We start from the raw sequence: 53,723 nt of genomic DNA, 5'->3' as shown, positions 1-53,723 counted from the left end.
TTAATTCTGTATAAGTATGCGCCGGGGATCTTGTCGAATACCACGTTGATTTTGGCTGATAGTCATCCATAAGGACAGGGATATGAAAATCACGCATTCAGGCTTTAAAACCGGCGCCGCCACATTATTGGCGGCGATGCTCGCGCTGGCATTAACGGGGTGTGCCAAGAGCACCGCCCCCAGCCAAACCGATCCGGTGAATAAAGAGGTTGACGATCTTTTCGCCAACCTTGGCAACCCAAAGGCGCCGGGAAAAGAGAAAGAACACTATATCGCCCAGTTGCAGGCCGCGATTCAAAGCCATTTGAAAGATGCCGAAGCCTACTCAGGCAAGCGTTGCACATTGAGCATCAAGCTGGCGCCGGACGGTATGCTGATCAGCATTCGGGCTGTTCAAGGGGATCCGGAACTTTGCCAGGCCGCGATAAAGGCAATCGTCAATGCACGTTTGCCTAAACCGCCAACGGCCGCGGTTTACGAAGCGGTCAAAAGCAGCGTATTGGAATTTCGTCCGCAGTGAAAATAAACGGCACTGCGATGCCAGACAATTAAACCAAAGTCACAGGCCGTATTTTCATGCGGCCTGTGAGTATTGGGTTGTGCAATATTTCGTATAGCGCTTCCTCATGCTAAAGCCCGTTTTTTCGGCATTATTTCACGGCATGTGGCGCCACTCTCTACCGATACATCATCGCGCTCACGCGCTCGCTTCGGTCTTTAAAACCGTTGCTGCGCATCGTTACCACATAGTAGCGATAGTGGTGTTTCTGTGCGTATTCGCGCACCAGATCTTCGGCGAACAGGCCGCTGAAGGTGACGGTGGTGACGAACGTCAGCCCTTTCACTTCGTAGGTGCCGATCTCTTGCGGGGTGCCGATATACGGCGGCGGGAACACGGTTTTGTGGAACTGGCAGCCGGCCAGCAGCAGGGTAAACAGCAGGGCGGCGGAGATTTGCGGTATGCTCATCGGGAAATGCTTTCCTTCCTTGGCGCGTGTTTTGGTAACTCTATAATAGGATTACAAAATTCGACCGGGATGTAAAAACTATCCCGCCGCGGTTGCCGTTTCGTTGATGCGGTATCGCCGTTATCCATCAGCATGAGGATTAAAACATGTTTGTTCGCCAGGCCACCGACAGCGATGCCGCAGCCCTGATCGCCCTCGACAGCGTCGCCGAATACGAGCCGCAGCGCGCGGCGCAGATCCGCGCCTGGTGCGGGCAGGGCGTCTGTTATCTTGCCGAGGAGCAGGGCATGGCGATGGGATACGGTGTGCTGCACTATCACTTCTTCGGCTGCGGCTTTGTCGAGATGCTGATGGTCGGCGAGCGCTATCGCCGCCGGGGCGTCGGGCAGGCGCTGATTGCGGCGCTTAAGTTGCACTGCCGGCACCCGAAGCTGTTCACCTCCACCAATCGTTCCAACCTGTCGATGCAGCGGCTGCTGTTGAACGCCGGGTTTGTCGCCAGCGGCCAAATTGACAATCTCGATGACGGCGATCCGGAGCAGGTCTTTTTCATCCCGCTGCGCTAATACAGCCGGACATCCACCGCCTGCTGTTGCAGCCAGGTGCTGACGTAGCCATAAGCGGCATAGAAGGCCAGCAGCGCGAAGATCAGCACGGAAAGCGAGGCCAAAAATTTGACGTCGCCCTGCTTCGAAAACTGATAAGCGCAAGAGATAAAGGCCAGCAGGCACAGCAGGGTGAAGGCGATGGCCAGCGTGGCGTAGAGAATAAGCACAACGAAACCCGTTCTTCCTTGTGAGCGCGGCAAGGATACCACAGACAAAAAAGGGGCCCAAACGGGCCCCGGTGCGATACGGTGCGAGAGGCTTACTCCGCCGCGTCGGGATGATTCTTGCCTTCTTCGATGAATTCTTCGTCGATCTCTTCGATGTTTTCCTTGCTGTCACGACCGGACAGGATGTTCCAGCAGGCGATGAACAGCGCGGCGATCAATGGCCCGATGACGAAGCCGTTAATGCCGTAAATCTCCATGCCACCCAGGGTGGAGATCAGGATCAGGTAGTCCGGCATTTTGGTGTCTTTGCCTACCAGCAGCGGGCGCAGAATGTTGTCCACCAGGCCGATTACGACCACGAAGAACACCACCAGGAAGATGCCTTTCCACAGCATGCCGGTGGCGAAGAAGTAGATCACCGCCGGCACCCAGATGATGGCGGAGCCCACGGCGGGGATGATCGACAAGAACGCCATCAGCGCGCCCCACAGCAAGCTGCCGTCGATGCCGGTAAAGTAAAACGCCAGACCGCCGAGCGCGCCTTGCACCACGGCGACCACCACCGTGCCCTTGACGGTGGCGCGGGAGACGGCGGCGAACTTCACGAACAGGTGGTGCTTCACGTGCTGTGAGAGCGGCAGCGCTTCGAGCGCCAGGTTCACCAGGTACGGGCCGTCTTTCAGCAGGAAGAACAGCAGGTAGAGCATCACGCCGAAGCCGACGACGAAATTGAAGGTGCCTTTGCCGATCAGGAACACGCTGCCCGCCAGGTATTGCCCGCCCTTGAGCGCCACCTCGGAAAGTTGTTTTTGGATCTCGGCGGCGCTGTTGAGGTTATGTTCCGCCAGGAAGCGCTGCGCCCAGCCGGGCAGATGACGCATGAAGTCCGCAAGCATGGTCGGCAATTGGCTGTTGTTGGTCTGCAGCTTGGTGTAAATCATGTTGAATTCCATCGCCAGCGATGAGGCGATGATCGCTAACGGCGTGAACACGATCAGGCAGATCAGCGCCACCGTCAGCAGCGACACCACGCCGTTGCGTTCGCCGACGTACTGTTTCAACTTCTTTTTCACCGGATGGAAAATCACCGCCAGAATAACCGCCCACAGCACCGAGGAGTAATAAGGCCCCAGCACGTCGAGAAAGGCGGCGGTAACGATGAACAGGATCAGAATAAAGAATCCCTTGGAAATGCCTTTAGACATCATAGTCGTCCCTCAAAAGATGAATTTTCAGCATAGATGAACTGAATGAAAACAACACTATCATTACCTTTGCTTATCCGGTAGGGGATTTTTAACGGCGTATTCCATAGGGTTACTAAGGGGAAAGGAGGGCGCCGCGCGAGGCTCAGGCGGCAGCGCAAGGAAAGAAAGAACGCTAAATAGTTAACAAAATTTATTGATTGTGTTTCATTTTGTGTGTTGCGCTTGCCCCCTGCGCCAGGCTTTTCTAGTGTTGATGAGGGCGGCCGTTCGCCCGATACCACGCAGGAGTATGCAAATGACAGAACACAAACGACTTGCCGTTATCGAAAAGGCATTGCTGATCGCTTTCGCCGGTCTGCTGATTTATCTTGTTGCGACCGGCGCCTTGTCATTGTCGGGCCTGGATCATCACTGGCCTTATCCTTCACGATAAGCACGCGCCCGCACCAGGGAATATTCAGCACCGCTAATAATAAATAGAACCTCCTTTCTCATTATTGCGCCATTACGCCGCATTGCGTGGCCCGCGGCGATAAATCAGCGCTAATCCCGCCCCTGACACCGCCGCCGCCAGCACCAGCCAAGCCGGCGCCGCCCAACCGGCCGCGGCCACGATGGCGCTCAGCGCGACCGGGCCGATCACCTGGCCGAGGTAGTTCCCCTGCATCACCAACCCCAGACTCAGCGGCAGCAGCGTGGGCTCTGGCGTCGCCGCCGGCGTGGCGGCCAGAATGGTGGCGGGCAGCATGCCGGCGATGGCGCAGAACAGGAAGCACAGCGGGATCAGCAGGCCATTGGGCGTCATCGGCAGGAAAATGCCGATGCCGAAGATGCCGATGACCAGGCTGGTGGCCGCGAGCAGGCTCCCGGCCCGCAGACCGCGCGACAGCAAGAACCCGGCGGCGAGATTGCCGAGGATATTGACGGCCACCGCCGCCGCGCTGATGCCGCCGGCGGCCGCCAGCGTCAGACCGATGCGCTGCATCAGAAAGATCGGTAAAAAGGTCATCACCGAGAAAAACTGCAGGTTGTAAGCGGTGAACATCAGCGCCAGCAACAGCGGCTGGCGCGCCCGCAGCATCGCGCCCAGCGCTTGCCGCAGCGGCAACGGCGGAGCGTGCGCGTCGGCGGCGCGGCGCGGCGTGGTCAGCGGCAGCAGCAGCGCGGCCAGCAGCGTCAGCGCCGCACCGGCCTGCCAGTTCTGTTGCCAGCCCGCCAGGTGAGGGCCGAAAAACAGCGAAATGGCGATGCCCGCCGGCATGAAGGTGCTCCAGATGCCGAACACCAGGCTGCGCTGCGCCGGGGCGACGATGCGGTTCAGCACCGCCGGCGAGGCGACCACCACGATGACGAAGCCGAGGCCTTCGACAAAGCGGCTGACGATCAAGCCGCTGAAGTCGTGCAGCGTGGCGCCGGTAAAGCTGGCGGCGCTGACGATCAGCAATCCCAGCGCCAGCAGGCGCCGATCGCCCCAGCGGCGCACCAGCAGCCCGGCGGCGATGCCGCCGAACACCCCGACGAAAGGAAACGCCGAGATGACCCAGCTTAGCGTCTCCAGTGAACGGCCAAACTCGGCCTGCAGCGCCGGCAAGGCAATGGTGGCCTTGCCCACGTGCAGCGCCGCAGCGATGCCGGCGAACAGCACATTGATGACGGCTAGCCAGGGCGTGGCGGCGGGGGAAACGCGGTCAATGGCGTTCGGTTTAATCGCAGTCATAACACTCTCCAGTGGCGGTAATGCCCTCACTATGCGTCTGCGCTACGACAGAAGTCGTTCAAATGCTGCGCTGTCACGCGGGGAAATTATTCATTTCGAGCTTTATTTTGCGCGCCTCGTTGTTTGGTTCGCCAGCGTGCCGCCCTGCGTGGACGCGGGTGCCCGTTCAGCGGTTTACTGTTCCGGCACGCAGCGAGCGTGCCCGATCAATTTTATTTATAAGGAGCAGTGTATGTCAGAGATGATGAATGAAAACGGAGCGCCGGTGATGGAGTGGAGCTACGGTGGCCGGGGTGACGATATCAGCAGCAGCCTGACCTTCGACACGGTAGAGGAACAGCCGCATGGCTTCCTGATGACGGTCGATCGGCCGGTTCAGATCTTCAAAGAGGCGCTGTCGCCGCTGATGGCCTTTGTCACGCTGCTGCGTCCGCTGTATGCGAAGACGGGCGAGGGATTCCAGTTCGTGCCGGTTTCCAACCCCTGGACCGATGTGCAGCGCCTGCCGCCAAGCGCCGGTTATCTGGGCGTGCAGGTCAACGCCGGCCTGTTCTTCCACGGGGCCAAACCGACGCACTATAAAGATCGCGACGGCCAGATGAAACCGATCGACGGCGGTACTGTCCTGCAGAACATCACCGTGCTGCATCAGGTGGCGCAGCCGCAGGGCCCGGGCGAAGGCGGGATCTGAGGCTGAAACGTTATCACGGGGCCGGACGCGGCCCTTATCTCGCCTTGAAAACCGCCCTTGGCTTGGGTAAAAAGGGTTGTCTATTCAAGGAGAAGAGTATGTACAGCGACAACGAGAAAAAATTCTACATCATCCTCAACCGCAACCACGAACCGGCCACGCTGTTTAACGCCTCCTGCCATCTGACGGCGGGCATCACCGATCTTATCGAGCAGCGCGAGTTTCACCAGTACCCGAGCAGCCTCGACGGCGTCAGCGCCAATATGAGCCACTACCCGATCGTCATCCTGCAGGCCAAGAACAGCAGCCAGCTCAGCAACCTGATCCTCAAATGCAAGGAGGAGGGCGTGCTGTCCAACTTCTTCACCACCACCATGCTGTCGCATTCCGCCGAGCAGCAGATCGCCGACACCGCCAATACCCCCTACGAGCAGTTGGACTTCGTAGCGGTAGCGCTCTACGGCGACACTGAACAGCTTAAGCCGCTCACCAAGAAGTTCTCCGTCTACCGTTAATCGCGAACGGCGTCACATCAGGGGCGGCAACGGCTATGATATTTTTCCATCAAATCGTTGATGGAGATGAACATGAGCGGCAAGAAAACCACCATGGCGGCCATCGCCAGAGAGGCGCGGGTCGGCATCGCCACCGTCGATCGGGTGATCAACCAACGCGCGTCGGTGCGGCCCGCCACCCAGCGCCGGGTGATTGAGGCGGCGAAAAAGTTGGGGTTCGCGTTGGAGAAGTCCCACTGCCTGTCGGCGGTGCTGGGCAGGCCGGAGCGCCGCCTGAGAATGGGGTTTATCCTGCTGCGGCGTGAACACTCTTTCTATGCGCAACTGGCTGATGAACTGATGGCGCAAGCGGCGCCGTATCATGAGCCGGGTCAGCCGCCGCAGTTCATCTTCCACTCTCTCAATGCCATCGGCGACACCGCCGCCGCCATTAGCCAATTGAGCCGCCAGGTGGAAGCGATCGGCGTGCTGGCGCTGGATCACCCCCTGATCCACTATGCCGTAGAAGAAGCCACCCAGGCGGGCATCAACGTTTTCGCGCTGCTGTCGGATTTATCGGTGCCCAGCCGCGCCGGCTACATCGGTCTGGATAATCAAAAAGCGGGCCGCACCGCCGGCTGGGCGGTGGATCGTCTGTGCCGGCGTCAGGGCGACGTCGGCGTGATCATCGGCGACAACCGTTTTACTTGCCAGGAAGCCTGCGAGATCGGTTTTCGCTCCTACCTGCGTGAGCAGATGAGCGGCCAGCGAGTGCTGGAACCGGTGCGCAGCCTCGAGGACGCGGAAACGGCGCGCCGGGTCACGCGTGAACTGCTGGCGAACCACCCGGAACTGGCGGCGCTTTACGCGCCGAGCGGCGGTGTGGAGGGCATTATTCAGGCGTTGCGAGAGAGCGGCCGGCAGCGCGACATCACGCTGGTGTGCCACGGCCCGGTGCAGGGCGGTGAAATGGCGCTGCTCGACGGCACGGTGGATCTGCTGCTGTGCCACCGCATTCCCGAATTGGCCGCCACGATCGTCGAGACGTTACTCGCCGCCGATGAACAACCGGGATTACGCCACATCATTAATCGCTTCGATGTGATCACCAAAGAAAACCTCTGACGGCCGCTGAGTGGTGGTTGCCGAGGTCAGGGCGCAGCCAGGCGCCGCCTGGATTTGATTAAAAACTATCAAATAATTTATCAAAAATAGCGCGATCTCTATCAAAAAATAAAATTTTCATTATTGATGATTTTGGAATTTTTGTTTGATACTGCCGGCATTCCCCGCAAAAAAGGAGCCGTCGCCATGACTTTGCCTATCGCCAATGCGCCCTGCAGTTGGGGCGTGGATGATCCTAACAACCCCCATTTGCCGCCCTATGCCACGGTTCTGCAAGAAGCGTCGGCGGCCGGCTACCGCAGCATCGAGCTGGGGCCATGGGGCTATCTGCCGACGCAGAGCGAGGCGCTGTGTGCCGCGCTGGAGCAGCATCGCCTGTCGCTGGTGGCCGGTACGATTTTTGACGATCTGGTCAGCGAGGCGAACATTGAGCGCCTGCTGGCCCTGACTCATCGGATATGCCGCAACCTCTCGCGGGCACCCAGGGCGGAGCCGACCGAGGGCGATCGCGCCGCGCCGCCGTTCTTGGTGATTATCGATTTCGGCAATCCGCAACGCGCCAGGTTCGCCGGGCGTTCAGATTTAGCGCCGCGTTTGTCGCCGCGGGAGTGGCAGAGGATGATTGGGCACATTACGCGCATCAGCGAACTGGCCTGGCGGGAATACGGCGTGCGGCCGGTGGTGCATCCGCACGCCGGCGGCTGTATCGAGTTCGCCGACGAAATCGACCGGTTGGCGGCGGACATTCCGCATCACACCGCCGGATTGTGCCTGGATACCGGCCATCTGTATTACGCCGGGCTGGACCCGGCTGCCTGGCTGAGCAAGCACTTTGAGCGTCTCGATTATCTGCACTTCAAAGACGTCGATCCGCAGGTGTTCCGCGAGGTGCTGGCGCGCGGCGTCGATTTCTTCACCGCCTGCGCCGAGGGCGTCATGTGCCCGTTGGGCAGCGGGGCGATCGATTATCCGCAGCTGCGCGCGCTGTTGGCCGAGCGCGGATACCGGGGCTGGATCACTATCGAGCAGGAGCGCGATCCGCGCAATGTGCAGGGCAGCCTGCAGGACGTCACCGCCAGCTTGCGCTACTTGCGCGGCCTCGGCTTTTAATCAGGAGAAACACGATGATCAACGGCAGCAAACCTTTGGCGAGATCGTTGCGCTGGGGCATGGTCGGCGGCGGCGGCACCAGCCAGATCGGTTACATCCACCGTTCGGCGGCCTTGCGCGACGGCGCGTTTACTCTGTTGGCCGGCGCGTTCGACATTGACGCCGAACGCGGGCGTGATTTTGGCCGGAGTCTGGGCGTGGCGGCGGAGCGCTGTTATGCGGATTATGCCGAGATGTTCCGCGCCGAAGCCGCGCGGGCGGACGGCATCGAAGCGGTCTCGATCGCCACGCCGAACAACACCCATTACGCCATTTGCCGGGCGGCGCTGGAGGCGGGATTGCACGTGGTATGCGAGAAGCCGCTGTGTTTCAGCGTCGAAGAGGCGCAGGCGCTGGCGGCGCTGTGCGAGCGGCAGCGCAAAGTCATCGGCGTGACCTACGGCTATGCCGGGCACCAGATGATTTTGCAGGCGCGGCAGATGATTGCCGATGGCCGGCTGGGGGAAATTCGGCTGGTGAATATGCAGTTCGCCCACGGCTTTCACGCCGCGCCGGTGGAGCAGGATAATCCCAGCACTCGCTGGCGGGTCGATCCGCGCTTTGTCGGCCCCAGCTATGTGCTGGGCGATCTGGCGACCCACACGCTGTTCCTGGCGGAAACCATGGCGCCGCAGCTGAAGATCCGGCGGCTGCTCTGCAGTCGACAAAGCTTTGTGCCGTCGCGCGCGCCGTTGGAGGACAACGCCTATGTGCTGATGGAGTATCACAACGGCGCCATCGGCTCCGTGTGGGCTTCGGCGGTCAACTGCGGTTCGATGCATGGCCAAAAGGTGCGCATTGTCGGTGAAAAGGCCAGCCTGGAGTGGTGGGATGAACAACCCAATCAGCTGCGCTTCGAAGTGCAGGGCGAGCCGGTGCGGATCCTGGAGCGCGGCATGCCGTATCTCGCCGCGTCGGCGCTGGCGGACGATCGCATCGGCGGCGGCCATGCGGAGGGGCTGTTTGAAGCCTGGTCGAATCTCTACCGCCGCTTCGCGCTGGCGATGGACGCCACCGATCGGCGCGACGCAGCCTTCCTGGCCGACTTCTGGTACCCGGACGTGCAGGCCGGCGCGCTGGGCGTGAAGTGGGTGGCGCGCTGCGTGCAATCCGCCGAAACCGACGCCGGCTGGGTCGCCTTCGACTGAGCGAGCGATTCGCTCAGACGCTGGCCCCGTCGTAGCTGTGGATCTGTAACGCATCCAGCGCGACGTCCGGCACGCAACGCAGGTTAACGGCGCACATCGCGGCGCCGTCTGGCGCGGTGCCGTAGGCGAAGGGCTGGGCTCCGCAGACTCGGCAGAACTGATGGCGGATCCTGTGGTGATTGAAAGTGTAGGTGCTGAGCTGGTCCTGACCGCTGTTGAGCGTGAAAGCGCTGATGGGGAAGAACGACAGCAGCAGCCCTTTGCGGCGGCAAATCGAACAGTTGCAGCTGAGGGCTTCGGTCGGCAGTTCGGCGTCCACGGTAAAGGTGACGGCGCCGCAGTGGCAGCTTCCCTGGAATGACATGGCGATGATCCTGTAACAGGGGAGAGTGTTTGCCCAGTATCCAGTATAGTGCAATTTATCGTCACTCGGCCGCGCCGGGCGCGGTTTCCTTAATAAATGCGCGGTTTTCTGGTAGGTTAAGGTTTAACGTCATCAAAAGGAGATCGCGATGTTAGAGCATTACTATCCGGCAAACATGGGCGCCGAACCGGTTACGGACGAACAGCACAAGCGGCTGGTGGCGGTGCAGGCGGCACTGGAGCTTATCAAGGCTACGCTGTCAGACACCAACGATGGCAACGGCGTGGATTTCCAGCTGAAGGCGGCGGAGAAGCACATCGGCCCGATGGCCGACGCTATTCAGGAAGCCCTGAAGTAACGGTTCGCCGTCACGTCAACCGCCCGTATCGGGCGGTTTTTTTTTGCGCCGATTACTGCGGTCTTTTACGACGCCAGCGGCTCAAGCCATCATCAGGTGCTCGTTCATATTCCGCTCTCGCGCCTTTGCTCGACGGCGGTTGCCAACCGTGCCGGAATAGGATTAAATGCTGCACTGACTGTATAAATAAACAGGGGTGTTGCAATGAGCCTGGCGCTGAAGGGTGAGAAGATCGCGCGTAACCGCTTTACCGGCGAAAAAATTGAAAACGGCAGCTTTATGCTGTGTGATTTTTCGGGCGCCGATCTGACCGGCACCGAATTTATCGGCTGTCAATTTTACGATCGCGAGAGCCGACAGGGCGGTAACTTCAGCCGCGCGATCCTGAAAGACGCGAGTTTTAGAAGCTGCGATTTATCGATGGCCGATTTCCGCCACGTTGACGCATTGGGGTTGGAGATCCGCGAATGTCGCGCGCAGGGAGCAGATTTTCGCGGCGCCAGCTTTATGAATATGATCACCAGCCGCACCTGGTTTTGCAGCGCCTATATCACCAAGAGCAACCTGAGCTACGCCAATTTTGCCAAAGTGGTGTTGGAGAAATGCGAGCTGTGGGAAAACCGTTGGCACGGCGCGCAGGTGCTCGGCGCCAGCTTCAGCGGCTCCGATCTGTCCGGCGGCGAATTCTCCGGTTTTGACTGGCGCGCCGCCGATGTCACCCAGTGCGATCTGAGCAACGCGGAACTGGGCGAGTTGGATTTGCGCACCACCGATCTGCAGGGCGTTAAAATGGACAGTCACCAGGCCGCTCAACTGCTGGAGCGGCTGGGGATCGCAATCATCGGCTGAAGGGGAGGGTTAACGCGATGGTTGGGCAAATAAGCGATTGAACGCTTGATCCGCGTCCACGGAAATGCGGCGTTGCATTACCGGGATAGTGAAACGCGGATCGCGCGCAAAGTGCCGAGCTTGCTCGTTGAGCGGCACGACGGCGATCGCCAGATTGTCGTTAGCCTGCATGACGCCTTCCTGCTCTAACAGGGCGAATACCGGCGCGTGGCGCGCGTTGCCCAATGAGCAAGCCGAAATCCAATAATCGCCGTCTTGGGCAAATTTGCACTGCGCCGCTTGCGGGCCAATCGCGCTGATTTGTTTGGCTATCAAGGCGTTCGCGTTTTCCACATAGCTTGGCGGTGCCGGCTGGCAGCCCGCCAAACTGAGCGTCAGCGCCGTCAGCATCAGTGTTCTTTTGCCCATCATAGCCATCCTTGAGGTCATTTCCTGTAAAGTAAAATAATTATCCTAACAACGATAATGCGCCAGTGTCGAGAACAGATTGATTTATTAAGCTTTTATTTCTCTTTCATGACGATTAAGCGGTTTTCTTCAGTGTTATAGCAGGGAGTAGTTTCGCGTGAAGGGAAGAGCAGAACGCGGAATCGGCGGCTGTTTGCGCGTTCATGATCGGCCCCGGCGCGGCGAGTCCAATCGTTCGTTATTTTTCACCCCGAACGCCGCGCCGAAAACCCTGAGCTGGCGGCAGATGTAGGCGGTGCTTTGCGGTAATAAATTTATGAGGCAGATGAATATAATTTAAAATATATCTTGCTTAAATAATTTAGCTGTGTGTAAATAGCGTCATCGGTTTGTAGTACAGACCTTATGAAAGCAGTTTTAGTAAAGCAGTTCTCAGTATTAGCGATATCCCTCAGATACCTCTTCTTCCGCGAATTCTCTTCTCTAGTGCCCCATAAGTTTCCAATAAAAACAGACCTCTATCGCCCTATGGCGTCGCAAAAATATAAAGGAAATATCTCTATGTCCAATAAAATGACGGGTTTGGTAAAATGGTTTGATGCAGGTAAAGGCTTTGGTTTTATCACCCCGGCAGACGGCGGCAAAGATGTGTTCGTACACTTCTCCGCTATCCAGAGCAACGATTTCAAAACGCTGGACGAAGGCCAACAGGTTGAGTTCACTATCGAAAATGGCATGAAGGGGCCTTCTGCCGGCAACGTGGTCGCGTTATAATTTTTGGCCGAGGTGCAATTTCTTACGACAGCGATGATGGTTTAAGCCGGAGCAGTTAAGCAATGAAATCCTCAGCCTGAATAAACTCCGGGTTCGCCCGGAGTCTTTCTCGATACGTCATTAGCTCAGCAGGAAGAGCGGCAGCGAAATTATTCGTTGGCGGACTGGGGTTCGATTCCTCGATGACGTTCCAATAATTAATGATTATTGGCAACAGAAAAACAGATTGCCGCAGAATTAATAACGCCGCGTTTCAGTCTATTTTTCTGTTGTGAAAAAGTCGCGCTTAGGCTGCGTAATGTTGGAGTGTGGGATGGACGCTTACGCCATAACATGACAGCCGGGAAAGTCACCGGCACACGATTAATAGCCCCGGCCTTGGCCGGGGTTTTTTATACCCGCGATCTTAACGCTGCGAGTCCAGCAGTTCGTTATTTTTCACCACGTCCTGCGCCTTGAGGTAGCTCTCGATCAGCAGCTGATAGGCCGGGAAGATTTTGGTGTAGACTTCGGCCCACTGCTGAGCGTCGGCGCGATTCCAGCTGCCCTGCAGCTCGGAGGCGACGCCGGCGGTGTCGATCGGCACCACGCCCGCCTGTACCACGCGCGCCAGGGTAATTTCCTGCGCCATTTTCGAGTAGGTGCCGGAGGCGTCGATTACCGCGAAGACCTTATAGCCTTCGGCCACCGCGCTGATGGACGGAAAGGCCATGCAGACGCTGGTGATGGTGCCGGCGATGATCAGGGTTTTGCGGCCGGTGGCTTTGACCGCCGCCACGAAGTCCGGGTTGTCCCAGGCGTTGATTTCCCCTTTACGGGCGACGTATTGCGCGTGCGGCGCATTCTGGTGAATTTCCGGGATCAGCGGGCCGTTGGGGCCCTGCGGCACCGAGGCGGTGGTGATCACCGGCAGTTTGCTGAGGGTGGCGATGCTGGCGAGGGCGGCGGCGCGAGCGCGCAGTTCGGTCATCGGCATATCGGCGACGGTCTGAAACAGACCGCTTTGGTGGTCAATCAGGAGCATGACCGCGTCATTAGCATCAATAACAGGACGCTGGCCGTTGAAGTTGGCTGGAGTGCTCATGGTGTCTTCCTTTTTTCGTCGTGAGGTCAGTGGGTATCTTCTTTGATTGATAAGGCTGAAACTCAGCACTTGCCTACAGTGTAGGGAGAGGAGAGAAATCCGGTAGAGCCTAAAGCCGGGATGCATCGTTCCATAAATGGAACGACACTGCAGCAGGCGCGGGGCTAAACTTAAGGTGCATGAGAAACATGCGGCAAGGAACGCCATCCTGTTCATGGGTTTGACGCGGAGGGCCGCCGTCATGGCTTATCAGCATATCGTTGTCGCCACGGATCTCAGCGAAGACGCCGAGTTCCTGTTGGGCAAGGGCGCCAGGTTGGCCGCCGCGCTCCAGGCCAAACTTTCACTGATTTATATCGATATTCACCGCGCCGGTTATTATGTCGATCTGGGCGTGGGAGATTACAACTACACCGATCGCACGTTTTCGGAGCGGGTGAAGAATATGCTCAATGCGATCAAAGGGCAGTCTTCCTATCCGGTGGAAGAGGTGATCGTCAGCCGTGGCGCATTGACGGAAGAGCTGAATCGGGTGGCGAAGGAAAAAGGGTTCGATCTGGTGATCTTCGGCCATCACCACGATGTCTGGAGCCGGCTGGTTTCTTCGGCGCGTCAGGCGATCAATGAGTTGAACGTCGATCTGCTGGTGATCCCCATCGAGAAAAAATAGTCGCGGCCGCCGGCGGGCGGCTGCTTTTTTCATTCGCATCGCTTATCTCTGAGCGGCCATAACCGTCTATCCGCAATAATCCCGCTTGCTGACAATCCGCCAGGAAAATAGTGACTGGCCGCAATTTTATTATCTCCATCAATATGTTGGCCAAAATCCGATAAAGATTAATCCAGCGCATTGAAATGACTCGCATACCTCATTTTGGTTAATAAACCGCACGTTTTGACTGGCTCTCAGGGAGCCTGCGTCTTATCCTCGGGGCAATGAGATTTGTATGACTTATATAAATGCGTTTACATGGAGGAGGTCTCATGCGTTTTGACAATAAAGTCGTGGTTATCACCGGTGCGGGCAATGGCATGGGGGAAGCGGCGGCGCGGCGTTTCTCCGCCGAGGGCGCCATTGTGGTGCTGGCTGACTGGGCCAAGGAAGCGGTAGACAAGGTCGCCGCTTCGCTGCCGAAGGGCCGCGCGATGGCGGTGCATATCGACGTTTCCGATCACGTGGCGGTTGAAAAAATGATGAACGAGGTGGCGGAAAAACTGGGCCGCATCGACGTCCTGCTGAACAACGCCGGCGTACACGTGGCGGGCAGCGTGCTGGAAACCAGCATCGACGACTGGCGTCGCATCGCCGGGGTCGATATCGACGGCGTGGTGTTCTGTTCCAAATTCGCCTTGCCGCACTTGCTGAAAACCAAAGGCTGCATCGTCAATACCGCATCGGTGTCCGGCCTGGGCGGTGACTGGGGCGCGGCCTATTACTGCGCGGCGAAAGGCGCGGTGGTTAACCTGACGCGGGCCATGGCGCTGGATCACGGCGGTGACGGCGTGCGCATCAACTCGGTCTGCCCGAGCCTGGTCAAAACCAACATGACCAACGGCTGGCCGCAGGAGATCCGCGACAAGTTCAATGAGCGCATCGCGCTGGGGCGTGCGGCGGAGCCGGAAGAAGTGGCGGCGGTGATGGCGTTTCTGGCCAGCGACGACGCCAGCTTTATCAATGGCGCCAACATTCCGGTCGATGGCGGGGCGACCGCCTCGGACGGCCAACCGAAGATCGTCTAAGCGTTAATGCGCAGGCCCGGCCATTATGACCGGGCCTGTTGTTTTAGACGCCGATGCGATCGCGCAGCGTGTAGTAGGCCGCGCCGATGGCGGTGAACGGGATCTGCAGATTGCGTCCGCCGAAGAACGGCAGGTGCGGCAGCTTGGCGAAGGCGTCGAAGCGTTCGGCGTCGCCGCGCATCAGCTCGGCGATCAGCTTGCCCGCCAGATGGGTACAGGTTACGCCGTGGCCGCTGTATCCCTGCATGTAGTACACGTTATTCTCCAGCCGACCGAACTGCGGCATGCGCGACAGCGTCAGCAGGAAGTTGCCGGTCCAGCGATAGTCGATACGCACGCCTTTCAACTGCGGGAAGGTCTTCAGCAGCTTCGGCCGGATCAGGTTATCGATGTCGTCCGGATCGCGCGCGCCGTACACCACGCCGCCGCCGTACAGCAGACGATGATCGGCGGTGATGCGGTAGTAATCCAGCAGGTAGTTGCAGTCCTCCACGCAGTAATTCTGCGGGATCAGCGCCTGCGCTATCTCCGGCGCCAGCGGTTCGGTGGTCACCACCTGGGTACCGCACGGCATGCTGCGCTTGGCCAGCCGCGGCTCCAGCTTATCGCCCAGATAGGCGTTGCCGGCGACGATGACGAAGCGCGCCTTCACCTGGCCATTGGCGGTGCTGATGAGCGCCGGTTCGCCGTGGCGAATGTTCGTCACCGCCGATTGCTCGAAGATGCGCCCGCCCTGCAGGCGAATCGCCTCGGCCTCGCCCAGCGCCAGATTGAGCGGATGGATGTGGCCGCCGCTGTGATCGAGCAGCGCGCCGACGTAACGATCGCTGGCGATCTCCTGGCGCACCCGGTCCGCGTCGAGCAGCTCAAGCTGGGTATTGCCGTAGCGCTCCCAGTTGCGTTTTTGCTCGATCAGCGCATGGAACTGCTTGTTGTTCAGGGCGGCGAAGATACCGCCGGGGCGGTAGTCGCAGTCGATGGCGTAGCGGCTGATGCGGCTGCGAATGATCTCCGCGCCTTCGAACATCATGCTGCCGAGCAGGCGGGCGCTTTCCGCGCCGTAACGCTCTTCAATCACATCAATGTCGCGGCTGTAAGAGTTGACCAACTGGCCGCCGTTGCGGCCGCTGGCGCCGAAACCGATGCGCGCCGCTTCCAACACCACCACGTCGTAACCGGCTTCCACCAGGAACAGCGCGGAGGAGAGGCCGGTATAGCCGCCGCCGATCACGCAGACGTCGCACTCGATCGATTCATTCAGTTGCGGATAGGGCTGATGTGCGTTGGCCGTGGCCGCATAATAGCTTTTTACGTGTTCAGTCATGATGTAAGCCCTTATTCCAGCGAGATCCAGGTGGTTTTCAATTCGGTGAATTTGTCCAGCGCATGCAGCGATTTGTCGCGGCCGTTGCCGCTTTGCTTGTAACCGCCGAACGGCACGGTCATGTCGCCGTCGTTGTAGTTGTTGACGAACACCGTACCGGCCTTCAGTTGGCGCGCCATGCGGTGCGCGCGCGCCAGATCGCGGGTCCAGACCGCGGCACCGAGGCCGTAGTCGCTGTCGTTGGCCAGCTGCAGCGCCTGTTGCTCGTCGTCGAACGCCGTCACCGCCAGCACCGGGCCGAAGATTTCATCGCGCGCCACGCTCATGGCATTGTCCACCTGGGTGAGGATGGTCGGCCCCAGATAGCCGGCGTGGTCGCCCTGCGGATGGTCGCGCCCGTCGAGGAACAGCGCGGCGCCCTGGCTCAGCCCCCGATCGATATAGCCGGCCACTTTCTCGCAGTGGCCGCTGTCGATCAGCGTGCCCATCACCGTGTCGGGATCGAGCGGATCGCCGGGCACGAAAGCCGCCGCGTGTTTGCGCAGCGCCTGCAGGAACGCTTGCTCAATGCTCGCTTCGACCAGCAGGCGAGTGCCGGCGATGCACACCTGCCCCTGATTGTAGAAGATGCCGGCGGCGGCGCTGCGGGCGGCCTGATCCAGATCCGGGCAGTCGGCGAAGACGATGTTGGCGCTTTTGCCGCCGGCCTCCAGCCAGACGCGTTTCATGTTCGATTCGCCGGCGTAAATCATCAGCTGTTTCGCCACCAGCGTAGAGCCGGTAAAGGTGAGGGCGTCGACGTCGCGGTGCAGCGCCAGCGCCTTGCCGGCGTCGTGGCCGTAGCCGGGCACCACGTTCAGCACGCCGTCCGGCAGCCCGGCCTGTTGCGCCAGTTTGCCGAGCAGGATGGCGCTCAGAGGTGACTTTTCGGAGGGTTTGAGCACCACGCTGTTGCCGGCGGCCAGCGCCGGGCCGAGCTTCCAGCAGGCCAGCAGCAACGGGAAGTTCCAGGGCACGATGGCGCCGACCACGCCGATCGGCTCGCGTTCGATCAGCGCCAGCGCCTCGCGACCGGTGGGGGCGATTTCGCCGTACACCTTATCGATCGCTTCGGCGTACCAGCGGATGCAGCGGATAGCGCCCGGCACGTCGTCGCGCAGGCTGTGACGAATCGGTTTGCCGGTGTCCAGCGTTTCCAGCAGCGCCAGCTCTTCGTGATGCTGTTCCATCAGCTCGGCGAAGCGCAGCAGCGTGGCTTTGCGCTGCGCCGGCGCGGCCTGGGCCCAGTCGCCGCGTTCAAAGGCGGCGCGCGCCGCGCTGACCGCCCGATCGATGTCGGCGGCTTCGCCGCGCGCGACCTGCGCCAGCTCACGGCGACCGGCGGGATCTTCGACGGCGAAACGTTTCCCCGCGGCGGCCGGCTGGTAGCGGCCGTCGATAAACAGCTGGTGCTCAATCTTCAGGGCCTGCGCCCGTTGTTGCCAATACTGCAAATGGTGAAAGTTCATGCCTGGCTCCGTTGATCAGAATGTCGTCGGCGTATGGGCGCTGATAATCCGGCAAATGCGCGCCGACGTGTTGCTGAAACTGTGGGGAATGCCGGTATTGATGGCGTAGCTCTGCCCGGCCTGCAGGTGATAGCTCTGGCCGTTGACCTGCAGCACCACTTCGCCTTCCAGCAGCGTGCCGATCTCTTCCCCTTGGTGTTTGATGCGCTCGCCGGTGGTGGTGCCCGGTTCGTAGGTCTCGATCATCATTGCCAGCGTGCGATTCGGATCGCCGTTATGGATCAGCTTCATCGATACGCCCTGGCTGCCGATCTCGATCAGGTCGTCGCTGTCTATCACGATCTGCGGCTCAGCCGGTTTTTCCGGTTCGGCGAAAAACGCCGACAGCGACAGACCGTATACCGTCAGCAGCTTTTGCAGCGTGCTGATGGCCGGGCTGACCTTGTCTTGCTCGATAGTACTGATGGCGCTGTGGGTTAACCCAGACAGTTCGGCGACCCGGCGCTGCGACAACCCCAATTGTTGACGGATCTGCGACAGACGTTTTCCCGGTGCCAAGCTGACGTCGCTCATGGGCGTTTTTCCTTTTGATAGTTCCGACAGGCGGTAATGAAACCATCAAACAACAGGCGCGACAGGGCGTACTCGTCGCTGTTCCACTCCGGGTGCCACTGCACGCCGAGCGCGAAAGGCTGATCGCGTACGCTGATCGCCTCCACCAGCCCGTCGGCGGCGTGCGCCTCGATGCGAACGCTCGCGCCCAGGGTTTTGGCGCCCTGGCCGTGCAGCGAGTTCACCCAGAATCTGTTGCAATCCGGTATCAGTTGCGAAAGCAGCCCCCCTTCCTGAACGATGACCTCGTGGGCGGGGGCGTATTGCTGTTCCAGCGGCAGGTCGTGATCTTCACGATGCTCCAGCAGCTCGGGCAGTTCGTACAAGCGGCGATGCAGGGTGCCTTGAGTGGCGACCACCATTTCCTGCATGCCGCGGCAAATGGCGAAAAGGGGAATGCGCCTGTCGAATGCCTGGCGGATCAGCGCCAGGCTCAACGCGTCTCGGCCAGGATCGGCGTCAGGCTCATCGCCGTTTTCACCATAAAGGTGCGGCTGCACATTACTGGGGCTGCCGGGCAACAGAATGCCGTCGAGGCGCGGCAACAGTTCCGCCAGCATCTCAGGCTCCGCCAGCGCGTGCGGCAGGGCGATCGGTAAACCGCCGGCGGTGATAACGGCATTCAGGTACTTTTCTTGCAAGGTCTGCGTAAGGTGCCCGTTTAACCTATACCTGCACATGACGACGCCGATGACTGGTCTGTTAAATATATTGTCCATGCTATCCCCTTGGTACGTTCGAAATTATGAACGATAAGCTTCTCCACCGCCGATTTCGTTCAATATTCTATAAATCTAGCAGTCGATTGGCCAATATTCAAACCAAAAGTAACACTTGCAAAACAAATTTGTTTCATCTACGTTTCATTTGTGGGCATTATATTGAACAAGACGGTCAATAAACATCGACGACAGCAAAACACAAACGGCGGGTGAACCATGCAGACCAACATCGTAGAAGTGGAAAACTTTGTTCAGCACAGTGAAGAGAGACGAAGTAGCGCGTTCCAGCGCGAAGTGAAGAAGTATCTGGAACGTTATCCGTTAACCCAACATGTCGACGTCCTGTTGACCGATCTGAACGGCAGCTTCCGCGGCAAACGCATCCCGGTCGGCGGTCTGAATAAGCTGGAAAAAGGCTGTTACTTCCCGGCGTCGGTATTTGCGATGGATATTCTCGGCAACGTGGTGGAAGAGGCCGGGCTGGGGCAGGAGTTGGGCGAGCCGGATCACGTGTGCGTGCCGGTGCCGGGCACGCTGACGCCGTCGGCGGCGGACCCGCAATATATCGCACAGGTGCTGCTCACCATGTTGGATGAAGATGGCACTCCCTTTGACGTTGAACCGCGCAATGTGCTGAACCGAGTGTGGCAGCGTTTGCGTCAGCGCGGGCTTTCCCCCGTGGTAGCGGTAGAGTTGGAGTTCTATCTCATCGATCGTCAACGCGATGCGGAGGGGTATCTGCAGCCGCCGTGCGCGCCGGGCACGCAAGAACGCAACACCCAAAGCCAGGTGTACTCCGTCGATAACCTGAACCATTTCGCCGACGTGCTGAGCGAGATCGACGAACTGGCGCGTTTGCAGGGCATTCCGGCGGACGGCGCGGTGGCGGAGGCGTCGCCGGGGCAGTTCGAGGTCAACCTGCACCATACCGATGATGTGCTGCAGGCCTGCGACCATGCGCTGGCGCTGAAGCGCTTGGTGCGCATGGTGGCCGAGAACCACAATATGCAGGCGACCTTTATGGCCAAGCCGTATGAAGAGCACGCCGGCAGCGGCATGCACGTGCACATCAGCATGCTGAATGCGCAAGGCGACAACGTGTTCGCCGATGACGACGGCGAAGATTCGGCGCTGCTGAAACAGGCGCTGGCGGGCATGATCGCCCTGATGCCGTCCTCGATGGCGCTGCTGGCGCCGAACGTCAACGCCTACCGCCGCTTCCAGCCCGGCATGTATGTGCCGACCCAGGCCTCCTGGGGGCATAACAACCGCACCGTGGCGCTGCGCATTCCCTGCGGCGATCGCGATAACCACCGGGTGGAGTATCGCGTGGCGGGCGCCGACGCCAACCCGTATCTGGTGATGGCGACCATTCTGGCCGGCATCGTCTACGGCCTGGAAACCGCATTGCCGCTGCCTGAGCCGGTGACCGGCAACGGGCTGGAGCAGGACGGGCTGCCGTTCCCGATCCGCCAGAGCGACGCCCTGTACGAGTTCGAACATCAGCCGGTGCTCAATGCATTGTTGGGCGAACGCTTCAGCCATGTCTACCTGGCCTGCAAAACCGATGAGCTGGTGCAGTTTGAGCGCCTGATCACCGAAACCGAGATCGAGTGGATGCTGAAAAACGCCTGATCCCGCTCACCCTGTGACTACCGCGCGCGTCCGGCGCATTTCATCGGCTCTCCTGTGGCCGGCGAGGCTGCGCGCTGCGGTACAGAATTTCTTCTATCACGGCGTACAGGACGCCGACGAGGAAATAACCATGACTCAGTCATCCCCCTGCGCAGACGTTTGCCTGTGCCGCAGTGCCGACGGGCCGGTCGCCGGCCGCCCGACAGCGATCCCAACCCGTTTTTCCCGCCGCCTGAGCAGCAGTTTCCCTGCGGCCTCTCTGAATGACGTTGCACGGTTGACAGCAGAGGACCAAAAGGGGAAATGCCATGACGACTAAAGCCATCGACGGCGGCCAGGCGGGCAAACCGCAGCTGCGCAAATCCCTCAAGCTGTGGCAGGTGGTGATGATGGGCCTGGCCTATCTGACGCCGATGACGGTGTTTGACACCTTCGGCATCGTCTCCGGCCTCACAGACGGCCATGTGCCGACCTCCTACCTGCTGGCGCTGGCCGGCGTGCTGTTCACCGCCATCAGCTACGGCAAACTGGTGCGCCAGTTTCCCACCGCCGGATCCGCCTACACCTATGCGCAGAAGGCGATCAACCCGCACGTCGGTTTCCTGGTGGGATGGTCGTCGCTGCTGGACTATCTGTTCTTGCCGATGATCAACACGCTGCTGGCCAAGATCTACCTGACCGCGCTGTTCCCGGAGGTGCCGCCCTGGGTGTGGGTGGTGGGCTTCGTGATTCTGATCACCGCCATCAACCTGAAAAGCGTCAATCTGGTGGCCAACTTCAATACCCTGTTCGTACTGGCGCAGGTGGCGATCATTCTGGTATTTATCTACCTGGTGGTACGCGGCCTGCACAACGGCGAGGGGATGGGTACGGTGTGGAGCCTGCGGCCGTTCCTCAGCGAGAATGCGCACCTGCTGCCGATCATTACCGGCGCGACTATCCTGTGCTTCTCGTTCCTCGGCTTTGACGCAGTCACCACGCTGTGTGAAGAGACGCCCGACGCCGCCAAGGTGATCCCGCGCGCCATCTTCCTGACCGCGCTGTACGGCGGGGTGATCTTTATCAGCGTGTCGTTCTTCATTCAGCTGTTTTTCCCGTCCATTCAACGCTTTCATCAGCCCGACGCCGCACTGCCGGAGATTGCGCTGTACGTCGGCGGCAAGCTGTTCCAATCGATCTTCCTGTGCGTGACCTTTATCAACACGCTGGCCTCCGGCCTGGCGTCGCACGCCAGCGTGTCGCGCCTGCTGTACGTGATGGGGCGTGACAACGTGTTCCCGGAGAAATTCTTCGGCTATATCCACCCCAAATGGCGTACGCCGGCGCTGAACGTACTGATGGTCGGGTTGGTGGCGTTGTCGGCGCTGTCATTCGATCTGGTGACCGCCACGGCGCTGATCAACTTCGGCGCGCTGGTGGCCTTTACCTTCGTTAACCTGTCGGTGATCAGCCACTTCTTTATTCGCGAAGGGCGCAACAAAAGCTGGAAGGATCGCTTCAACTTCCTGTTCCTGCCGTTGGTGGGGGCGCTGACGGTAGGGGTGCTGTGGCTGAACCTGGAGAAAAGCTCGCTGACCATGGGGCTTATCTGGGCGACGCTGGGCTTCGGCTATTTGGCCTGGCTGACCCGACGCTTTCGCCAGCCGCCGCCGCAGTTGGAGCGGCAACCGCAGCAATAAATTCACAGGCGGGAGTTTCCCGCCTTTCTTTTTGGCACGTGCGGCAGTAGAGTGAAAAACCTGATAAAAAATAACCTATTGGACCTGCCTTATGCCCGCTTTGCCCTCGCGTACCCGCGCCACGTTGTTCGGTTTATTGGCCATTGTGCTGTGGAGCAGCGTCGTCGGCCTGATCAGAAGCGTCAGCGAAGGGCTGGGGCCTGTCGGCGGCGCGGCGATGATCTACAGCGTCAGCGCGGCGTTCTTGCTGGTGGCGCTCGGCGTGCCGAAATGGCGCAGCTTTCCGCGGCCTTACCTGATCGTCGGCAGCCTGCTGTTCGTCAGCTACGAGATCTGCCTGTCGCTGTCGCTCGGCTACGCCAATACCCGCCTGCAGGCGATAGAAGTGGGCATGATCAACTACCTGTGGCCCTGTTTCACCGTGCTGATGGCGCTGGCGCTCAACGGCCAAAAGGCGAAATGGTGGCTGCTGCCGGGGCTGCTGCTGTCGCTGTTCGGCATCGGCTGGATCATGAGCGGCGAGGGCGGCTGGTCACCGGCGCAGATGCTGGCCAACGTGCGCAGCAATCCGCTCAGCTATACGCTGGCGTTCAGCGGCGCGGTGATCTGGGCGCTGTATTGCAACCTGACCAAGAAGATCGCCCAGGGCAGCAACGGCGTGGTGCTGTTTATCGCGCTGACCGCGCTGGCGCTGTGGCTGAAGTACGCCTTCAGCGCGGAAAGCGGCATGCAGTTCAGCGTCGGCGTGACCGTGACGTTGCTGTGCGCCGGGGTGGCGATGGGGGCGGGATATGCCGCCTGGAACGTCGGCATTCTGCACGGCAACATGACGCTGCTGGCGACCGTCTCCTATTTTACCCCGGTGCTGTCGGCGGTGTTCGCCGCGCTGGTGCTGCACACCTCGCTGACCGCCAATTTCTGGCAGGGCGTAGCGATGGTCACCCTGGGCTCGCTGATCTGTTGGCGGGCAACTCGCGGAAATTAACGGAAATTATCCGCCATCGCCGCAATGTTGAACTAGAATTTAACTAGCCATGTTGCCTGAAGGAACGACGACAATGAGAAGTGACATTCAATTTATTCAGCAGCCTGAAATCGACGTGCATCATTATGAGCGCGGCGATACCGTGCGCCTGACTACGGCGAATTTGCGGCATGAATATCAGCTCGATGTTTATATTTTGCGCCGCGACGACAAGCTGATTTACGGTTCGGTCGTCGCGGCGGCGCCCAAAACCGATATTCCGGTCGCCAGCTGGGAGGTCAAAAACGGTGAAGAGGTGGCGTTCCGCCAAGAAAACATCGCCAAAGCGGTGCCGGCGGTAAACTGATTTCACGTTCCGCACTTTCTCCTGATGCTGATGAAGGCCGACGCTCGCGCGTCGGCTTTTTCTTTTCCACCTCGTGATGACGCCCTGATGTCATTTGGCTTAAAAACTGCGCTAAAAAACGCGACACATGACAAAAATCACAGCGAATGTGAATTTGCATGAAACATAATTTGACAAATGTGAACGCAATCGATTACCTATTCGCGAAATGCGTAACTGGATCACAGATTCTTACAGTCAGTGGTTTCTATAATGCGCGCGTCATCCGAGTTTCTGTGTGAAGACAACGCCAGGTGTCGGCAGACTCATTGTCATCTTTTCTAAACGGGCAGGAAATGGCCCTTTAAGCATGTGGTAATAAAATGAAAAAAATAGCTCTCGCAGCAGGTGTACTGCTCGCAGCGTCTTACAGTGCATCATCAATGGCTGATAGCAAAGACAGTCAATATGTCTCCGACTGGTGGCACCAGAGCGTTAACGTGGTGGGCAGCTACCACACCCGTTTCGGGCCGCAACTGAATAACGACGTGTATCTCGAATACGAAGCCTTCGCCAAGAAAGACTGGTTCGATTTCTACGGCTACGTTGACGTGCCGAAGTTCTTCGGCGTGGGCAATACCCCGGACCGCGGCATCTGGGACAAAGGCTCCCCGCTGTTTATGGAGATTGAACCGCGCTTCTCCATCGACAAGCTGACCGGCACCGATCTGAGCTTCGGTCCGTTCAAAGAGTGGTACTTCGCCAACAACTACATCTATGACCTGGGCCACAACGCCGACGGTCGTCAAAACACCTGGTACATGGGTCTGGGCACCGATATCGACACCGGCCTGCCGATGAGCCTGTCGATGAACATCTATGCCAAATACCAGTGGGAAAACTACCAGGCCGCCAACGAGAACAGCTGGGACGGTTACCGCTTCAAGGTGAAATACTTTGTGCCGCTGACCCAGGTGTGGGGCGGCAATCTGAGCTACATCGGCTTCACCAACTTCGATTTCGGTTCCGATCTGGGCAAGGACAGCCATTGGGTTGACGGCACCGGCAAACAGGTGCGCACCGGTAACTCTATCGCCTCCAGCCATATTTTGGCGCTGAACTACGATCACTGGCACTATTCTTTCGTGGCGCGTTATTTCCATAACGGCGGTCAGTGGCAGGATGGCGCGGAGATCGGCACGCCGCAGGGCCCGATCAAGTCTACCGGTTGGGGTTACTACCTGGTGGTCGGCTATAACTTCTGATTTTCCGTGTTATCAGAAACAGAAAACCCCGCCTGGCGGGGTTTTTTTTCGTCATCACTGGGCTTGTTCTACCGGGAGATGCCTCACCGGCATAAACAGCCTGCCTTTGATCACGTGACATTCATTATTTATCCAACTAATGATTTGTTCACGGCTGACGCCTTCCGACTGCGCGTAACGATGAAGATCGCCGTTAAAGTGCCGAGTGATGTATTCCATGAGGGTCATTTGCACGTCTTTTGCTCCTGAACGCCCACCCGTTGCCAGCCTGGCCACCGCGGGAGGTTAAGGTTTCTCAGACAGCGAATGTAAATTATCGGCAACGAAATCTCAACATAAAGCACCAAATAGGAGCGACGCCGGTGGGAAAAAGAATCCCGCACGGAAAGGCGGGAAGTGTTCGATATTATCATTCTGGATGATAAGAATAAGATTTGAGGTGCGACGAAAAAGAGCACGCTAACTCTTTTTTGTTACCGTCCCACGCTAGCGGAAGGCTTATTTTTCTTCAAGAAAAATCGGGGGTAGATTTCGGAATTCTCGAGGCGTTTTGCGTTAAAACAAGAGAGTGGCGCGAATGCCGTAAAACCGCACTGTCATCTCGGAGTTTTCCTTATACTTTGCCCGGAAAAGGCCAACTATAGTAAACAGAGTCCCCCACGCAGGAATACACAACATGAACAAACGTCGTACGACTCTCACGGTGTTGGCACTGATTGCATCGCTGGGGTTGTCATCCGCCCCGGCCATGGCCGACAAAGGCGGCAATGGTAACGGCAACGGCAACGGGCATGGCAACAGCGGCAATCACGGCAATAACGGTAACCACGGCAATCACGGCAACAAAGATAAAGGCGACTATAGAGACTATAGAAACGACGATAATCTGGTTTCCGTCAGCCTCTCGCGCGACCGTGCCCGTTCGCTGGCGCACACCTACGGGCTGACCGGCTACCGCTCGTTGCCGCCGGGCATCGCCAAGAATCTGGCGCGCGGCAAACCGCTGCCGCCGGGCATCGCCAAAAAAATGGTGCCATCTTCGATGCTGCGTGAACTGCCGCAGTATCCGGGTTATGAATGGCGCATCGCCGGCGACGATCTGGTGCTGGTCGCGCTCAGCACCGCGATTGTGGCTTCCGTCATCAACGGCGTGTTCGACTAACGCCGGTTGGGTCTCATCGGGCCTCGCTGCGGCGGGGCCTTTTTTATTTGCCGGCGCGGGGCTGACGTGGTGAACTTGGCGCCTGACCTTTTCACTGCATCATAAGGGAGGAGCCATGTTCAGGGCGTTATTGATAGCGTGTTGCCTGACCAGTTTTCCGGCGTTGGCGGACGGCGGCGCCGCTATCGGCGAGCTGGTGAACCAACGGCTGTCGTTGATGAAAGACGTGGCCGGTTACAAGGCGCAGCAGCATTTGCCGATCGAAGATCTGGCGCAGGAGGCGAAGGTGTTGGCCAACGCGCAGGCGGAAGCGGGGCGTTTGGGGCTGGAGCCGGCGTCGGTACGGCCTTTTATCACCGCGCAGATGGACGCCGCCAAGGCGATTCAGTACCGCTATCGCGCCGACTGGTTGGCGAGCCCGGAAAGCGATTGGCAGCCGCGCCCGCTGGCGCAGGTGCGGGTGCAGATCGGGCAATTGAGCAGCCGGATACTGCAGCGTTTGGCGGCGCGGCTGCGCGCCGGCCCGCTCGACGCGGCGGATCGGGCGGCGTTTATGGCGTCCGTGGAACAGGTGAATCTCAGCGCCGCCGACAAGCGGCGGCTGGCGGATGCGCTGCTGGCGGTCAAAGCCGACAGCGCGCGCTGATCGTCAGTCGCGGCCGACGGTGCTGCGGCGGAAGGTCAGCATCCGGCTGCGGTTGGCGATGAGATCCACGTTGTAACCGCGGAAATAGAGGCAAAAGCGTTTCAACCACGGGCCGTCCTGGCACTCCACCAGCATGCGTCCCTGGCCCAGCGGGCTGAGCGTGCCGGTCTGCGCCGCCGGGCCGACGCCGATATGCACCCGATTGCCGCGAATTTCAAAGGCGGTGCGATAGTGCGGGTGGTACCACAGCCCCTGCACATGCTTCAGGCAGTCGCCGTTGGCCGTGACCGGCAGGAAACGGCGCGCCACGTGTCCAACCTCGCCCTCTACCGTTTCGCCGGTCCACTTCAGCCTGATGGGCATATGAGCGGATAGCGACACCGCGTACCCGTCCTCTCCTTGATACAGCGGTTCATCGCTGCCCAGATAGGCCAGGTTACCGTTTTTGACCTCCAGCCAGTGCGGCTCCGCCAGCGTGGCGTAGAGACCGTCGGGGATCGCCGCGCTGCGCTGCGGCAGCGGTTCGCCCAGCAGCGTCGCCATCACCTGCAAGGCCATGCCGAAACTGTCGCAATCTTCGCGGTTGGCCACCAGCGCGACGCCGGCCTGACGGTCGGGCGCCAGCAGGAAATAGGTTTTGTAACCGGCATGGGAGCCGCCGTGGCCCAGCAGGCTGCGGCGGCCCAGCGGCGTGCGCGCCAGCCCCAGGCCATAGGCGCTGAGTTGGCCCTGATTGAGGCGGCGCGGCGCGCTGAGCTGCGCCAGCACGCCCTGGCCGGGGCCTTGGTCGGCCAACAGCGTTTGCAGCCAGCGGGTGAGGGCGTTGACGCTGCCGGTCAGGCAGCCGGAGGCGGAAAGGTGCAGGCCGGCGCTGGCGTGTTGCCAGCCCTGCGGCGCCCGCCAGTAACCCGGCACCAACCCCGGCACCACGTCGAACCAGCTTTCCGGCGCTCGCATCTGCACCTGCAGCGGCTGGGCGATATGCCGTTGCACCAACTGGTCGAAATCATACCCTTTGCTGCGCAGCGCGGCCTCCAGCAGCCGATAGCCGGTATTGCTGTAGGCGATCTCGCTGCCGGCCTCATAGTTCAACCTTTCCAGCCCCTCGACAAACTGCATCACCGGCTGCGCCTCGCTGACGGCATGCAGCGAGATGCCGAGCAGGCCGAGCGTCTCGCGCACGTCAGGCAGGCCGCCGGTCATGTCCAGCGCCTGGCCGACGGTAACGTCCGCCAACGCGGGCTGCAGGGCGGGGAGCAGTTCACCCAGGCGTTGCTCCAGCCGAACGGCGCGATCGGTAGCGTTCAGCGCCAGCGCGGCGAAGATATGCTTGGTCACTGAGGCGTAGCGCACCACGCTGTCGGCGGTGAAGGGGGTGTTCTGCGCCAGATCGGCCAGGCCGGCGCAGGCGGTGGCGCGGAGTTGTTCGGCGTCAAACAGGGTGATGGCGCCGCCGGGTTCGCCACGCCGTTGCCAGCCGGCCAGCAGTTGTTCGGCGACGGCGCCGGCAGCGCGCCAGTTTAACGGTGTTACAGACATAGGGCCTCCAGAGAGATATTCGAAACGGGCCAGTTGGCCACAGGCCGCCCGGTGCTGACGATGAACACGGGCTTTTGGGCTGATTGTGGCGCAGTGCGTTTTTCGTCGGCCGCTGTTTTGTGCGCTGTTTGGACCAGTTAGCGGGGAATCACGCGAAACTTTGATATAGCGCGCAGATTGCCGCTGGCGTTGCGGTTAAAGGCAGGAGAAAAACAGGCGCCCGGCGGCGCCTGTAAAGGGGGATCAGTTCAGCCTGGCGGCGCCGTCCAACAGGCTTTCAACCATCTGCTTGAGCAGGCGCTGCAGCGAGGCGGCGCGCTGCGGTTCGAACGCGAAAGGATACTGTTCGGACATGTAGTTGACCTGCGCCAGCTCGAGCTGGATCGCATGCTGTTGCTGCTGCGGTTGACCGTAGGCGCGGGTGATGTAACCGCCCTTGAAGCGGCCGTTCAGCACGTGGGTGTACTGCTGTTGCTGCTCGCAGCAGGCGACCAGCCGATCGCTCAGCGCCTGGGCGCAGCTTTCGCCGCCGTTGGTGCCGAGGTTGAGATCCGGCAGTTTGCCGTCGAACAGCCGCGGGATCACCGAGGCGATGGAGTGCGCGTCGAACAGCAACGCATAGCCGTGCCGCGCTTTGAGGCGCGCCAGCTCGTCCTGCAGCTGCTGATGATAAGGTTGCCAAATCTGCTGCAGATAGCCGGCGCGTTCTGTGTCCGTCGGCGTTTTGCCCGGCAGGAAGCTTGGGCGGCCGTCGAACAGCACGTCGGGATACAGACCGGTGGTGGCGGTGGTGTACAGCGGTTTGTCGTCCGCCGGGCGGTTCAGATCGATGACGAAGCGCGAATAGTTGCCGACCAGCACGCTGGCGCCCATCGCCCGGGCGAAGTCGTACAGCTGCGGAATGTGCCAGTCGGTATCGGGCAGCGGGCGGGCGTCGTCGGTCAACCCGGCCTCGACCGCCGGCGTCAGTTGCGTGCCGGCGTGCGGGATGCTGATCAGCAGCGGCAGGCTGCCGGTCTGGAAGCTAAAAGGATCGCGAATGGTCATTGACGTACTTCTCCTCGGAAAATCACCGTACAGGGCAGCTGGCCGCCCAACCAATAAGCCAGTTCCGCCGGCCGCGACAGCGGCCAGTGAACGAAGTCCGCCACCTTGCCGGTTTCCAGCGTGCCGTGGCTGTGTTGCAGCCCCAACGCTTTGGCGGCGTGGGTCGTAACGCCCGCCAGCGCTTCTTCCGGCGTCAGGCGGAACAGCGTGCAGGCCATGTTGATCATCAGGCGCAGCGACAGCGCCGGCGAGGTGCCGGGGTTGGCATCGCTGGCGATCGCCATCGCCACATGGTGCTTGCGGAACAGCTCCACCGGCGGGCACTGGGTTTCGCGCAGCAGGTAGTAGGCGCCGGGCAGCAGCACCGCCACGGTGCCGGCGTCGCCCATGGCGCGGGCATCTTGTTCGGTGGCGTATTCGAGATGGTCGGCGGAGAGCGCGTGATGGCGCGCCGCCAGCGTGCTGCCGCCAAGGGCGGAGAGCTGTTCGGCGTGCAGTTTGACCGGCAGACCGGCGGCTTCGGCGGCGGCGAAGACTCGCTCCACCTGCGCCGGTGAGAACGCCAGATGTTCGCAGAAGGCGTCAACCGCATCCGCCAGGCCGGCGGCGGCGGCCTGCGGGATGATGGTATCGCAGACCAGATTGATGTAGTCGTCGGCGCGGTTGGCGTATTCCGGCGGCAGCGCATGGGCCGCCAGACAGGTGGTTTTCACCTCGACCGGCAGCAGCTCGCCCAGTTTGCGCGCCACCCGCAGCATTTTCAGCTCGCTTTCCGGGCTGAGACCGTAGCCGGATTTGATTTCCACGCAGGTGACGCCTTCCGCCAGCAGCGGCCGCAGGCGGAACAGCGCCTGTTCCAGCAGCAGCGCTTCGTCGGCTTCGCGGGTGGCTTTCACGGTGGAGATGATGCCGCCGCCCTGCGCGGCGATGTCGGCATAGCTCACGCCGTTCAGCCGCTGTTCGAACTCGCCGCTGCGGTTGCCGCCGAACACCAGGTGCGTGTGGCAGTCAACAAAGCCGGGGGTGATGATGCCGCCGTCGAATTTCACCGTTTCGTCCGCGATCAGGCCGGGCGGCAGCGCCGCATGTTCGCCAATCCAGACGATCTTGCCGTCGCGTACGGCGATCGCGCCGTCGGTCAGGGTGTGATATTTGCCGTCGCGCATGGTGACGATATCGGCGCCGTGCCACAGGCTGTCACAGTGAATCTCAGACGTCATTGCTTTCCTCCGTCGGAGCCGCAGCTCCCACATGGTTGTATATACAATCAAAAACAACCTAACGCATTCATCGGGATGTCACAAGAGGCGGGAGAGATTTTGTTATCAGGATGTGATCGACCGCGGAGATGCGGGCGCAGGGGCGCCCGCCGGGGATCAGACTTCGCTGGTGAAGCGGCCGAACAGCTGGTAACGGCTGCCGGGGTACAGCAGCCGGGCCGAGGTCACCACGGTTTTGCCGGACCAGGTGCGACGGTGGATCAGCAGGCCGGGTTCGTGGTCCTCCAGCTGCAGCAGCTCGCGTTCGCGCCGGGTCGGGATCACCGCTTCGACGATGTGTTCGCCGGCGGTCAGCGGCGCGGCCTGCGTCAGATAGGTGTAGGGCGTGACGCGGTCGAAATCCTGCTTCAGGTAATCCGGCGCTACCAGCGGATTGACGCAGCGGTCTTCCACCTGCACCGGCACGTCGTTTTCGCAATGCACGATCTGCGAATAGAACAGCCGTTGGCCTGGCTGGATGCCGAGCGCCGCCGCCTCTTCCTCGCTGGCCGGGCGGGCCTTCAGCTCGAGGATTTTGCTGCTGTGGCGATGACCGCGCGCGGCGATCTCATCGGCGATGTTGTGCACTTCCAGCAGCGCGGTGTGCGCCTTGGCTTCGGCGACGAAGGTGCCGACGCCTTGCATGCGGATCAGAAAACCTTCGCTGGTCAGCTCGCGCAGCGCGCGGTTGATGGTCATGCGGCTGACGCCCAGTTCCGCCACCAGTTCACTTTCGGAGGGCACGCGCTGGTGCGGTTGCCAGTGCCCCGCACGGATTTGATTCACGATCGCCTGTTTGACCCGTTGGTAGATCGGGGCGGGGGCATCGCTCATTGCAGCCGCCAGTTGTAACACGGTCTGTTGTTCAGCCACGACGTTAACCTCGTCAAATAAAAAAATAATAACACCAGTTTACTGTTGATGTCGGCGTATGTATATGTATATACAACTAGTGGCCGTCGCGCCAGAAACTTGCCGGCGACCGCCAAAAATTCCTGAAGACGCGCCATCGCCGCGCCTTATTCGCCGTTACATTAACCGTGGAATACTGCCATGCCTGCTTATTTTGCCCCACGCGCTTTGCTCCCTGAGGGCTGGGCGCATAACGTCCGGCTGGACGTCGATGCGCAAGGTTATCTGACTCAAGTTACCGCCAACGCTGAACCGCAAGGCTGCACCCGGCTGCACGGCGATGCGGTGCCGGGCATGCCGAACCTGCACTCCCACGCCTTTCAGCGCGCGATGGCCGGGTTGGCGGAAGTGGCGGGCAACCCGCAGGACAGCTTCTGGACCTGGCGCGATCTGATGTATCGGCTGGTGCAGCGCCTGACGCCGGAGCAGGTGGAGGTGGTCGCCCGTCAACTGTATATCGAAATGCTCAAGGGCGGATATACCCAGGTGGCCGAATTCCACTACCTGCATCACGACGCCGACGGCAAGCCTTACGCCGATCGCGGTGAGATGACCGGCCGCCTCAGCGAGGCCGCGTATCATGCCGGCATCGGCATGACGATGCTGCCGGTGCTGTACAGTTACGCCGGTTTTGGCGCCCAGCCGGCCCAGCCGGGGCAGAAACGGTTTATCCAGGACACCGAAAGCTATCTGCAACAGCAGCAGGTGATTGCTCGCCAACTGGCGGATCGCCCGTTGCAGAATCACGGTCTGTGTTTCCATTCGCTGCGCGCGGTGGAACTTGGCCAGATGCAACAGATTTTGGCCGCGTCGGATCGCACCTTGCCGGTGCATATTCATATCGCCGAGCAGCAAAAAGAGGTGAACGACTGCCTGGCGTGGAGCGGGCAGCGACCGGTGGCCTGGCTGTATGACCATCTGCCGGTGGATCAGCGCTGGTGTCTGGTGCACGCCACCCATCTGGATCGCGATGAGCTGGAAGCGCTGGCGCGCAGTCGCGCGGTGGCCGGCCTGTGCCCGACCACCGAAGCCAACCTCGGCGACGGCATTTTCCCCGGCGACGCCTATCTGCAGCAGCAGGGGCGTTGGGGCATCGGCTCCGACAGCCACGTTTCGCTCAACGTGGTGGAAGAGCTGCGCTGGTTTGAATATGGGCAGCGGCTGCGCGATCAGCGCCGCAATCGCCTGACGACACCGCAGCAATCGGCGGTGGGCGATGTGCTGTATCACCAGGCGCTGCAAGGCGGCACGCAGGCGTGCGGCGCGCCGATCGGCCGCTTGCAGAGCGGCTATCGCGCCGACTGGCTGGTGCTGGACGGCGACGATCCGTATTTGGCGGCGGCGCCGGATGCCTCGATCCTCAACCGCTGGCTGTTCGCCGGCGGCAAAGAGCAAATTCGCGACGTGTTCGTCGGCGGCCGACAGGTGATCGAGCAGGGGCGGCACGCGCTGCAGCAGCAGAGCAGCGCCGAGTTCCTGCAGGTGCTGAAAACCTTTCAGCAGGAGGCGTGATGAGCCTGACCCGTTTTAATTTCGCTGGGTTGCCGGTCAGCCCGTGGCGCAACGGCGGCGGGGAAACCCGTGAAATCGTCAGTTGGCCGCCGGGCGAGCCGGATTTCGACTGGCGCGCCAGCATCGCCACCATCGCGCAGGACGGGCCGTTTTCCGCCTTTGCGGGCATCGATCGTTCGATCACGCTGCTGGAAGGCGACGGCGTGCGGCTGTTCAGCGCCGGGCATATCGACCATCAGTTGGCGCGTATCGGGGAGCCGTTCGCCTTTTCCGGCGACGTGGCGCTGGAAGCGACGCTGCTGGGCGGCGCCAGTCAGGATTTCAACATCATGACGCGCCGCGGCCGGCTAGCGGCGCAGGTGCAACGCAGCGCCGAGCCGCTAACCTTGCCGCCGGGGCGGGCGGGGGTGCTGTATGTGCTGAGCGGGCTCTGGTCGCTGCCGGGGGGCGGCGAACTGAGCGCGCGCGAGGGCGTCTGGTGGACGGCATCGGCGGCGGGGGGCGACGTGGCGCCGTTAAGGGCCGGCAGCGCTATCCTGTGGGCGGACATCACACCCCGTTAACGCAGAGTAGAGTCCTGCGCCCGGTTATGGGATTATTCACTTTTTCCCATTAATCATAAAGAAGGGCGCATGGCTTCGCTGAAAGACGTCGCAAAACTTGCCGGAGTCTCGTTGATGACGGTGTCCCGCGCCATCAATGATCCCGGCAAGCTGCGGCCGGAAACCTACCGCCGCGTCAAACAAGCTATCGATCGGTTGGACTATGTGCCGGATCTGTCGGCGCGGCGTATTCGCGGTGACGGAAATCGCGTGCAGACGCTCGGCGTGCTGGCGCTGGACACCGCCACGACGCCGTTCTCGGTGGAAATGATCCTGTCGATTGAGAAAACCGCGCGCGAGCGCGGCTGGAACAGCTTCGTCGTCAACCTGTTCGCCGACGACAACGCCGAACAGACCGTCGATCTGCTGCTGGCGCATCGGCCGGATGGGGTGATCTTCACCACGATGGGGCTGCGTGAGGTGACGCTGCCGGCCAAACTGCTGGACAAAAAGCTGGTGTTGGCCAACTGCGTCAGCCCGGCGCATTCGATCGCCAGCTACATTCCTGATGATGAGCAAGGGCAGTATGACGCGACGCGCACGCTGATCGCCAAAGGCTATCGCGCGCCTTTGTGCATTCATTTACCGGCGGATACGCTGGCGGCGGGGCTGCGCCGCCGCGGTCTGGAACGCGCCTGGCGCGAAGCGGGGCGCGATGTTGAACAGCTGCGGCAGTATCATCTCGATCTGAGCGCCGGCGATCAAAGCTATCGCGACTGCGTAGCGTTGCTGGAGCGGCATTTTTCCGCCGGCCGGCGCGATTGCGATGTCGTGGTGTGTGGGAACGATCGGATAGCGTTTCTGGCGTATCAGGTATTGCTGGCGCAAGGATGGCGGATACCGCAGCAGGTGGCGGTGCTGGGCTACGACAATATGGTCGGCACCGGCGAGCTGTTCCTGCCGGCATTGACGACGGTGCAGCTGCCGCATTATGAACTGGGTCGTCTTGCGGCGCTGCATGTGATTGAGCGGCGGGAACAGCGTGATACGGTGAAAGTGCCTTGCCCGCTGCTGGAACGTGGTTCGCTGTAAGCGCACCGGGGGCGTCGCTGCGCGCCCGGTGCTCATTCCCATTACCCCCAGATGCTTGCCAACTGCCATCCCGTGATGGGCTCGAACAGCGCCCGGCCGCCTTCGGCGAACAGGCTGAGGCGGCGATGGCCCGCCGTCGGATAGATGCGGCTGGTCAGGCAGGCCTGCCCCTGATTAACGAAGATCTCCAGCGAGGAGCGATCGATAAAGATCCGCAGCGACAGGATGTCACCCTCCGGCAGCGGCACACTGCGGCAGGTGCACAGCGCCGGGTGTTCATTAAAACGCTCCAGCACCAATCGGTGTGACTGATTGTCGACGAACAGCCGCGCCGCACTCCCAATGGCCAGACCGTACCGCTCGGCGTCGCTGTCGGCCGGTCTCAACGTCATGATGAGCTCCTGCATATCGTTCGTCAGCGGCAGATGCTGATTGGTCAGCGTCTGCGCCGACAACGTCTGCGATCCTCGGCGCAACGCCGCCAGTTCACGCGCCGGATTCATGCGGACGCTGCCGTCGGCGGCCAGCGTCAGCTCGCGTGGCAGGGTGAGGGCGCCGGCCCAGCGGTGCGCTTTGCTGGGCATCGGTGATTCCCACATATCCATCCAGGCAAACAGCAGCCGACGGCCGTCGGCGGCGGTGAAGGTCTGCGGCGCATAGAAATCGTGGCCGGCATCCAGCTCGCAGAAGGGCTGCGTTACCGTAAAGTCGCCGTCCGGCCGCCAATGGCCGAGCAGATAGCCGCTCTGGAAGCGATTGCGGTAGCGGTAGCCCTGCGCCGCCAGCCCCTGCGGCGAAAACAGCAGCAGGTGTTGCTCCCCCAGCGGAAAGAAATCCGGGCATTCCCACATATAGCCCTGATGCGCCGTTTGCGCGCCGGCCAGCACCCGATCGAAGCGCCAGGCGCGCAGGTCGGCAGAGCGGTACAGGCGCACCTGGCCCAGGCCGTTTTCTTTGGCGCCGACCACCAGCCACCATTCGCCGTTTTCGCGCCAGACTTTCGGATCGCGAAAATGCTGAATGCCGTCCGGCGGGGCCAGTACCGGTCCGTGCTTGACGAAGCGTATGCCGTCTTCGCTGGTGGCCAGACATTGCACTTCCCGCACCTGGCTGTCGTCACCGGGTTCGCCCAACCACACGTGGCCGGTGTAAAGCAGCGTCAGCACGCCGTTGTTATCCACGGCGCAGCCGGAAAAACAACCGTCTTTGTCATAGGGCGAATCGGGCGCCAGGGCGATGGGCTGGTGCTGCCAGCGTATCAGATCGCGGCTGGTCGCATGCCCCCAGTGCATGGGGCCCCAGTGTTCGCTATAGGGGTGATGCTGGAAGAAGGCATGATAGACGCCGTCAATACAGATCAGGCCGTTGGGATCGTTGATCCAGCCGGCGGCCGGTGCGAGATGGAACTGCGGATAATAATCGTCTTGGCGCTCTGCGCACAGGGCTTCGACCGCATGGTCGGCTTGAGCTAAAGCAGTGTTCATTGGACAGACTCACTTGATTTAATGGCGGATGGAAAGGGCGTTGCCGTGGCGGAGCGTTCGCCGCGCAGCAAGAAACAGGAGACAAGCGTGGTGGCGGCGACCGCGCAGCCCATCAGCAGATAGGTATCGGCAAAGCCGATGCGGTCATAACCGTAGCCCGCCAGCGGCGACAGGAAGCTGGCCATCACCTGGGTGATGAACTGGAAGCCTACCAGGTACAGCGTGGAGGAGAGTCGGCTGTCGAAGCGGCTGGCGATGTATTTGAAGATAGCGATCAGCAGGATTGGCAATTCTACGGCGTGCAGCAGTTTCATGGCGGAGATCATCAGGGCGCCGCTGACCAACCCGGAACCGAACATGCGCAGCGCCATCACGCTGCCCGCCAGCAACAGCCCCTGCTTGGCGCCGATACGGTTTACCAGCAGCGGGGCCAGGAACATGCCGCCGGCTTCGAGGAAGACCTGCAGCGAGTTGAGAAAACCGTACATCTCGTTGCCCTGTGCGCGAGAAGCGAACTGTGAAGCGAAGTAGACAGAAAATTGCTGATCGAAAACGTTGTATACGCTGATCCCCAGCACAAACACCACCAGCGCCCAGAAGCCCGGCATGCGCAGCAGCGCCAGCGCGTCCTGCAGCCGCAGGTTCTCCGGTTTGCCGAACGCCAGGCCGGCCATGGCGTTCGGCTTCAGCTCGCGCACCTGACTGAGCAGCAACAGGAACACCACGGCGGCGGCGGAGGCCAGCCAGAAATTGATGTTCGGATTGATATTGAAGATAAAACCGGCCACAAAGGTGGCGCTGGCCCAGCCGAGCGAGCCCCACATGCGGGCGCGACCGAACTCGAAACCGCTGATGCGGCTGACGCGCTCGGTATAAGACTCCAGCGCGCCGATGCCGGCGAAGAAGGTCGCGCCGATGAACACCCCGCCGACCAAAGCGCCGAGCGGCAGGCTGCTCGCCAGCAGCGGGGCATAAACGTAGATAAAGAACGGGCCGGTCAGCAGCAGCATCACGCCGAGAAACTGCAGCAGGTGTTTGCGCAGCCCAAGTTTGTCCTGAATAAAGCCGTACAACGGCTGTGCGCACAGCGCCACCAGCGAGATGGCGGAGAAGATCAGGCCGGTCTCGGCGCCTTTCAGCCCGATCTTTTGATTCAGCCACAGCGAGATCAGCGAAAAGCTGGAAGACCAGGTGAAGAAAAAGAAGAACAGCAGGCCGCTGAGCAGCACGTAATATTTTTTAGTTTCGCGGTTCATGGGTAGGGCCCCGGTGAGTGAAGTTAGCTCTATTGTTAACGTTAACTCGCGGATGGATGAAGCTGTCAGTTATCACTCATGCGATGTTAATCACAAAAGTTAACGTTAACATTATTGCGTTGTGATCATTATCACGAGTTGGAATGGGGGCGATGCGCCCCCGGAGGATTAACGTTCGTTCAGCGAGCGCAGATGATCGTCGCGGCGCAGCGTCATCAGCGCAAACAGGCTGACCACCGACGTGGCGACCACATAGTAGGCGGGAATGTCGATATTGCCGGTCTGTTTGATGAGGCCGGTGATAATCAGCCCGGCCGAGCCGGAAAACACCGCATTGGACAGCGAGTAAGCCAGCCCCAGGCCGGTATAGCGCACCCGGGTCGGGAACATCTCCGCCAGCATCGCCGGGCCGGGACCGGCCAGCAGGCCGACCACGGCGCCGGCGATCATGACTGCCAGCCCTTTGATCCACAGTGAGCTTTGCGCATCCTGCAACAGGTGCAGCAGCGGGAAGGTGAACAGGATCACCGCCGCCACCGCCGTCAGCATCACCGTTTTTCGTCCCAGCCTGTCGCTGATGATGCCCGCCGGCAGGATGGTCAGGGCGAAACCGACGTTGGCCAGCACCGTCGCCACCAGCGCCTGTTGGAAGGTGGCGTGCAGCGAGGTTTGCAAATAGGAAGGCATCACCACCAGGAAGGTATAGCCGGCGGCCGACCAGCCCATCATGCGGCCGATGCCGACCAGAATGGTTTTCACCACGCCGCCCAGCTTCGCTTCCGGCGGCGCGGCGGTGTGCTCCGCGGCGTGCTGCGCCTGGGTAAACGTCGGCGTTTCCTCAAGCTTGAGCCGCAGCCACAGCGCCACGGCGCCCATCGGCAGCGCCAGCAGGAAGGGAATGCGCCAGCCCCAGTCATGCAACTGCTGCACGCTCAGCAGCGCAGCCAGCAGCGCCACCAGCCCGGCGCCGGCCAACAGGCCGAGCGCGACGGTCAGCGATTGCCATGCGCCGAACAGCCCGCGCTTGCCCTTTGGGGCGAACTCGGTCATCAGCGACACGGCGCCGCCGAATTCGCCGCCGGCGAACAGCCCCTGGAACATACGCAGCAGCGTCAGCAGCAGCGGGGCGGCGACGCCGATCGAGGCATAGGTCGGCATGACGCCGATCAACGCCGTCGCCAGCGTCATCAGCAGCAGGACCGCAATCAGCGTCGGACGACGGCCGATGCGATCGCCGATGCGGCCGAAGATCACCGCGCCGATCGGCCGGCAGAAAAACGCCAGCGCGAAGGCGGCGTAGGTGAGGATCAGGCTGGTGATTTCATTTTCACCCTGCAGCGTGAAAAAATTGGCGGCGATAACGGTGGCCAGGAACCCGTACACCCCGAACTCGTACCATTCGATAAAGTTGCCGACCGAGCCGGCCAGCAACGCCTGACGCGAGCGGCGCGCGTCGAGAGTCTGTTGATTCATCCCCGTTCCCATACTTTTGATTTATTGTTCGTCAGTTCTAAATTTATACGACAAAACAATCAATTGATTTCAGCGGGAACTGTGAGGCGCGATTCACCAGAGCAACGGCGCCGGCTCGCGGCCGTTTTCGGCGTAGTACAGCGACGGCAGGAACTGCGCCAGATAGCTGAACTCGTTGTAGCAGTGGCGCATCAGGTTAAACCCGATGTCGTCCGACAGTTCGTCGTGGGCGTTGGCGCAGGCTTTACCCAGCAGGAAACGGCTGCGCAGCACGCACCCGTAGGGCGTATCGCGCGCCAGATGCAGCATTTCGCCGTCGCAGGGATCGCCGTTGTCATCCAACGCCACCTGGTCGCCGAAGCCGATGCGCGCGCACACGGCGGCGGAGAGCGCCTGCGCGTCACGCGCCTGGCGCAGCGGTTGCGGCGCGAAGAAGTCCTCGGCGGCGTGGAATTTGAGGCGCGCCGCGACCGGCGGCAGCTCCGCCAGCCATTCGACCGCTTCGATGCTGGCGCCGACGTAGCTTTCCCCTTTTTTCCAATGGCGGTCCCAGCCGCGATGTTCGACGTGATCGTGCGGGTGCCACCAGTTGATGTGCTGCGTGTTCTCAAAGAAGGTGAACCACCAGTCCAGCATGCGCCCCTTGCAGCCGTGCAGATCGGTACGGACCGCGACGGTCAGCAAACCGTCGGCGCTGCGACTCAGCCCCATCTCCAGCCGCAGCGGTTCAGGTTTGAGCAACTCGTTGATATCGTTAACGCCCCACGGCGCCAGCAGGGAAGGATGTGTCATAATGGGTTCCTGTTTTATTTTGGAAACGAATTGTGTTTCCAAAATAAAACTATGCCGCTATGCTGAGTCTGTCAATGCTTGTGAGGAATAAATATGGCGAACCCGAATGAAGAACCGCTGCGTGCTCGCGGCCGGCCGGCCACGCCGGAAACGGCGCTGCGCGCCGCGCTGGCGCAGGCGACGCTGGCGCTGTTGCTCGACGGCGGCTATGCCGCAGCAACGGTGGATGCGGTGGCGAAACGCGCCGGGGTGGCTAAAAAAACCCTGTATCGCTTTGCGGCCAATCGCGACGAACTGGTGGCGCAGGCGGTGAGCGGCTGGACCGATGCGTTTCAGCCGGCTTTCGCCCAGGATGCCGGGCGGTGGGAGGCGGTGGCGCCGCTGTTGGAAAAAGGGCTGAAGGCGGTGGCGCAGCAGGTATTGAGCGCCGAAGCGGTGGGGATGTTTCGGCTGCTGCAAAGTGAGTTTCCGGGGCGCGAGGCGCTGCTGGACAGCTACCAGCGCAACGGCATTCTGCGCGGACGGGCGACGGTGGCGGACTGGCTGCGGCGCCAGCAGCAGTGCGGGTGGCTGCGTGAGCGCGACTGGGCGCAAACCAGCGATCTGCTGTTGGCGATGGCCATTGCCGAACCGCTGCGGCAGATGACGCTGGGGCTGTTGCCGCCCGGCAGCGCGATCGACGAGCGCATCGCGGCGGCGGTGGCGCTGATGATGCCGGGTTTGCTGGCGGAAGGATGAAAACAAGAAAGGGCCGAAAGTTCGGCCCTTAAACAGCAGGATGCAAAACGTCTGCGTTACAGCTTCGGCCCGGCGTTCACCAGCTTTTCGCCCGCCTGGGTGACGGTATATTTGGCGAAGTTATCGATAAAGCGCTGCGCCAGATCCTGCGCTTTCTCCTGCCACAGCGATTCGTCGGCGTAGGTTTTGCGCGGATCGAGGATCGACGGATCGACGCCCGGCAGCGCGGTCGGCACTGCCAGCCCGAAGATCGGCAGCGTGAAGGTGTCGGCCTGCTCAATGTCGCCATTCAAGATGGCGTCGATGATGCCGCGCGTATCTTTGATCGAGATACGCTTGCCGCTGCCGTTCCAGCCGGTGTTGACCAGGTAAGCCTGGGCGCCGGCGGCCTCCATGCGTTTCACCAGCACTTCAGCGTATTGCGTCGGGTGCAGCGTCAGGAACGCGGCGCCGAAGCAGGCGGAGAAGGTCGGCGTCGGGGCGGTGATGCCGCGCTCGGTGCCGGCCAGCTTGGCGGTGAAGCCGGACAGGAAGTGGTATTGGGTCTGCTCCGGCGTCAGGCGCGACACCGGCGGCAGCACGCCGAAGGCGTCGGCGGTCAGGAAGATGATCTTGCGCGCGTGGCCGGCTTTGGACACCGGTTTGACGATGTTCTCGATGTGATAAATCGGGTAAGAGACGCGGGTGTTCTCGGTTTTGCTGGCGTCGTCGAAGTCGATGCTGCCGTCGGCCCGCACGGTGACGTTTTCGAGCAGCGCATCGCGGCGGATCGCCTGATAGATTTCCGGCTCCGCCTGCGGCGACAGCTTGATGGTTTTGGCGTAGCAGCCGCCTTCGAAGTTGAACACGCCGTCGTCGTCCCAGCCGTGCTCGTCATCGCCGATCAGCTGGCGTTTCGGATCGGTGGAGAGGGTGGTTTTGCCGGTGCCGGACAGGCCAAAGAACACCGCGACGTCGCCTTGCTCGCCGACGTTGGCCGAGCAGTGCATCGAGGCGATGCCCTTCAGCGGCAGCAGATAGTTCATGATCGAGAACAGGCCTTTCTTCATCTCGCCGCCGTACCAGGTGCCGCCGATCAGCTGCATGCGCTCGGTCAGGTTGAAAGCGACGAAGTTTTCCGAGTGCAGCCCTTGCTGCTGCCAGTCCGGATTGGTGCATTTGGCGCCGTTCAACACCACGAAGTCCGGCTCAAAGTCCGCCAGCTCGGCGTCGCTTGGGCGGATAAACATGTTTTTCACGAAGTGCGCCTGCCAGGCCACCTCGGTGATGAAGCGCACCTTCAGGCGCGTATCGGCGTTGGCGCCGCAGAAGGCATCCACCACGAACAGACGCTTGCCGGAGAGCTGGTTGCCCACCAGCGTCTTCAGATGCTGCCAGACTTCCGGCGACAGCGGCTGGTTGTCGTTCTTGCCGGTACCGTTGTCGGACCACCAGACGGTGTCGCGCGTGGTGTCGTCGCGCACGATGTATTTGTCTTTCGGCGAACGGCCGGTAAATTCGCCGGTCGCGACGTTGACCGCACCCAGTTGGGTGAGGGTGCCGCGTTCCAGCGGCGGCAGGTCGGCGCGGGTCTCTTCAGCGAACAGCAATTCATAGCTGGGGTTATAGACGATGTCGGCGGCCTGATGGATGCCGTAGCGAGCGAGGGTTTGTGGGGTAACAGCGCGTGAAGACATATTCTACTTCCTTATGAGTCATATTATGCCTTTTTCCCGTACGGTGCCGCGCGCGGGATTAAGGTTCGGATCAAGCTGACCGGATTCAGCTAATGGCGTTTCCGGTTCTTTATTAATAAAGCAGGGGGATTTTTCGCCCTCCTATAGCATAGCAGCGAATTTAAGCCTGATTACTTTAATTACAAAATGCTGACGATAATTAATTAAAACCAACCTTGGCGGAGGGTCACAATATTGAATTCCCTCAGCGTAATTTAGTTTTGAATTTTTATTTTTTATCATATTGTCAGTGCTGTCTACTGTTTTATTTCTTATTAAAAAAAGCGAAATCCGCAATAGGATTTTTGTAATTAGTTGTTTTCACTTGGCTATGGCGGGATTGTTGCGCCAGGTGAATCTAACCGTACTGTACGCTTGTCAGCAGGGTGAATAATGAAACAGATAAATGCAGAAATAGCCTGTGATAAAAATACGGCATCGTCCGAATCATCAGGATTAATTAATCAACTTCGTCAAACAGATATCGGTGCGGTGCCGATCGCGTTGTTTATCACGATTTGCGCCATCGTGGCGATTTCCGCCTATGCTAACTTCCTGCCGAAGAATATGATCGGCGGCCTGGCGGTGATAATGACGCTGGGCTTTGCGTTGGCGCAGTTGGGTAAAAGCATTCCCGTGCTGCGCGATATCGGCGGGCCGGCCATTCTGTGTTTGATGGTGCCGTCGGTGCTGGTCTACTTCAACGTGTTTCAGCCCAACGTCATGGGCACCGTCCATCTGCTGATGAAAGACGCCAACCTGCTTTATTTCGTCATCGCCAGTCTGGTGGTCGGCAGCATTCTCGGCATGAACCGGGTGATCCTGATCCAGGGGATGATTCGCATGTTCGTGCCGCTGGTGGTGGGCACGGTCACGGCGGTGATCACCGGGCTACTGGTGGGGAAACTGTTCGGCTTCACCTTCTATCACACCTTCTTCTTTATCATCGTGCCGATCATCGGCGGCGGCATCGGCGAGGGCATTTTACCGCTGTCGCTGGCCTATTCGGCGATCCTGGGATCGACGCCGGACGTCTACGTCGCGCAGCTGGCGCCGGCGGCGGTGCTGGGTAATATCTTCGCCATCGTGACCGCCGGGGTGCTGGCGCGCATCGGCATGCAGCGCAAGGCGCTGAGCGGCGACGGCATGCTGATCCGTTCGGCGCAGGAGAACGCGATGTTCGCCATCAAGGAACAAAGCGGCAACGTCGATTTCCAACTGATGGGCGGCGGGCTGCTGGTGATCTGCGCCTTCTTTATCGTCGGCGGCCTGTTCGAGCATATCGTGCATATCCCTGGCCCGGTGCTGATGATCCTGTTCGCGGTGCTGTGCAAATACTGCCGGGTGATCCCGGCTTCGATGGAGACCGGCGCGCACAGTTTTTATAAGTTCGTCTCCACCGCGTTGGTGTGGCCGCTGATGATCGGTCTGGGCATGCTGTACGTGCCGCTGGAAAGCGTGGTTGCGGTGTTCTCGGTCGGCTATGTGGTGGTCTGCGGCTCGGTGGTGCTGTCGATGGGGTTGGTCAGTTTCCTGATTGCGCCTTACCTGAAGATGTTCCCGGTGGAAGCGGCGATCGTCACCTGCTGTCACAGCGGCCTGGGCGGCACCGGCGACGTGGCGATCCTGTCGGCGTCCAACCGCATGGGGCTGATGCCGTTCGCCCAAATCGCTACGCGCATCGGCGGCGCTTCCACGGTCATTGGCGCGACGCTGTTGCTCGGTTGGTTAGTCTGAGTCCAGAGTGTGTTATGGATAGCCGGGGTTGGATTGCCCCGGTTTTTTTATACTTTTTTCGACATCGTGATAATGCTGATTATTACCTTGAAAATCATTCGCATGGCGGAAAATCCCTGTCACACTTTTGATAAGAAAAATCTGTTCTCGGTAAAATGTGTCTATTCTCTTCTCTTAAGGGATTATCGTTCTCATTCAGAGTGCCGATGGAAGGCGCCAGCGCATTACCGATATCCCCGTATTGATTCAACACCGGGCCGCTGCCGTTCAGGCAATCCGCCAGTTGGGGCATCCCCCCGATTGAATTGACGAATATGGAGATAAGGTTATGTCATCAAGCAATGCTTCCGTTAAGGCCGAAGGCGTATTAGCCCTGCTGGGCGCTTATAAACCCGATGAAGACGACACCATTACCGTGCTTCATCCGTCGAAAACGTTCGAGAATGCCGGCCTGGAACTGGTGCGCGGCGATCGCAGTTGGCACGACAAGGGCGTGACCGAAAAGCCGGTCTCCCTGACCTACAGCTTCTGGGAAAAGGCGCCGGGCAATATGTCGAGCATGAGCATCAGCGGCTTCAGCAGCTTTAACGCGGAACAGCGCGAGCAGGCCAAACTGTCGCTGCAGTCATGGTCCGACGTGGCCAACATCACCTTCACCGAGACCAGCAACACCGCCGCCGCCAACATCAAATTCGGTCTGTTCGATTACAGCTCGCGCGGCTCCTATGCCTTTGCGTATAACCCGGATTCATCGCCTTCGGTCGCCGGTCAAACCTGGTATAACGCCAAGAACCACACCTTCGTCAACAACCAGATCCATGAAAACGAGTACGGCCGCCAGACCTTCACCCATGAGATCGGTCATGCGCTGGGGTTGCAGCACCCGGGCGACTATAACGCCGCGCCGGGCGTCAGCATCACCTACGCTAAAGACGCGACCTACTTCGAAGACAGCCGCGCCCACAGCCTGATGAGCTATTTCAGCGAAAGCAACACCGGGCAGGACTTTAAAGGCGCGTACTCTTCCGGGCCGTTGCTCAATGACATCACGGCGATCCAGCATTTCTATGGCGCCAACATGAACACCCGCACCGGCGACACGGTTTACGGTTTCAATTCCAACACCGATCGCGACTTCCTCACCGCCACCGGCGCGCAGGACAAGATAATCTTCACCGCCTGGGATGCCGGCGGCAACGACACCTTCGACTTCTCCGGCTTCGGCCAAAATCAGCGCATCAACCTGAATGAAAAGGCGTTCTCGGACGTTGGCGGCCTGAAAGGCAACGTGTCGATCGCGGCGGGCGTAACGATTGAAAACGCCATCGGCGGGTCGGGTAACGATGTGCTGGTCGGGAACGCCGCCGATAACGTGCTCAAGGGCGGCGCGGGCGATGATGTGTTGTACGGCGGCAAAGGGGCGGATCAGCTGTGGGGCGGCGCCGGCAAGGACACCTTCGTCTACTTCGCGGCGGATGAGTCGACGGCGGCGGCGCCGGATTGGATCCGCGACTTCGTGCGCGGCGAGGACAAGATCGATCTGACGCTGTTCAACACCGGCAGCGCCGACGGCATCCGCTTCGTCGATCAGTTCAGCGGCAAGGCGGGCGAGGCGAAGCTGAGCTACGATGCGCAAAATCACGTCAGCGATGTGGCGATCAACCTGGGCGGCGCCTTTGACGGCAACGATTTCCTGGTGAAAGTGGTGGGGCAGCCGCTGGATGCCGGCGATTTCGTGTTGGCGTAATGCAGGCAACAAAAATAGGGCGTTTTGGGCAAAAACCCGACAATTCCTATTAATTACGTCATATTAGCGTGACATAGTAGCGCGCAGAAGGCCGGGCTTGCATACCTCGGGCTTCTGTCGGATCGCCAACCTTTTCGGTTGGCGATTCATTTTCCGCCTTTCAGCATGTTGATGGCGGCGCCGAGCAGGATACGCCGTTCGATGTCGTTGCTCTCGGCCAGCTGCCGCGCCAGATGTTTCTCCAGCGTTTCCACCGACAGCTCCTCGCCGCGATGGCGCAGCTGCATCACGCTGTCGCCGATCAGGCGCGCGACTTCATCCCATACGGGTTTAATCTCCTGTTCCGAGAACGTCATGGCCTACACCTCGGTGGGTTGATTTTCGCCCAATGTAGCAGTTGAACTGCGGCTTCGCTACCGACGGCCAAAAACAGGAAGCATAAAAAACAAGCCATCAGTATTTCTTCTGGTTTTTGCGCTCAATACTTGCGGTGTCGAAAAGCAGGAGATCACAACATGAACTGGGTCGAAACCTTGGCGGAGTACTACCGCCTCAGCCGCACGGGTGAAACGCAACATTGGCTGTGCCGTCGCTGGTTGCCACAGGGGGAAGCGCGTCTGGCCTATTTGCGCGAGTTACTGGAGCCGACCGCGGCGCCGCGGCGGTGAGCAGGGTGCCGGCGGTTGGCCGGCGTCGTTTTATGGGATTAACCGAACGCTATCGCCGCCCAACGCAACAGCAACAACGCCAGGCAGATCAGCAGCAGCACCACCACCATTTTTCTGAGCTTGTTGCCCATGCGTTTTGTCGCCACGTCGCCCTCTCTTAACTGAAATACCATCCGCCGGCGATGGCGATGAGCAACAGCGTCGCCAACGCGACGCTGTTGAGTAAATCGCTGAAGGTATCGTCAGCATCGAAATCGTCTTGCCGCATGTTGCCGCCTGGCGTTGCCATTGAGTGAATAATGTTCACAGTATGCGCCCCGTAGCGCTGAAGGCACAGCGAAGAACGGTAAAAACTCGTAAAGACGGCGCTGGCATAACGCGCAGTCGCGCTTGTGACGGATGCAGACGGCCGCCAATACGTTGTACTATCCTGTCTGCATTGAGGCATTTTTCCAAAAGGTATAATCATGGCGACGGCAATTCCACAGAAATACGAGCACCTTGAGCGCTGGGCGTTCGGCGATACCGAACAGCAGGCCGATGAAGTGGTGCAATTGATTTTGAACGGCACCAAAACGGCGACCTGCTCCAACCTGGACGGCGAGGGCATCCCACAGGCCGGCGATCGGTTCCTGGTGGTGGACGGCAAGGGAGAGCCGGTCTGCGCGGTTGAGCTGACCGCGGTGGAAATGAAAACGTACGATCAGGTCGATGAAGCGCACGCCTTTGCCGAAGGCGAGGGCGATCGTTCGCTGGCGCATTGGCGCAAAGAGCTGCAGCGCTTCTTCGAAGAGTACGATCTGTTCTCGCCGGACATGACGCTGGTGCTGATGAATTTCAAAGTCGTCGATAAGTTCTAAACTGATGCGCGCCGTTCCCTACGAGTGCCAGTGGGCGAGCCCGGAGATGGCCGCCGATCTGATCGCCGGCCGCGCGACGCTGGCGCAAGACGAGAATTGGGCGCGCAGCGGCGCCCGCGATCGGGCGGAGTACGTCGAGTGGGCCAACCACGTGTGCGGCATGGCCTGCCTGAAAATGGTGCTGGGCCACCGCGACGGCGCAGCGCCGCCGCTGTTGGAACTGGCGCGCCGCAGCCTGCCTTATGGCGCCTATGTGCGTGAGAACGAGCGGATAAAAGGGCTGATTTACGCGCCGTTCGTCGAGTACGTGCGCGAGCAGTTCGCGCTGCAGGCGGAGGTGAAGGTGGGGCTGGCGGCCGCCGATGTGCCGGCGCTGCTTCATGAATGCCGCTACTTTATCGCCTCGGTGCATCCCGCCATTCGCCGGCCCGAGAGCATACCGCCGCAGCGGGGCGGGCATCTGGTGTTGATCACCGCCGCCGATGCGCAAAGCGTGACCTTCCATAATCCTTCGGGCGACAGCCCGGCGACGCGCGAGCGAGTACAGCTGTCACTCAACCGCTTCGCCCACTTCTTTGCCGGCCGCGGCATCGCCATCGCATAAAAAACGCGCTGTTTCTGATGAAAGCAGCGCGTCGTCAACCTACTGGATATATTTTCATGCCACCCGCATCACCCAGGCGTCCGTCTGTCGGTCGTAGTGTTGCTTGTACAGCAGCGACTGCTTGCCGTTGAGGATGGCCGGAATGCTGGTGTGTTCATCCCAGCCGTCGAGCTGCATGCACAGATCCGGATCGGACTTGCAGGGGATGCTCAGGGTGCCTGCACGGTCGGCGGTGGCGTGAAGATGCGCGTCATCGACCTCGAAGCTGCCAATTTTTACGACGGTTTTGCTCATGGGAACTCCTTGCTCAATGATGTGGTAGGAGGTTAGACCAGTCAGGTCATCGGTATGAGCATAGCCAAATGAGCAAAAAATGCCACATAAAAAATACATTCTGGCAACATTCGTGCCGGGCGGCTAGCGGCTGCGCTAGTAAGTCACGACATAGCTGACGTTATCCTGATAGGTGCCGACCGGCACTTCGGTCTGCGCCGGGTTGACGGCGGCGGTAAAGGGGATGCTTTGCGCCAGGCCAGTGCCGGTGCCGCTTTGCGCGTTGGTGCTGCTCCACACGGTGCTGGTATTGGGCAAATAGATCTGATACTGCAGGAAGTTGCTGGTGCCGCTGATCATTCGCCGCCAGCCGGTGATCGGGTTGTTGCCGTTGGTGAAGTAGGAGCTGTAAGACTGGGATTTGGTGCAGGTCAGCGTGATGCTTTGGTTGATCGGATTGAATTGCCCCACTAAGGCCATGCTGCCGAAGTTGACGTTGTTGGCGGTGTTGATCAGGCAACTCTTGGTGATGACCGCGGTGACGGTCACGGTGCTGGGTTGATTGGTGCCGTCCCACCAGATGCAAAGCCCTATCAGGCCCAGGCCGCAGATATGGTAGTTCCACACCAGGTTGATGGTATCGGTATAGGTGCCGGCGCTGACGTTCGCACCGACGACGGTTTTGATATACACCGGAAAGTTGACGTTGGAAGAGATCAGGATCAGCGACAGCAGATTCAGCGAGCTGTAATCGATGGTCTGGCCGACGCTATACGGATACTGGTAGTTCGAATCCGGGTAGATCAAATAAGAAATTTTATCGCCTGAGCCGTTGCCATTCAGCAGAGCCATGTTATTGGTGGTGGAAGCGATCTTGACTGTGACGGTGTTTTGCGACAGCAAATTGAGCCCGAGCCCGGTGCAGTTCAGCCCCGCGGTGCCCTGGGCGCTTATCTGGCCGTTGTAGACGGCGAAGGAGTTGCTGCTGGGCAGGGTAACCGTGCCGTTGGTGGTGGCGCAGTCCGCCAGCGCGCGTTGTCCACACATCAACAGCAGCGCCGCCAAAAAGATTTTCACTTGCCGAGACATCATTCTTCTTCTCCGTGTGTTACTGGCAGACGAGAGGGCCGACGCGTTGCAGCCCCTGCGGGTTGGCCAGGCTGAAACTGACCTGGCACGGCGGGCCGCCGTCGGCCGGGATTACGCTTAATCGGTTGTGTTGCTGCACCGGATCGATATAGGTCATGCCATCCCACCCGACGTAGCTTTGTTGATTGCCGCCGAGCACCGCCACCTGGCTGCCGTTGGCCAGCGGTTTGCCTTGCGCATCGACCAGCTCCACGTCGGCGGCGGACAGGCGCTGGACGGGGAATTCGACCAGGTAGCCGCTGTGATCGCGGATGGCGACGGTTTTTTCAACCGCCGGCAGGTTAACGTCCGCCGGTAAATTGAGCGGGTCGATTTGGAACTTGGCGTGGTAATACGAGGTGACGGTGGGCACCAGCAGATAACCTTTGTCGTTGGTGACGCCGATGCGCTGGTTCTCGTAGCTGACCGGAATGCCGGCGTAGCCGTCGGTCGATACCAGCGCGAAGGCATCGTTGATGGTGTTGGTGGCATAAACGCCGCCGTTCATCGCCACCAGAGAACCGCTGACTTCGCCCCAGCGGGTGTAGTCGTTACGGTTGCCATACAGCCCGGCGCGGGTTTCCAACAGCGAGGTGCGCCAGGTCACATCCGCCTGACGATAATCGCTGTTGCTGCCCTGGCCGCCGGCATAGGCCAGATTCCAACCGAAACCGCCGTCGGTCGGCGCGGCGCGGCTGTAAGCCACGCGTTCGCTCCAGCGGTTGCCGGCGTCGCGGGCGGTGCTGACGTTGGCGGTGCCCCAGGTATCGAACGGAATGCTGATCTGCAGCTGAGAGCTGTAACCGTCACCGCCAATCTCGCGGTTCGCCGAGGCGTACAGGCTGATGTTGCGCCACAGCGTCAGGCTGTACGACAGGTTGACCAGGCGAGTGCGCTGGCCGATGGCGTCGCGCACGTCGAAATAACCGGCGCCCAGGCTGCCGAAGCGGCTCAGGCCGATGCTGCCGGTCAGCTGATCGGTGCGGCGGCTCAGCCGATAGCTGCTCTTATAGGTGGAAAGATCGCCAAAGTCCGCGCTGCGCAGCACCCGTTGAGCGTTGAGGCTGAAATACTGATTGCTGTAGGTGTAGCTCAGGCTGGTTTGATCGCCGTGGCGGCCGGCGTACTGATAGACCGGCCCGGCATCCGGTTGCTGCACCGGTTGGCCGGTGACCGGATCGTAATACCGCGGCGTGACCGGAGGGGCGTTGAAAGCGTCGCGGCCCGCCTGGCTGTAGCTGTAGGAGGCGTTGAGCACCCCTAACTGCCCGATGCGCACGCCGGCGCCGGCGCCGGTGACCGCCAACTCCGCTGCACCTTCCGCCCGCCCTTCGATCGTGAGCCAGTCGGTGACGCCGTAACGCCCGCTGCCGCTGGCCACCCACTGGCCGTAGTCCGCGGATCGGTAACCGTAGTTTTGGCGCAGCGCGCCTGCCGACAGGCTGAAATCGCTCAACCCGGCCTGCAGCAGCGAACTGGCGACATAGAACGGCACCGTCGTGCTGATCTGGCGGCCGAGCGCATCGGTCGTCACCACCGTCGCCTGACCGGCGCCGTTGATGTAGGGCACGGTATTCAGGGTGAACGGGCCGGGATTCACGTTGGCGGAGGTGTTTTTATAGCTGTTGATGTACAGATCGACGCTGCTCGGCACGGCGGCCTGGCCGGAGAACTGCGGCAGCGGGTAGGTAATGAGATCCGGCCGCGTGGCGAAATTACGCGCTACCTGCAGACCGCCGACGCGCACCGAACTGGTCCAGGGCAGCGAGCCGGTCGTGAGATCGCCGGCGGTATAGCTGAGCATGGTGTCGTCGTCGCTGTAGCGCCAACTGCTGTCGTAGCGGATATAGCGATTGTTCTGCTGCGCGGCGGTCTCGCCGTTGAAGCTGCTGCGGAAAATGCCGGTGTTGGCGATAACGCCAAAGCCGTCGAACAGCCGCTGTTCGCTCCAGGCGGAAAAATAGCCCGGATTGCCGCGCCCGCCGCTTTGGCTGACGTAGGCGTCGTAATTCAGCAAGAATCCCAGGCTGCTTTGCGCCGGCAGCCGCTGCTCCGGGTTGGCGTCGCCGAGGGTTTGCCTGGGGAGCCAGTCGTTGGGCACCGAGATCAGCAACTGCTGCGTTTCGCCGCTGTAGGTGACGTCGACCTTATCCAGTTGATCGACGGCGATCTCTTTCACCTGTTTGTCCGTCACCGGCAGGCCGGCATCGATCAGCTGCTGAGGCGTTAAATAGTAATGGCCGCCGCGGTAGGCGACCGGCACGACTTTGCCGGTCGGGCGGCCGTTCACCACCGGCTCCAGATACAGCGTGGTATCCGGCATGCTGACGGCGCGGGGCGGCGGTGGCAAATCGTCGGCGGCGGCAGGCGGCGGGCACAGTTCTACCGCCATACAGAGTACGGCCAGGGCCAGCGGCTTGAGCTGCATGCCGCGTGAGGGCGATGGCGACATCCGCATCACCTGCGCCTCGGGCTCAGTAAGACGGGAGGGTTACGGGCTGTTTGTTGTCGTTGACCATCGCCTGCAGCTTGCCGGCGGCAAAACTGCCCGACGGCGGCAGGGCGAAACGCATTTGCGAACCCGGCAGCACATAGCCCAGCAGCCCGTTGTTGAGCGGCTTGCCCTGAATGCTGACCTGCGACAGACGAGCATGCACGATGCCGTCGTTGCGTACGTCGAGCCAGCGCTGGCTGTTTTGTTGCAGCAGCCGGTAGCTGAGCTTCGGCTGGTTGGCGGTGGCGTAGTCGCGCGGGTGCTCGAAGTCTTGCTTGGTCCAGACGCCTTTGCCGCTGACGAACAGCGGCACCGAATAACGCATCTGGAATTTCAGCCCCATCTGCGCGCCTTTGTCGGGCGCTGCGCCATCTTTATCTTTGATCGGCACTTCATCGACCAGGATGCGGTAAGCCCGCTCTTGTCCGGCGGCGGCCGGCGTCTGCTTGATCAGGCGAATCAGTTGGCGTTTGCCGGGGAGAATGGTGGCGACCGGCGGGCTGGCGAGCACCTCGCTCTGGTTGCGGTAATCGTCCTTACCGCCGGTTTGTTGCCAGCCCAGCACGCGAATTTGCATGTAAACCGGCTTGCTGTCGCGGTTTTCCAGCCACAGGGCCGTCGCCTGCTGGTTGTCTTCAATAACCGGATCGATGGGCCAAATCAGAATGGAGGCGGCGGCGAAGGCCTGCGGCTGGCCGGCTAACAACAATCCTGCCAGCAGAGGCAGGCGAAGCAGAGTACTACGCATAATGTGATCCTTTTAAAAGCTCAATAACTCACCGTCACTAAGACCGTATCGTTGTAGGTGCCGCTGGTGGGCAAGGTGCTGCTCGCCATTAAACTGGCGTAGATTTTTATTTCCTGCGTACTGCCGGTGGAGGAGACGGTTTGGGCGGCGCCGCCGTTGCCGCCGTCTCCCCACAAAACGGCGTAGTTGGCATCCTGGTAGAGCTGGTAAATCAGCGTTTCCGAGGTGACCGAGTTCAACAGCTTGCGCCCGCCGGCGATGGAGCCGGTCACGTTATTGCCGACGTTCAATCCCAGGGTGACGCTGAGCCCGGGGTTGCAGCGGATAAGGATCGAGCCGGCGCCGGCGCTCGAGACAATTTTTATCGGGCTGCTTAAAGACGCCACCTGGCCGAAGCTCATACTGCCGAACGAGGTAACGTTGGTGACGCCGCTACCGAGCACGCAGCCTTTGATGATCGAAGCATTGACCGTGAAGCCCTGGCTGACGGTATCGGCATGTGCCGCCGGAGCGCCAAGCAGCGCCGTCAGCAGCAGGGTGCGCAGCGTTCCGTTAATCACCAATTTATCGTCACCTGTACCGTGTCCGTATAAGTGCCCGTCGCCGGCGTAGCCTGCACCGGAATCATGCCGTACACCGGCAGCCAGACGCTTTGACCGGTGGCGGTCTGCGTCACGCCGGTGACGTTATCCCAGACGGTGGCGTAGCTGGCGCTGGTATACAGGTTGTAGTTCACGCGGGCGCCCGCCGCGCTTTGCAGATAGCGCGAAGCGGTATTGCCGCTCTGTCCGCCGCTGAGCAGCACCGTGTAACTGGTGCCGTTGTTGCAGTTGATCTGCAGTGCGCCGGCGTTCGCCTGGCCGGTCACTTTTATTGCCGTATTGAGGAAGTAAACCGTGCCGAAGTTAAAGGTGCCGAACGTGGTGTTGCCGCCGCTGGTGGTGCCTGCGACACAGGATTTGACCAAGGTGGCGCTGACGCCGACCGTCGCAGTGCTGACGTCGGCGCGGCAAGCGCCTGCCAACGACAGCAGCATGCAGGTGACGGCCAGGCGCGTCATGCTTACCAGGTGACGGTCATGGTGACGGTATCGCTGTACGCGCCTGCCGCCGGGGTGGTGCCCGCGGCGGGCACCAGACCATAGACGATCAACGGGACCGCCGAGCCGGTGCCGGTGCCGGTCAGCACGCCGGTGGTGCTGTTCCACGGCACGGCGTGGGCGCTGTCCTGGTAGAGGTTATAGCTGATGTAAGCGGGCACGCTGCTGGCCATGCGCCGCTGGCTGCCGGAGGCGTTGAGGCCGTTGTCCAGCGCCACGGTGTAGTTGGTGCCGGTGGTGCAGTTCAGCCCCAAGGTGCCGGTGCCGCCGCTGCCGGTGGCGCTGGCGG

Annotated in this window: 59 protein-coding genes and 1 pseudogene; 30 read left to right on the top strand and 30 right to left on the bottom strand. The window is 60.6% G+C overall.

The window, feature by feature from the left end; genetic code table 11:
- Nucleotides 1-82 precede the first annotated feature (82 nt).
- A complete protein-coding gene (gene tolA / locus H7A77_RS05895) occupies nt 83-520 on the top strand; it encodes a cell envelope integrity protein TolA (RefSeq protein ID WP_182073937.1) in 438 nt (145 codons plus the stop codon).
- A 157-nt stretch (nt 521-677) separates the two neighbouring features.
- Here the strand turns inward: tolA and H7A77_RS05890 are convergent, their stop codons facing one another.
- Nucleotides 678-968, bottom strand: a complete 291-nt coding sequence (locus H7A77_RS05890) for a hypothetical protein (RefSeq protein WP_042784287.1) — start codon at nt 966-968, stop codon at nt 678-680.
- A 146-nt stretch (nt 969-1,114) separates the two neighbouring features.
- Here H7A77_RS05890 and H7A77_RS05885 point away from each other — a divergent pair, with 146 nt between their 5' ends.
- Nucleotides 1,115-1,534 (top strand): GNAT family N-acetyltransferase, encoded by a 420-nt coding sequence (locus tag H7A77_RS05885; RefSeq protein ID WP_182073936.1) that lies wholly within the window; start codon nt 1,115-1,117, stop codon nt 1,532-1,534.
- Here the strand turns inward: H7A77_RS05885 and H7A77_RS05880 are convergent.
- Nucleotides 1,531-1,743: a hypothetical protein gene (locus tag H7A77_RS05880; RefSeq protein WP_042784289.1), complete on the bottom strand. Its 213-nt coding sequence runs from the start codon at nt 1,741-1,743 to the stop codon at nt 1,531-1,533. The genes H7A77_RS05885 and H7A77_RS05880 overlap by 4 nt on opposite strands.
- A 92-nt stretch (nt 1,744-1,835) precedes the next feature.
- Entirely contained in the window at nt 1,836-2,951 is a 1,116-nt protein-coding gene (locus tag H7A77_RS05875; RefSeq protein ID WP_033652078.1) for an AI-2E family transporter, read from the bottom strand.
- A gap of 295 nt (nt 2,952-3,246) precedes the next feature.
- Here H7A77_RS05875 and H7A77_RS05870 point away from each other — a divergent pair, with 295 nt between their 5' ends.
- On the top strand, nt 3,247-3,384 hold the full coding sequence (locus H7A77_RS05870; protein WP_016928056.1) for a hypothetical protein: 138 nt from the start codon (nt 3,247-3,249) through the stop codon (nt 3,382-3,384).
- 72 nt (nt 3,385-3,456) lie between these two features.
- On the opposite strand, the gene H7A77_RS05865 is transcribed toward H7A77_RS05870, so the two are convergent.
- Nucleotides 3,457-4,668 carry a CynX/NimT family MFS transporter gene (locus H7A77_RS05865; protein ID WP_182073935.1) on the bottom strand — a complete coding sequence of 404 codons (1,212 nt, stop codon included), beginning with the start codon at nt 4,666-4,668 and terminating at the stop codon, nt 3,457-3,459.
- A gap of 232 nt (nt 4,669-4,900) precedes the next feature.
- Here H7A77_RS05865 and H7A77_RS05860 point away from each other — a divergent pair, with 232 nt between their 5' ends.
- From H7A77_RS05860 to H7A77_RS05840, 5 genes are all read left to right on the top strand, one after another.
- Entirely contained in the window at nt 4,901-5,359 is a 459-nt protein-coding gene (locus tag H7A77_RS05860) for a hypothetical protein (RefSeq protein WP_033652080.1), read from the top strand.
- 98 nt (nt 5,360-5,457) lie between these two features.
- Complete coding sequence (locus H7A77_RS05855) at nt 5,458-5,874, top strand: DUF2000 domain-containing protein (protein WP_033652081.1); 417 nt, start codon at nt 5,458-5,460, stop codon at nt 5,872-5,874.
- Between the two features lie 72 nt (nt 5,875-5,946).
- The gene (locus tag H7A77_RS05850; RefSeq protein ID WP_182073934.1) at nt 5,947-6,978 is read left to right on the top strand and encodes a LacI family DNA-binding transcriptional regulator; all 1,032 of its coding nucleotides are present in this window, start codon (nt 5,947-5,949) and stop codon (nt 6,976-6,978) included.
- 186 nt (nt 6,979-7,164) lie between these two features.
- Complete coding sequence (locus H7A77_RS05845) at nt 7,165-8,088, top strand: TIM barrel protein (RefSeq protein WP_182073933.1); 924 nt, start codon at nt 7,165-7,167, stop codon at nt 8,086-8,088.
- A gap of 14 nt (nt 8,089-8,102) precedes the next feature.
- Entirely contained in the window at nt 8,103-9,275 is a 1,173-nt protein-coding gene (locus H7A77_RS05840) for a Gfo/Idh/MocA family protein (RefSeq protein WP_033652084.1), read from the top strand.
- A gap of 13 nt (nt 9,276-9,288) precedes the next feature.
- Here H7A77_RS05840 and H7A77_RS05835 read toward each other — a convergent pair whose 3' ends face one another.
- The gene (locus H7A77_RS05835) at nt 9,289-9,639 is read right to left on the bottom strand and encodes a GFA family protein (RefSeq protein WP_016928050.1); all 351 of its coding nucleotides are present in this window, start codon (nt 9,637-9,639) and stop codon (nt 9,289-9,291) included.
- A 148-nt stretch (nt 9,640-9,787) separates the two neighbouring features.
- Between H7A77_RS05835 and H7A77_RS05830 the strand changes: the two genes are divergently transcribed.
- A complete protein-coding gene (locus H7A77_RS05830) occupies nt 9,788-9,997 on the top strand; it encodes a hypothetical protein (protein ID WP_004941260.1) in 210 nt (69 codons plus the stop codon).
- 204 nt (nt 9,998-10,201) lie between these two features.
- Nucleotides 10,202-10,846, top strand: a complete 645-nt coding sequence (locus H7A77_RS05825; protein ID WP_033642796.1) for a Qnr family pentapeptide repeat protein — start codon at nt 10,202-10,204, stop codon at nt 10,844-10,846.
- Between the two features lie 9 nt (nt 10,847-10,855).
- Here H7A77_RS05825 and H7A77_RS05820 read toward each other — a convergent pair whose 3' ends face one another.
- On the bottom strand, nt 10,856-11,254 hold the full coding sequence (locus tag H7A77_RS05820) for a hypothetical protein (protein ID WP_182073932.1): 399 nt from the start codon (nt 11,252-11,254) through the stop codon (nt 10,856-10,858).
- A gap of 561 nt (nt 11,255-11,815) precedes the next feature.
- On the opposite strand from H7A77_RS05820, the gene cspA reads away from it, so the two are divergent.
- The gene (gene cspA / locus H7A77_RS05815) at nt 11,816-12,028 is read left to right on the top strand and encodes an RNA chaperone/antiterminator CspA (RefSeq protein WP_004941268.1); all 213 of its coding nucleotides are present in this window, start codon (nt 11,816-11,818) and stop codon (nt 12,026-12,028) included.
- 114 nt (nt 12,029-12,142) lie between these two features.
- Nucleotides 12,143-12,221: pseudogene (locus H7A77_RS05810) on the top strand.
- Nucleotides 12,222-12,434: 213 nt separating this feature from the next.
- Here H7A77_RS05810 and H7A77_RS05805 read toward each other — a convergent pair.
- A complete protein-coding gene (locus H7A77_RS05805; protein WP_016928046.1) occupies nt 12,435-13,112 on the bottom strand; it encodes an isochorismatase family protein in 678 nt (225 codons plus the stop codon).
- 241 nt (nt 13,113-13,353) lie between these two features.
- Between H7A77_RS05805 and H7A77_RS05800 the strand changes: the two genes are divergently transcribed.
- Nucleotides 13,354-13,782 carry a universal stress protein gene (locus H7A77_RS05800; protein WP_033642798.1) on the top strand — a complete coding sequence of 143 codons (429 nt, stop codon included), beginning with the start codon at nt 13,354-13,356 and terminating at the stop codon, nt 13,780-13,782.
- 314 nt (nt 13,783-14,096) lie between these two features.
- Nucleotides 14,097-14,852, top strand: a complete 756-nt coding sequence (locus H7A77_RS05795; RefSeq protein ID WP_016928044.1) for an SDR family NAD(P)-dependent oxidoreductase — start codon at nt 14,097-14,099, stop codon at nt 14,850-14,852.
- Between the two features lie 43 nt (nt 14,853-14,895).
- On the opposite strand, the gene H7A77_RS05790 is transcribed toward H7A77_RS05795, so the two are convergent.
- The 4 genes from H7A77_RS05790 to puuD are packed head-to-tail and all read right to left on the bottom strand — an operon-like array spanning nt 14,896 to nt 19,015.
- Entirely contained in the window at nt 14,896-16,176 is a 1,281-nt protein-coding gene (locus H7A77_RS05790; protein ID WP_016928043.1) for an FAD-binding oxidoreductase, read from the bottom strand.
- Nucleotides 16,177-16,187: 11 nt separating this feature from the next.
- Nucleotides 16,188-17,684, bottom strand: a complete 1,497-nt coding sequence (puuC, locus tag H7A77_RS05785) for an aldehyde dehydrogenase PuuC (RefSeq protein ID WP_033642800.1) — start codon at nt 17,682-17,684, stop codon at nt 16,188-16,190.
- A gap of 15 nt (nt 17,685-17,699) precedes the next feature.
- A complete protein-coding gene (gene puuR, locus H7A77_RS05780; protein WP_033642801.1) occupies nt 17,700-18,257 on the bottom strand; it encodes an HTH-type transcriptional regulator PuuR in 558 nt (185 codons plus the stop codon).
- Nucleotides 18,254-19,015, bottom strand: a complete 762-nt coding sequence (gene puuD / locus H7A77_RS05775) for a gamma-glutamyl-gamma-aminobutyrate hydrolase (RefSeq protein ID WP_025302552.1) — start codon at nt 19,013-19,015, stop codon at nt 18,254-18,256. The genes puuR and puuD overlap by 4 nt, the downstream gene beginning before the upstream one ends.
- Nucleotides 19,016-19,234: 219 nt before the next feature.
- Between puuD and H7A77_RS05770 the strand changes: the two genes are divergently transcribed.
- The 5 genes from H7A77_RS05770 to H7A77_RS05750 all read left to right on the top strand — a co-directional run bounded on the left by H7A77_RS05770 (nt 19,235) and on the right by H7A77_RS05750 (nt 24,907).
- Nucleotides 19,235-20,653 carry a glutamine synthetase family protein gene (locus H7A77_RS05770; RefSeq protein WP_015377637.1) on the top strand — a complete coding sequence of 473 codons (1,419 nt, stop codon included), beginning with the start codon at nt 19,235-19,237 and terminating at the stop codon, nt 20,651-20,653.
- Nucleotides 20,654-20,961: 308 nt separating this feature from the next.
- A complete protein-coding gene (locus tag H7A77_RS05765) occupies nt 20,962-22,332 on the top strand; it encodes an APC family permease (protein ID WP_033642803.1) in 1,371 nt (456 codons plus the stop codon).
- A gap of 91 nt (nt 22,333-22,423) precedes the next feature.
- Entirely contained in the window at nt 22,424-23,317 is an 894-nt protein-coding gene (yddG, locus tag H7A77_RS05760; RefSeq protein ID WP_164057119.1) for an aromatic amino acid DMT transporter YddG, read from the top strand.
- A 73-nt stretch (nt 23,318-23,390) separates the two neighbouring features.
- Nucleotides 23,391-23,663 (top strand): hypothetical protein, encoded by a 273-nt coding sequence (locus H7A77_RS05755; RefSeq protein ID WP_004941292.1) that lies wholly within the window; start codon nt 23,391-23,393, stop codon nt 23,661-23,663.
- Nucleotides 23,664-24,025: 362 nt separating this feature from the next.
- On the top strand, nt 24,026-24,907 hold the full coding sequence (locus tag H7A77_RS05750) for a nucleoside-specific channel-forming protein Tsx (RefSeq protein ID WP_033642808.1): 882 nt from the start codon (nt 24,026-24,028) through the stop codon (nt 24,905-24,907).
- A gap of 54 nt (nt 24,908-24,961) precedes the next feature.
- Here H7A77_RS05750 and H7A77_RS05745 read toward each other — a convergent pair whose 3' ends face one another.
- The gene (locus H7A77_RS05745; RefSeq protein ID WP_033642811.1) at nt 24,962-25,141 is read right to left on the bottom strand and encodes a hypothetical protein; all 180 of its coding nucleotides are present in this window, start codon (nt 25,139-25,141) and stop codon (nt 24,962-24,964) included.
- Between the two features lie 442 nt (nt 25,142-25,583).
- Here H7A77_RS05745 and H7A77_RS05740 point away from each other — a divergent pair, with 442 nt between their 5' ends.
- Nucleotides 25,584-26,069, top strand: a complete 486-nt coding sequence (locus H7A77_RS05740; RefSeq protein WP_033652092.1) for an anti-virulence regulator CigR family protein — start codon at nt 25,584-25,586, stop codon at nt 26,067-26,069.
- Between the two features lie 115 nt (nt 26,070-26,184).
- Nucleotides 26,185-26,715, top strand: coding sequence for a chorismate mutase (locus H7A77_RS05735; protein WP_033652093.1), 531 nt, complete (start codon nt 26,185-26,187; stop codon nt 26,713-26,715).
- A gap of 3 nt (nt 26,716-26,718) precedes the next feature.
- Here H7A77_RS05735 and H7A77_RS05730 read toward each other — a convergent pair whose 3' ends face one another.
- The 4 genes from H7A77_RS05730 to hutC all read right to left on the bottom strand — a co-directional run bounded on the left by H7A77_RS05730 (nt 26,719) and on the right by hutC (nt 31,433).
- Entirely contained in the window at nt 26,719-28,254 is a 1,536-nt protein-coding gene (locus H7A77_RS05730; RefSeq protein ID WP_182073931.1) for a serine hydrolase, read from the bottom strand.
- A gap of 243 nt (nt 28,255-28,497) precedes the next feature.
- Nucleotides 28,498-29,301 (bottom strand): N-formylglutamate deformylase, encoded by an 804-nt coding sequence (gene hutG, locus H7A77_RS05725; protein ID WP_182073930.1) that lies wholly within the window; start codon nt 29,299-29,301, stop codon nt 28,498-28,500.
- A complete protein-coding gene (hutI, locus tag H7A77_RS05720) occupies nt 29,298-30,521 on the bottom strand; it encodes an imidazolonepropionase (RefSeq protein WP_049200373.1) in 1,224 nt (407 codons plus the stop codon). Before hutI ends, hutG begins: the two co-directional genes overlap by 4 nt.
- 156 nt (nt 30,522-30,677) lie before the next feature.
- The gene (gene hutC, locus H7A77_RS05715) at nt 30,678-31,433 is read right to left on the bottom strand and encodes a histidine utilization repressor (protein ID WP_182073929.1); all 756 of its coding nucleotides are present in this window, start codon (nt 31,431-31,433) and stop codon (nt 30,678-30,680) included.
- A gap of 180 nt (nt 31,434-31,613) precedes the next feature.
- Here hutC and H7A77_RS05710 point away from each other — a divergent pair, with 180 nt between their 5' ends.
- From H7A77_RS05710 to H7A77_RS05700, 3 genes are all read left to right on the top strand, one after another.
- Entirely contained in the window at nt 31,614-32,984 is a 1,371-nt protein-coding gene (locus H7A77_RS05710; RefSeq protein WP_182073928.1) for a formimidoylglutamate deiminase, read from the top strand.
- The gene (locus H7A77_RS05705; RefSeq protein WP_033652099.1) at nt 32,984-33,547 is read left to right on the top strand and encodes a HutD family protein; all 564 of its coding nucleotides are present in this window, start codon (nt 32,984-32,986) and stop codon (nt 33,545-33,547) included. The genes H7A77_RS05710 and H7A77_RS05705 overlap by 1 nt, the downstream gene beginning before the upstream one ends.
- Before the next feature lie 69 nt (nt 33,548-33,616).
- Nucleotides 33,617-34,618 carry a LacI family DNA-binding transcriptional regulator gene (locus tag H7A77_RS05700; RefSeq protein ID WP_033652100.1) on the top strand — a complete coding sequence of 334 codons (1,002 nt, stop codon included), beginning with the start codon at nt 33,617-33,619 and terminating at the stop codon, nt 34,616-34,618.
- Between the two features lie 41 nt (nt 34,619-34,659).
- On the opposite strand, the gene H7A77_RS05695 is transcribed toward H7A77_RS05700, so the two are convergent.
- From H7A77_RS05695 to H7A77_RS05680, 4 genes are all read right to left on the bottom strand, one after another.
- A complete protein-coding gene (locus H7A77_RS05695) occupies nt 34,660-36,102 on the bottom strand; it encodes a glycoside hydrolase family 32 protein (protein WP_182073927.1) in 1,443 nt (480 codons plus the stop codon).
- On the bottom strand, nt 36,099-37,358 hold the full coding sequence (locus H7A77_RS05690; protein WP_046898547.1) for an MFS transporter: 1,260 nt from the start codon (nt 37,356-37,358) through the stop codon (nt 36,099-36,101). Before H7A77_RS05690 ends, H7A77_RS05695 begins: the two co-directional genes overlap by 4 nt.
- A gap of 168 nt (nt 37,359-37,526) precedes the next feature.
- A complete protein-coding gene (locus H7A77_RS05685; RefSeq protein WP_042784313.1) occupies nt 37,527-38,831 on the bottom strand; it encodes an MFS transporter in 1,305 nt (434 codons plus the stop codon).
- Between the two features lie 93 nt (nt 38,832-38,924).
- On the bottom strand, nt 38,925-39,623 hold the full coding sequence (locus H7A77_RS05680) for a DAPG hydrolase family protein (RefSeq protein WP_025302572.1): 699 nt from the start codon (nt 39,621-39,623) through the stop codon (nt 38,925-38,927).
- A 93-nt stretch (nt 39,624-39,716) separates the two neighbouring features.
- Between H7A77_RS05680 and H7A77_RS05675 the strand changes: the two genes are divergently transcribed.
- The gene (locus H7A77_RS05675; RefSeq protein ID WP_033652106.1) at nt 39,717-40,361 is read left to right on the top strand and encodes a TetR/AcrR family transcriptional regulator; all 645 of its coding nucleotides are present in this window, start codon (nt 39,717-39,719) and stop codon (nt 40,359-40,361) included.
- A 56-nt stretch (nt 40,362-40,417) separates the two neighbouring features.
- Here H7A77_RS05675 and pckA read toward each other — a convergent pair whose 3' ends face one another.
- Nucleotides 40,418-42,037, bottom strand: a complete 1,620-nt coding sequence (gene pckA, locus H7A77_RS05670) for a phosphoenolpyruvate carboxykinase (ATP) (protein ID WP_033642831.1) — start codon at nt 42,035-42,037, stop codon at nt 40,418-40,420.
- A 432-nt stretch (nt 42,038-42,469) separates the two neighbouring features.
- On the opposite strand from pckA, the gene H7A77_RS05665 reads away from it, so the two are divergent.
- On the top strand, nt 42,470-43,813 hold the full coding sequence (locus tag H7A77_RS05665; protein WP_182073926.1) for a 2-hydroxycarboxylate transporter family protein: 1,344 nt from the start codon (nt 42,470-42,472) through the stop codon (nt 43,811-43,813).
- Nucleotides 43,814-44,141: 328 nt separating this feature from the next.
- Nucleotides 44,142-45,560, top strand: a complete 1,419-nt coding sequence (locus tag H7A77_RS05660; RefSeq protein WP_033652108.1) for a serralysin family metalloprotease — start codon at nt 44,142-44,144, stop codon at nt 45,558-45,560.
- A gap of 146 nt (nt 45,561-45,706) precedes the next feature.
- On the opposite strand, the gene H7A77_RS05655 is transcribed toward H7A77_RS05660, so the two are convergent.
- Nucleotides 45,707-45,916: a hypothetical protein gene (locus H7A77_RS05655; protein WP_182073925.1), complete on the bottom strand. Its 210-nt coding sequence runs from the start codon at nt 45,914-45,916 to the stop codon at nt 45,707-45,709.
- A gap of 159 nt (nt 45,917-46,075) precedes the next feature.
- Between H7A77_RS05655 and H7A77_RS05650 the strand changes: the two genes are divergently transcribed.
- Nucleotides 46,076-46,228, top strand: coding sequence for a hypothetical protein (locus tag H7A77_RS05650; protein WP_162837208.1), 153 nt, complete (start codon nt 46,076-46,078; stop codon nt 46,226-46,228).
- Nucleotides 46,229-46,266: 38 nt separating this feature from the next.
- Here H7A77_RS05650 and yniD read toward each other — a convergent pair whose 3' ends face one another.
- Entirely contained in the window at nt 46,267-46,359 is a 93-nt protein-coding gene (gene yniD, locus H7A77_RS25560; RefSeq protein ID WP_255443855.1) for a small membrane protein YniD, read from the bottom strand.
- A gap of 336 nt (nt 46,360-46,695) precedes the next feature.
- Here yniD and H7A77_RS05645 point away from each other — a divergent pair, with 336 nt between their 5' ends.
- The gene (locus tag H7A77_RS05645; RefSeq protein ID WP_033638276.1) at nt 46,696-47,088 is read left to right on the top strand and encodes an ASCH domain-containing protein; all 393 of its coding nucleotides are present in this window, start codon (nt 46,696-46,698) and stop codon (nt 47,086-47,088) included.
- Between the two features lie 4 nt (nt 47,089-47,092).
- Nucleotides 47,093-47,692, top strand: a complete 600-nt coding sequence (locus H7A77_RS05640; protein ID WP_042784320.1) for a C39 family peptidase — start codon at nt 47,093-47,095, stop codon at nt 47,690-47,692.
- Nucleotides 47,693-47,746: 54 nt separating this feature from the next.
- Here H7A77_RS05640 and H7A77_RS05635 read toward each other — a convergent pair whose 3' ends face one another.
- The 7 genes from H7A77_RS05635 to H7A77_RS05605 form a co-directional block, all read right to left on the bottom strand.
- Nucleotides 47,747-47,986 (bottom strand): YebV family protein, encoded by a 240-nt coding sequence (locus H7A77_RS05635; RefSeq protein ID WP_033652110.1) that lies wholly within the window; start codon nt 47,984-47,986, stop codon nt 47,747-47,749.
- 135 nt (nt 47,987-48,121) lie between these two features.
- Complete coding sequence (locus tag H7A77_RS05630) at nt 48,122-49,057, bottom strand: spore coat protein U domain-containing protein (RefSeq protein ID WP_182073924.1); 936 nt, start codon at nt 49,055-49,057, stop codon at nt 48,122-48,124.
- Between the two features lie 16 nt (nt 49,058-49,073).
- Nucleotides 49,074-51,545 carry a fimbria/pilus outer membrane usher protein gene (locus H7A77_RS05625; RefSeq protein ID WP_370528299.1) on the bottom strand — a complete coding sequence of 824 codons (2,472 nt, stop codon included), beginning with the start codon at nt 51,543-51,545 and terminating at the stop codon, nt 49,074-49,076.
- 22 nt (nt 51,546-51,567) lie between these two features.
- The gene (locus tag H7A77_RS05620) at nt 51,568-52,335 is read right to left on the bottom strand and encodes a molecular chaperone (protein ID WP_033642837.1); all 768 of its coding nucleotides are present in this window, start codon (nt 52,333-52,335) and stop codon (nt 51,568-51,570) included.
- Between the two features lie 20 nt (nt 52,336-52,355).
- Entirely contained in the window at nt 52,356-52,871 is a 516-nt protein-coding gene (locus tag H7A77_RS05615) for a spore coat U domain-containing protein (RefSeq protein ID WP_049866716.1), read from the bottom strand.
- A gap of 20 nt (nt 52,872-52,891) precedes the next feature.
- The gene (locus H7A77_RS05610) at nt 52,892-53,395 is read right to left on the bottom strand and encodes a spore coat U domain-containing protein (RefSeq protein ID WP_033642839.1); all 504 of its coding nucleotides are present in this window, start codon (nt 53,393-53,395) and stop codon (nt 52,892-52,894) included.
- Between the two features lie 2 nt (nt 53,396-53,397).
- The coding region (locus H7A77_RS05605; protein ID WP_182073922.1) for a spore coat protein U domain-containing protein at nt 53,398-53,723 on the bottom strand (326 nt) is incomplete at its 5' end.

It is taken from the genome of Serratia sp. ME47 (assembly GCF_903970925.1).
GTDB lineage: Bacteria > Pseudomonadota > Gammaproteobacteria > Enterobacterales > Enterobacteriaceae > Serratia > Serratia ureilytica.
The sequence above is the reverse complement of the archived record's forward strand: the minus strand, read 5'-3'. Positions and strand labels throughout refer to the sequence as shown.

Excerpts from the sequence above, each read along its gene's own strand:
- tolA (WP_182073937.1), top strand. The coding sequence starts at position 83 with ATGAAAATCACGCATTCAGGCTTTAAAACCGGCGCCGCCACATTATTG.
- H7A77_RS05890 (WP_042784287.1), bottom strand. The coding sequence starts at position 968 with ATGAGCATACCGCAAATCTCCGCCGCCCTGCTGTTTACCCTGCTGCTG.
- H7A77_RS05885 (WP_182073936.1), top strand. The coding sequence starts at position 1,115 with ATGTTTGTTCGCCAGGCCACCGACAGCGATGCCGCAGCCCTGATCGCC.
- H7A77_RS05875 (WP_033652078.1), bottom strand. The coding sequence starts at position 2,951 with ATGATGTCTAAAGGCATTTCCAAGGGATTCTTTATTCTGATCCTGTTC.
- H7A77_RS05870 (WP_016928056.1), top strand. The coding sequence starts at position 3,247 with ATGACAGAACACAAACGACTTGCCGTTATCGAAAAGGCATTGCTGATC.
- H7A77_RS05865 (WP_182073935.1), bottom strand. The coding sequence starts at position 4,668 with ATGACTGCGATTAAACCGAACGCCATTGACCGCGTTTCCCCCGCCGCC.
- H7A77_RS05860 (WP_033652080.1), top strand. The coding sequence starts at position 4,901 with ATGTCAGAGATGATGAATGAAAACGGAGCGCCGGTGATGGAGTGGAGC.
- H7A77_RS05855 (WP_033652081.1), top strand. The coding sequence starts at position 5,458 with ATGTACAGCGACAACGAGAAAAAATTCTACATCATCCTCAACCGCAAC.
- H7A77_RS05850 (WP_182073934.1), top strand. The coding sequence starts at position 5,947 with ATGAGCGGCAAGAAAACCACCATGGCGGCCATCGCCAGAGAGGCGCGG.
- H7A77_RS05845 (WP_182073933.1), top strand. The coding sequence starts at position 7,165 with ATGACTTTGCCTATCGCCAATGCGCCCTGCAGTTGGGGCGTGGATGAT.
- H7A77_RS05840 (WP_033652084.1), top strand. The coding sequence starts at position 8,103 with ATGATCAACGGCAGCAAACCTTTGGCGAGATCGTTGCGCTGGGGCATG.
- H7A77_RS05835 (WP_016928050.1), bottom strand. The coding sequence starts at position 9,639 with ATGTCATTCCAGGGAAGCTGCCACTGCGGCGCCGTCACCTTTACCGTG.
- H7A77_RS05830 (WP_004941260.1), top strand. The coding sequence starts at position 9,788 with ATGTTAGAGCATTACTATCCGGCAAACATGGGCGCCGAACCGGTTACG.
- H7A77_RS05825 (WP_033642796.1), top strand. The coding sequence starts at position 10,202 with ATGAGCCTGGCGCTGAAGGGTGAGAAGATCGCGCGTAACCGCTTTACC.
- H7A77_RS05820 (WP_182073932.1), bottom strand. The coding sequence starts at position 11,254 with ATGGGCAAAAGAACACTGATGCTGACGGCGCTGACGCTCAGTTTGGCG.
- cspA (WP_004941268.1), top strand. The coding sequence starts at position 11,816 with ATGTCCAATAAAATGACGGGTTTGGTAAAATGGTTTGATGCAGGTAAA.
- H7A77_RS05805 (WP_016928046.1), bottom strand. The coding sequence starts at position 13,112 with ATGAGCACTCCAGCCAACTTCAACGGCCAGCGTCCTGTTATTGATGCT.
- H7A77_RS05800 (WP_033642798.1), top strand. The coding sequence starts at position 13,354 with ATGGCTTATCAGCATATCGTTGTCGCCACGGATCTCAGCGAAGACGCC.
- H7A77_RS05795 (WP_016928044.1), top strand. The coding sequence starts at position 14,097 with ATGCGTTTTGACAATAAAGTCGTGGTTATCACCGGTGCGGGCAATGGC.
- H7A77_RS05790 (WP_016928043.1), bottom strand. The coding sequence starts at position 16,176 with ATGACTGAACACGTAAAAAGCTATTATGCGGCCACGGCCAACGCACAT.
- puuC (WP_033642800.1), bottom strand. The coding sequence starts at position 17,684 with ATGAACTTTCACCATTTGCAGTATTGGCAACAACGGGCGCAGGCCCTG.
- puuR (WP_033642801.1), bottom strand. The coding sequence starts at position 18,257 with ATGAGCGACGTCAGCTTGGCACCGGGAAAACGTCTGTCGCAGATCCGT.
- puuD (WP_025302552.1), bottom strand. The coding sequence starts at position 19,015 with ATGGACAATATATTTAACAGACCAGTCATCGGCGTCGTCATGTGCAGG.
- H7A77_RS05770 (WP_015377637.1), top strand. The coding sequence starts at position 19,235 with ATGCAGACCAACATCGTAGAAGTGGAAAACTTTGTTCAGCACAGTGAA.
- H7A77_RS05765 (WP_033642803.1), top strand. The coding sequence starts at position 20,962 with ATGACGACTAAAGCCATCGACGGCGGCCAGGCGGGCAAACCGCAGCTG.
- yddG (WP_164057119.1), top strand. The coding sequence starts at position 22,424 with ATGCCCGCTTTGCCCTCGCGTACCCGCGCCACGTTGTTCGGTTTATTG.
- H7A77_RS05755 (WP_004941292.1), top strand. The coding sequence starts at position 23,391 with ATGAGAAGTGACATTCAATTTATTCAGCAGCCTGAAATCGACGTGCAT.
- H7A77_RS05750 (WP_033642808.1), top strand. The coding sequence starts at position 24,026 with ATGAAAAAAATAGCTCTCGCAGCAGGTGTACTGCTCGCAGCGTCTTAC.
- H7A77_RS05740 (WP_033652092.1), top strand. The coding sequence starts at position 25,584 with ATGAACAAACGTCGTACGACTCTCACGGTGTTGGCACTGATTGCATCG.
- H7A77_RS05735 (WP_033652093.1), top strand. The coding sequence starts at position 26,185 with ATGTTCAGGGCGTTATTGATAGCGTGTTGCCTGACCAGTTTTCCGGCG.
- H7A77_RS05730 (WP_182073931.1), bottom strand. The coding sequence starts at position 28,254 with ATGTCTGTAACACCGTTAAACTGGCGCGCTGCCGGCGCCGTCGCCGAA.
- hutG (WP_182073930.1), bottom strand. The coding sequence starts at position 29,301 with ATGACCATTCGCGATCCTTTTAGCTTCCAGACCGGCAGCCTGCCGCTG.
- hutI (WP_049200373.1), bottom strand. The coding sequence starts at position 30,521 with ATGACGTCTGAGATTCACTGTGACAGCCTGTGGCACGGCGCCGATATC.
- H7A77_RS05710 (WP_182073928.1), top strand. The coding sequence starts at position 31,614 with ATGCCTGCTTATTTTGCCCCACGCGCTTTGCTCCCTGAGGGCTGGGCG.
- H7A77_RS05705 (WP_033652099.1), top strand. The coding sequence starts at position 32,984 with ATGAGCCTGACCCGTTTTAATTTCGCTGGGTTGCCGGTCAGCCCGTGG.
- H7A77_RS05700 (WP_033652100.1), top strand. The coding sequence starts at position 33,617 with ATGGCTTCGCTGAAAGACGTCGCAAAACTTGCCGGAGTCTCGTTGATG.
- H7A77_RS05695 (WP_182073927.1), bottom strand. The coding sequence starts at position 36,102 with ATGAACACTGCTTTAGCTCAAGCCGACCATGCGGTCGAAGCCCTGTGC.
- H7A77_RS05690 (WP_046898547.1), bottom strand. The coding sequence starts at position 37,358 with ATGAACCGCGAAACTAAAAAATATTACGTGCTGCTCAGCGGCCTGCTG.
- H7A77_RS05685 (WP_042784313.1), bottom strand. The coding sequence starts at position 38,831 with ATGAATCAACAGACTCTCGACGCGCGCCGCTCGCGTCAGGCGTTGCTG.
- H7A77_RS05680 (WP_025302572.1), bottom strand. The coding sequence starts at position 39,623 with ATGACACATCCTTCCCTGCTGGCGCCGTGGGGCGTTAACGATATCAAC.
- H7A77_RS05675 (WP_033652106.1), top strand. The coding sequence starts at position 39,717 with ATGGCGAACCCGAATGAAGAACCGCTGCGTGCTCGCGGCCGGCCGGCC.
- pckA (WP_033642831.1), bottom strand. The coding sequence starts at position 42,037 with ATGTCTTCACGCGCTGTTACCCCACAAACCCTCGCTCGCTACGGCATC.
- H7A77_RS05665 (WP_182073926.1), top strand. The coding sequence starts at position 42,470 with ATGAAACAGATAAATGCAGAAATAGCCTGTGATAAAAATACGGCATCG.
- H7A77_RS05660 (WP_033652108.1), top strand. The coding sequence starts at position 44,142 with ATGTCATCAAGCAATGCTTCCGTTAAGGCCGAAGGCGTATTAGCCCTG.
- H7A77_RS05655 (WP_182073925.1), bottom strand. The coding sequence starts at position 45,916 with ATGACGTTCTCGGAACAGGAGATTAAACCCGTATGGGATGAAGTCGCG.
- H7A77_RS05650 (WP_162837208.1), top strand. The coding sequence starts at position 46,076 with ATGAACTGGGTCGAAACCTTGGCGGAGTACTACCGCCTCAGCCGCACG.
- yniD (WP_255443855.1), bottom strand. The coding sequence starts at position 46,359 with ATGGGCAACAAGCTCAGAAAAATGGTGGTGGTGCTGCTGCTGATCTGC.
- H7A77_RS05645 (WP_033638276.1), top strand. The coding sequence starts at position 46,696 with ATGGCGACGGCAATTCCACAGAAATACGAGCACCTTGAGCGCTGGGCG.
- H7A77_RS05640 (WP_042784320.1), top strand. The coding sequence starts at position 47,093 with ATGCGCGCCGTTCCCTACGAGTGCCAGTGGGCGAGCCCGGAGATGGCC.
- H7A77_RS05635 (WP_033652110.1), bottom strand. The coding sequence starts at position 47,986 with ATGAGCAAAACCGTCGTAAAAATTGGCAGCTTCGAGGTCGATGACGCG.
- H7A77_RS05630 (WP_182073924.1), bottom strand. The coding sequence starts at position 49,057 with ATGATGTCTCGGCAAGTGAAAATCTTTTTGGCGGCGCTGCTGTTGATG.
- H7A77_RS05625 (WP_370528299.1), bottom strand. The coding sequence starts at position 51,545 with ATGTCGCCATCGCCCTCACGCGGCATGCAGCTCAAGCCGCTGGCCCTG.
- H7A77_RS05620 (WP_033642837.1), bottom strand. The coding sequence starts at position 52,335 with ATGCGTAGTACTCTGCTTCGCCTGCCTCTGCTGGCAGGATTGTTGTTA.
- H7A77_RS05610 (WP_033642839.1), bottom strand. The coding sequence starts at position 53,395 with ATGACGCGCCTGGCCGTCACCTGCATGCTGCTGTCGTTGGCAGGCGCT.